This is a genomic window from Sphingomonas echinoides (assembly GCF_029623395.1).
GTDB lineage: Bacteria > Pseudomonadota > Alphaproteobacteria > Sphingomonadales > Sphingomonadaceae > Sphingomonas > Sphingomonas echinoides_A.
On sequence record NZ_JAPYKK010000001.1, the window covers coordinates 284,496 to 342,166 of the forward strand.

Below are 57,671 nucleotides of genomic sequence, written 5' to 3' on the forward strand. Positions count from 1 at the left end.
GCGCGTTCGCCGGGCGCCGCGGCCGTGGTTCCATAGTCTCCTCAACGTCGCGGTGCTGGGCCTCGCGCTGATCAACGCCTTCATCCACAGCCGGGATGGATGGACTTCGGTGATGCCGACCGGGATCATCCTGTCGGCGATCGTCGCGGTGCTCGTGATCGTATCGAGCTGGACCGGCACGACGGTCGCCCATCGCCAATCCACAGGAGCCGCATGATGCGCAGCCTTCCCCCGCTTCTCCTGGGCGCGGCGACGCTCGCGCTGGCGTCGTGCAGCGGTGCCGGCGGGTCGACCGAGAAGCAGATCGGTGCCGACCCGCATCTGCCCGCCATCAACCAGTATCTCGTGCCGCCGATGCATGTCGCGCCGGTCGGAAGCTGGGCGGGCGCCGCACCGACGGTCGCGCCCGGCTTGCAGGTGACCGCGCTCGCGACCGGGCTGCAGCATCCGCGCCAGCCGTACGTCCTGCCCAACGGCGACGTGCTCGTCGTGGAGGCGAACGGCCCCGGCAGCGAGCCGATCAAGCGGCCCAAGGAAATCATCATGGGTCTGGTGCAGGGCTATGCCGGCGCCGGGGCGAAGGGCGGCAACCGGGTAACGCTGATCCGCGATGCCAATGGCGACGGCAAGCCCGAACTGCGCAGCGTGCTGCTCGACCATCTCCATTCGCCATTCGGGATCACGCTGGTCGGGGGTGACCTGTACATCGCCAATACCGATGCGATCATGCGCTATCCTTATGTCACCGGGCAGACCCGGATCACCGCACCGGGCGTAAAGCTGACCGATCTCCCCGGCGGCCCGATCGACCACCATTGGACCAAGAGCCTCACCGCCAGCCCCGACGGCAGCAAGCTCTACGTCGGCGTCGGATCGAACAGCAACATTACCGAGAACGGGATCGAAGCCGAAAAGGGTCGCGCCGCGATCTGGGAAGTCGACCGTGCGACGGGCGCATCGCGCCTGTACGCGACCGGCTTGCGCAACCCCAACGGGCTGACGTTCAACCCGGCGAGCGGGCAGCTGTGGACGGTCGTCAACGAACGCGACGAGATCGGGCCGGACCTCGTCCCCGACTATATGACGTCGGTGAAGGATGGCGCGTTCTACGGCTGGCCGTACAGTTACTGGGGCCAGCACGTCGATCCGCGGGTGATGCCGCAGCGGCCCGATCTGGTGAAGGCGGCGATCCGGCCCGATTACGGGTTGAGCTCGCACGTCGCACCGCTGGGGATGGTGTTCTATGCAGCGAGCGCTTTACCCCGCGGCTATCGGGGCGGCGCGTTCGTTGCGGAGCATGGCAGTTGGGATCGGGGCAATCTCAACGGCTATAAGGTCGTGTACGTCCCGTTCTCGGGGGGCAAACCCAATGGCAAGTCGCAGGACGTCGTCACCGGGTTCGTCGGTCCCGATGGCAAGGCGCGCGGGCGTCCGGTCGGGCTAGCGGTCGATTCGCGCGGTGCGCTGCTGATTGCGGACGATCTTGGGAATACGGTTTGGCGGGTGACCGCGAAGGCTGCGCCGATGGCGACGGCTTCGCTGCGGTAGGGGTTGGGGGCGTTTAACGGGCCGACCCACCCCCGGCCCCTCCCTGTCAGGGAGGGGAGGAAGGAGAGCGTGCTTTGTTGTGGGGATCTCCACCGCACGCCCAGCGCCTACCGCCCTTGCAGCAAGCGCAGTGTCGGTTACCAAGGGGCTTTCCGTGAAAGGATCGCCCGATATGTCGCGCCACATCTTGCTTGCCGTGATGCTCGCAGCGATCGCCACGCCCGCCGTTGCGGACCGCTATGACGACCGGGTCGCCAAGGTCCTGCGCGCGACGCCGCTGATCGACGGGCATAACGACTGGCCCGAGACGCTGCGCGACCGCGAGGGCGAGAAGCGCTGGACGATCGATCTCGCCGCCGGCCTCGACCGCGTCAGCCCCCGCTACGACACCGATATCGCGCGGCTGCGCATGGGCGGGGTCGGCGGGCAATTCTGGTCGGTCTATGTCGATGCGGCGCTGCCGGGGCTCGAACAGGTCAAGCAGACGCTCGAACAGATCGACCTCGTCCACCAGATCGTCGCGCGCTATCCCAAGGACTTTGCGATCGCGCGGACTGCTGCGGACGTCCGCCGGATCCATGCCGCGGGCAAGATCGCGTCGCTGATTGGGGTCGAGGGCGGCGGACAGATCGATGCGAGCTTGTCGGTGCTGCGGGCCTATCATGCGATGGGTGCGGGCTATCTGACGCTGACGCATTCGCGCACGATCGACTGGGCGGACTCCGCGACCGACGATCCGCGGCATGGCGGGCTGACACCGTTCGGCGAGGCGGTGGTCGGCGAGCTCAACCGGCTGGGGATGCTGGTCGATCTGAGCCACGTCAGCGAGGACACGATGCGCGACGCGCTGCGCGTCACGAAGGCGCCCGTGATCTTCTCGCATTCGGGTGCGCGCAGCGTGAACGATCATCCGCGCAACGTGTCGGACGACGTGCTGCGGCTGGTCGCGGCGAACGGCGGCGTGGTGATGGTCGATTTCGCGCCAGTCTATGTGTCCGATGCGTATCGTCGCTGGTCCGCGGAAAAGGCGGCCGAAGCGACCCGGCTCAACGCGCCACCGTTCGGCGGATTGTACATCGGGCAGCCCAAGGCGGCAGCGGCGGCGATGGCGGATTGGCTCGCGCAGCATCCGGCCCCCCGCGTCACGCTTGCGCAGGTCGCGGACCATATCGTGCATGTGGCGAAGGTCGCCGGGGTCGATCACGTCGGGATCGGGTCGGACTTCGACGGCGTGGGGAGCGTCTTGCCCGAGGGGCTTCGCGACGTATCGACCTACCCGGCGTTACTCGCGGAGCTGATGCGGCGTGGCTGGAGCGACCGCGATGTCGCCAAGCTCGCGAGCGGGAACGTGCTGCGCGTGATGACTGCGGCGGAGCGGGTGTCGGCGGATATGGCGGGGGCGTTGCCGGCGACCGCTACGATGCCGGCCAAGTAAGACCGCGCATCCCTCCCACTACCCGTACGCCCTGAGCGAAGTCGAAGCCTTGCGCGCGGTGCAAAGGCCTTCCGACTGCGCTCAAGGCGAACGGTGAAAATTGTTCTTAGAAACTGACCGTCGTCGTGTCGTTCAGCGAAGCGAGCACCATCGGCGGGCGCGGGGCCTGTTCGACCGTGTCGTCGCCGCTGTCATTCAGCGGAGCGTGGTCGGAATAGATGAAGCCCTTGGTCGGATAGGCCGAGGTGCCGAGATCGCCCTGCGGACCATACCACACCTTGACCATGCTCCAGTCGCCGTTCGGCGATACGTCGACCGCGCGCACGTCGCGCTCGACGCCACCGCGGCGCGACCAGTTGGCGTGGGTCAGCAGGACTTCGCGCTCGCTGACGACTTCGCTGACCATTGCAACATGGCCCATCCGCATCCGGCTGGTGGCGGAGAAAGCGAGCACTGCGCCGACCTTGGGGGCGTGACCGCGGGCGTAGTGACCGGCTGCCTGCGACCACCAGGTGTTGGCATTGCCGCGGATCTCGATGCCGGAAATCTGCCGCGCATAAGGCGCGCACTGCCAGAACTGCGCCATCGCCGGGGTCGCCATCGTCAGGGCGCACGCTACCACCAGCGCAAAACGCGCTGTCAAAGCCTTGAAATTCATGGGACCCCCACGGTCTTGGAAACAGGTCTAGCTCGTCGTTGATCCTGTCAAAGCAGGTCCGGTGCCGCGTGGAAACCCTTGCTCCCCGATGAACGGAACCTTTTCGGATGAAGCGAGTTGGCCGCGCGATGACTGCCATTTCGGGCATCGCGAAACGCCTGCGAAACACGATCGCGCTCGCCAAACGGCTGCCGCGCGGCTAGGATTCGCGGCATGAACCGAACCGCTACGGCGTTATGCCTGCTGCTTGCCGCCTGCTCGTCCGGCGGAGGATTCGGCAACGATGCGGATCTGTACGACACGAACACGACCGCGCCGGCGCCTGGCGTGCAGCCGGTCCAGACCGGCGAAGGCGGCTCCGCCTTCCAGGCGTGCGCCGGGGTTGGCGAGGTCGTCAATCTGTCGCCTGCCGGAGAGGCGTATCTTCCCTTGCGCGCCGCCCCGTTCGCGGAAGCCGACGAAGTCGCTCGGCTCGGCGAGGGCACGCGCGTGTTCCGCTGCACCCGCTCGCTCGATCAACGCTGGCAGGGGATCGTCGTGATGCCCGCCGATGGGGGCGATTGCGGAGTCTCCGCGCCGATTGCGGCGCCGCGCCCCTATGCGGGGCCGTGCAAGTCGGGCTGGGCGCTGACCGGGTTTATCCGACCGATCGCCGGCTAATCCCTCGCCCGCAGCCGCGCGTCATGCTCTGCGCGGCCGAACGGGAAGCGCGCGTAACAGAGCCCCGCCGCGACGTAGAATCCCAGCTCGAGCACGATGAACACCAGCGTCAACCGATCGATCGTCGCAACCGGAACCTGCCCCGGTTTCGCGCCGTCCGGAAACGCCGCGAACGCAAGGATCCGCCCGGCAACGAAGATCCCGAGCCCGCCGACCAGCTTCTGCACGAAGAACCCGCCAGCGAAGAACACGCCCTCGGAGCGCTTGCCGGTGCGCACCTCCGAATCCTCGACCACATCGGACAGCATCGCCGCCCCGAGAATGAACGCCGACACGCCGCAGGCGGTATTGGCGGCAAAGATCGTCAGCAGCACGGGGAGCAGCAGCGGCGACCCCGGATCCGGGAACAGCCCTGCGAACCGCAGCAGATAGGGTGCGGTCAGCAACACGCCCGCGCCGAACGACAGCGCCATCGCGCTGCGCGGCTTGTCCCCGCCGCGGGTCAGGGCGGGGGCGAGGAAGAACGCCCCAAGCGCGCCCGCCATCAGCGCGAGCGACAGGTAATTGTAATCCCCTTGCGCGAAGACCCAGACGAACTGGTACATGTACAGCGACAGCGCGAACGAAATGCCCTGCGCAGTATAAGCGAACAGCCCGGCCGCCATCAGCCACAGGAACCCGCGGTTCCACACCGTCCGACCGAAATCGCGCAGATGCTCCGCGAACGTCTCGTCCGAGCGCGGGACTTGCGGCAGGCGCGGGATCTCCGGATGCAGCCCGATCGCGGAGACCAGGATCGACGTGGCCATCACCAGCGCCGAGACCGCCGCCATCCGGGAATAGCCATCCGCGTTGAGCGTCCCCACCGGGTGCGTCGCATCGGGCACGAGGAACACGCCATACGCCAGCGCGAGCATCGCCAGCCCGCCACCCCAGCCGAACAGATAACGATACGAGAACAACCGCGTCCGCTCGTCATAATCCGCGCTGAGTTCGGGCCCAAGCGCCGCGCCGGGGATTTCGAACATCGACAGCGCGACCCGCACCAGCAGCGCGCTGCCGAACACGTAGAGCAGCATCGCGTCCTGCCCCCATTCGGGCGGGTTCCACAGGAGCAGCCAGCCGATCGCGACCGGCAGTGCAGACGCATACATCCACGGATGCCGCCGCCCCCATCGCCCGCGCGTATGATCCGACAGATAGCCGACGAGCGGATCGACGAACGCCTCGACCACCAGCGCCGCCATGATCGCGAGCCCGACCGATGCGGCGGGCAGGCCGATCACCTGATTGTAGAACAGCAGCAGGAAGGTGGCGAAGCCATTGTCCTTCACGCCGTACGCGATCGACCCGATCCCGAACGACAGCCGGCTTCTGCGCGACAGCCGCCGCGCAGCGGGCGCGGCGATCGGGACGCTCACGAGGCGAACGCCTCCAGTGCCGCAAACATCGAGGGGGCCTTGGGGTCCCAACTGTGCCGCGGGCCGATCGTCAGTCCGCCATCGACGACGATCCGCGTTCCGGTGACGAACGCCGCATCGTCGCTCGCGAGATAGGCGACCGCCGCCGCGATATCCTCCGACGTGCCCGCGCGCTGGAGCGGTTGCGCCTGCGCCGCCGCCTGGCCGATCATCCCGTTCGCCAGATCGCGCTTCTCGCCCTGGATGCCGAGCGCGGAGGTGAAGATGTTGGTCGTGATGAACCCCGGACACACCGCATTCACGCGGATCCGGTGCTGCGCGAGATCGGCGGCGGCGAGCGTCGTCAGGTGCAAGACGCCCGCCTTGGCGACCGAATAAGCGGTCGGTGCCGCGCCGGTCTGGAGCGCCGCGACCGATGCGGTGTTGACGATCGCCCCGCCCTGCCCGCGCGCGATCATCAGCGGCGCGGCATAGCGGATGCCGAGTGCGACCGAGCGCAGCAGCAGCGCCTGGGTGCGGTCCCAATCCTCGGGCGAGATCGCGTCGATCGAATCGCGTGACCCGCCCGCGCCCGCATTGTTGAACACGACATCGAGCCCGCCCGCGGCATCGGCGGCGTGCATCAGCGCTTCGATATCGCCCGCCTGGAGGACGTCGGTTCGCAGGAAGTGGATTCGCCCGTTGGATGTGGCGGCAACCTCGGCACCGCCCGCTTCGTCGATGTCGCCGATCCACACCTCGGCGCCTTCCTGCGCCAGCCGAAGCGCGGTTGCGCGGCCGATGCCCGAGGCTCCGCCGGTGACGACAGCCCGTTTGCCCGCAAAACGCATCTACCTCTCCTATGCTTTTGAACACCTTAGTACGGGGGTTTAGCGGGTCAATGCGCTACGTTGATGATGATTTTGGAATTTCGGGTTTGCGAGACCCGCCACTTTGGGGCATCGCCGGTGCCACGCTTCAAAGATGCGAGAGGATCCATGGCACTCGACCCCGAAACCTTCGACGCGCTGATCGACACGGTCCGCCGGTTCGTCGCCGAACGGCTCCGTCCGCTCGAGGCTCAGGTCGAAGCGGACGATGCGATCCCCGCCGATGTCGTGCAGGAAATGCGCGAGATGGGGCTGTTCGGCCTCTCGATCGACGAGGAGTACGGCGGGCTCGGCCTGACGATGCTCGAGGAAGCGAAAGTCGCGATCGAACTCGGGCGCACCACGCCCGCGTTCCGATCGACCTTCGGGACCAACGTCGGGATCGGCAGCCAGGGGCTCGTGATGGCGGGCACCCCCGAACAGAAAGCCGCGTGGCTCCCGCGGATCGCGAGCGGCGAGATCATCACCAGCTTTGCGCTGACCGAGCCTGAAGTGGGCAGCGATTCGGGCGCGGTGAAGACGCGCGCGACCTTCGACGGGCAGGCGTATCGGCTGTCGGGGACCAAGCGCTACATCACCAATGCCGACAAGGCCGACCTGTTCACCGTGATGGCGCGGACCGGTGAGGATCCGGGCGCGCGGGGGGTTTCCGCCTTCCTCGTCCCGCGCGATCTGGCCGGGGTCAGCATCGGCGAGCCCGAGAAGAAGATGGGGCAGAAGGGCGCCAAGGTCGCCGATGTGCATTTCGACGATGTCATCGTCCCCGCCGAGAACCGGCTTGGCGCGGAGGGCGAAGGCTTCAAGATCGCGATGCGCGTGCTCGATCGCGGGCGGCTGCATATCTCGGCGGTGTGTGTCGGCGTGGCGGAACGGCTGATCGCGGATTGCGTGGCCTATGCGACGACGCGCAAGCAGTTCGGCAAGGCGATCTCGGACCATCAGTTGATCCAGGGAATGCTCGCGGATTCGAAGACCGAGGCGCTCGTCGCGCGCGCGATGGTGCTGGAGACGGCCGCTGCAAAGGATGCGGGCAAGGACGTGGTGATGGAATCCGCCGCCGCGAAGTATTTTGCAAGCGAGATGGTCGGCCGCGTCGCCGACCGCGCGGTGCAGATCTTCGGGGGCGCAGGGTATATCGCGGATTACGGGATCGAGCGGCTGTACCGCGACGTCCGGCTGTTCCGCATTTACGAAGGCACCAGCCAGATCCAGCAGATCATCATCGCGCGCGAGACGATCAAGCGGGGGGGATGACACTTTTCTCCCTCTCCCCGCTTGCGGGGAGAGGGTCGGGGAGAGGGGCAGTCCGGCAACAACCAGCGATAGGGTCGCGGAGAGACTGCCCTCTCCCCGACCCTCTCCCGCTAGCGGGAGAGGGAGAAGAAAATGGACACCACCAACCTGTTCCGGCTCGATGGCCGCATCGCGCTCGTCACCGGGGGCTCGCGCGGGATCGGCAAGATGATTGCGGCGGGCTACATCGCGCAGGGCGCGACCGTCTATATCTCCGCGCGCAAGGCCGACGCCTGTTTCGAAACCGCCGCCGAACTGGGCGAGAAGTGCATCGCCTTACCGCAGGACGTGTCGACCGTCGCAGGGTGCAAGGCGCTCGCCGCACAACTCGCCGAGCACACCGACCGGCTCGACATCCTGGTTAACAACGCCGGTGCCGCCTGGGGCGAGCCGTTCGAGGCGTTCCCGGAAAAAGGCTGGGACAAGGTGATGGACCTCAACGTCAAATCGCCGTTCTTCCTGACGCAGGCGCTTCACGCACCGCTCAAAGCCGCCGCGAGCGCGGGGCGCCCCGCCAAGGTGATCAACATCACCTCGATCGACGGGCAGCGGCTCAACCCGTGGGAGACGTACAGCTATCAGGCGTCGAAGGCGGCACTGATCTATCTCACCAAACGGATGGCGGCGCGGCTGGTGACCGACCACATCAACGTCACCTCGATCGCCCCCGGCGCGTTCGCGAGCGAGATGAACAAGGCGGCGCGCGACCATGGCGAGGCGATCGCCAAGTCGATCCCGGCCAAACGCATCGGGGTCGACGAGGACATGGCGGGCGCGGCGATCTATCTCGCCAGCCGCGCGGGGGATTATGTGATCGGCGACACGATCACGGTCGACGGCGGACTGGTCCATGCCGCGCTGGGGACGAGCATCGACGCCTGACGGCACGACGCCCATACAAAACGGCCTGCCGCCCCTTCGGGCAGCAGGCCGCTTTTGATCATGCAATCGTCAAGGCTTATGCCTGGCGCGTACCCGTCATCGGGAAGCTGCCGAACGCGCCGGCGCCGACCGAACCCGTCAGCGTGTCGCCCTCGGCGGTCGCGCTGCAATCGAGGCTCATCGGCATCGGAACGGTGATCGACATCGTCCACTTGATCGTGTCGCCCTCGACCTTGCCATCCGTGATGTCGACCGCGCCCATTGCGCCGACCTGGCTCCCGGTCCAGCTGTCGCCGTCGGTCTTGACGGTCAGCACAGCCTTCTGGTCGCCCAGCGGCGACTTGACGATCGTATCCCAGCTTCCATCGACAGCAGCCATCGTATCTCTCCTGAATCAGCTCAGCGCACGTCCGCTACGGACGCCGCCGGGACCACCTCGACCGGTAGCCCGATGCTGTCAAGCTGACCGCGGACCTTGCTCGCGTCGCCCACCACGACCCAGACGATCTTCGACGGGTCGAGCGCCTTGCGTGCCGCAGCGTCAAGTTCGCCCGGCGTCATCGCACGATATTTTTGCGGGAGGGTCGCGAAATAATCGTCCGGGCGGCGATACAGGTCATTCGACTGCATCGCGCCGAGGACCGCGCCCGACGTCTCGAAGTTTCCGGGCAGAGACCGAATCGAATCCGTGATCGTCCGGTCGAATTCGGACTGGGTGATCCCCTTGGTCGTCAGGAACGCCTTCACGTCGCCTTGCAACGCCTTGATCGAGTCTCCGGTTCGATCCGCCTGGACCGGCGCGGTGAGCAGGTACGGCGTTTGATGTTCCGCCCGGCGGAACGAACCGCTGACGCCGTAGGACCAGTGCTTGGTCTCGCGCAGGTCGAGGTTGATGCGCGACAGGAAATCGCCCCCAAGCGCATCATTTGCGGTCGTCACGGTGAGCAAGTCGTCGGTGCCGACCAAGCCGGTCGGCAGCGCGCCGACGATCAGCGACTGCGGAGAATCGGGCCGGTCGATCAGCACGATCCGGGGAGTGGCGGGCGTGGTGGCGACGGTAAAGTCCTTGGTTCCGCGCGCGCCCGTCGGCGTCCAGTCACCGAACCGCGCATCGAGGACCCCCTTGATCTCGGCGAGCGGCCGGTCGCTCACGACGAAGATCTTGGCGGTATCGGGGCGGATCCAGCGGTTCTGGAACGCGATCAGATCGTCGCGCCCGAGCGTCGCGACCGCCTTGGCGTCGCCACTGCCGAACGCCTTGGCATAAGGCGAAGCGGCGCCATAAAGCAGCTTGGGATAGACACGCGAGGCAAGCCCGCCCGGGCTGGTCAGTTCCGCCGCGATCCGCGACAATTGCTGGTTCTTGAGCCGCGCGACTTCGGCGGGATCGAACTTCGGGTGGCGGACGATGTCGGCGAACAGCTCGGTCGAGCCGGCGAGGTTCGCGCTTGGCGTGAACAGCGACAGATAGGTGCGGTCCGCACTCGACCCTGCCGAGATGTTCGCACCCAGCCGCTCCTTGGCTTCCGCCAGCGCGATCGAGTCGCGCGTGATGGTGCCTTCGGTCATCATCGCGAGCGTCAATTGCTGCGTGCCGAGCTTGCCCGCCACGTCCGCCGCGACGCCCGCGTCGAAGCTCATCACCGCCTTGGTGATCGGCACTGCGTTGCGATAGGCATAGACCAGCTCGATCCCGTTGCGCAGCTTGGCGCGTTCGATCTTGGGATAGACCAGTTCGCCGAGCGTCCCGACCGCAGGCAAGCCGCCACGCGTGCCCTTGACCGCGGGCTCGGGCGCGGTGACGACCTTGGCCGGCGGGGTCGCCTCGACATAGGCATCGCGCGGGCCGGGCACCACGGTGAGGCCGTAGACCGGACGCAACAGCCACTTGGCGGCGGCCGCCTTGACCTTCTCCGGCGTTTCCGCGGCGAGCATGGCGAGCTGCTTCTTGTAATAGGCCGGATCGTCCGCAAAGAGCGCGCCTTGCGCCAGCGCGACCGCCTTGCCGCCGAAACCGCCGGTCGATTCGAGTCCGGCGATCGTGCCCGCCGCGTCGCGGGTCGCCAGCCGCTGGACTTCATCCGCGGTGGGACCGTTGGCGATGAAATCGGCGACGATCTCGTCGAGCCGCTTGGCGACCAGCGCCGGATCAACGCCGGGGCGGACGTCCGCGCTGATCGTGAACATGCCGACCTGCGCCAGAGTCTCGTTGCTCGCCGATACCGAGACCGCGAGCTTTTCCTTGCGGACCAGCGCATTGTCGAGCCGACTGCTCGACAACCCGCCGAGCGCGCCCGCCGCGACGTCGAGCGCGACCCAGTCATTGTCCTTGAAACCGGGCACCGCCCACATCCGAAGGATGCGCGTATTCGCGACGCGGTCCTTCATCGTCTCGTATTTGGCGACCGGAAGCGTCGGCACGGGTGCAGGTGGCGCGACGCTCTGCGGCCCGCGCGGGATACCGCCGAAATATTTGGTGACGAGCGTCTTGGCCTTGGCCGCGTCGATATCGCCCGAGAGGACCAGCACCGCATTATTGGGCCCGTAATGCCCGCGGAACCACGCCTTGACGTCCTCGACGCTGGCGGAATCGAGATCGACCATCGATCCGATCGTGGTGTGGCCATAGGGGTGCGTCGGGGGAAACAGCGTCTCGACCTGCTTGTATTCGACCAGACCGTAGGGCTGGTTGTCGCTCTGCCGTTTCTCGTTCTGGACGACGCCGCGCTGTTCGTCGACCACCGCCGGGGTGATCGCCCCCAGCAGATAGCCCATCCGGTCGCTCTCGAGGAACAAGGTGCGTTCGAGCGCGGCGGCGGGAACGGTCTCGAAATAGTTGGTGCGGTCGAACGAGGTCGTGCCGTTGAGGTCGGTCGCGCCGATCGCCTTGGTATAATCGAAATAGTCCCCCGGCGCGTTTTCGCTGCCGTTGAACATCAGATGCTCGAACAGATGCGCGAAGCCGGTCTTGCCCTTGGGCTCGAACTTGGAACCGACATTGTACCAGATGCTGACCGCAACGACAGGCGCCTTGCGATCGGTGTTGACGATGACGCGCAGGCCGTTGGGGAGGCTGAACTCCTTATAGGGAATGTCGACCTGACGGACGAGATCCGCGACCGGGGCGGGCTTTGGCAGCGCGGCGGGGGCGGTTTGCGCGAGCGCCGGTGTGGCGAGCGTTGCCAGCGCAACGCCCGAGAGCGCGAGGAGTTTGACGGTCATGCTGGTACGTATTCCTCGGAGTTAACGGTCCTCGGCAGACCCCTATGCGCTGCGGGTATAGCAATGGCGTTCGGGGTTGCAATTGGTGCGCAGCTACGGCGCACTGGCTGCGCGCACCAGATGGTGAAATCAGTCCTGTGGGGAACCGATTATCGCGGACATGGCGTCGCGTGGCCCGCTCGGGTCGGTAGCGGAGTCAGCCACTTTCCCGGCAGATCTCGGGAACAGGATACGCGCGGGATTGCCGACCGCAGTCGCGCCTTCGGGGACGTCGGTGATGACGACCGCATTCGCGCCGATCAGGGCGTGCGCGCCGATCGTCACGCCGCCGATAATCTTCGCGCCTGCGCCGATGTCGACGTGCCCGCGGATTGTGGGGATGCCGCCCTTCGCCGCGCCGATCGTCACCTGCTGGAAGATCAGGCAATTGGGTCCGATTTCCGCATCGGGATGGATGACGATGCCATTGGGATGCGGCATCAGCAAACCGCCGCCCAGGCGTGCGTTGAGCGGGATGTCGGCCCCGGTCACCACCGTCCAGAATCGGTGACGCAGAACCGCCACGCGCTTCCGCACCGCAGCGATCGCGCCGGATGCGTGGCGTAACCGTTGATAATCGCGGATCGACGCCAGCAGCGCCTTCGACGGGACCCACCCGGTCCGCCGCTCGCGCTCCCAATCGGGCGTTTCGCTGGAAATCATGATCATGCCCTTGCAATATCATCCCGCACGACGCTGGTCGACAGCGCCAGCCAAGCGCGGGATATGGCCCAGTCTACTGATTCCAATAGCCAACGCCAGTTTGACGCTTCGGCACTATGCTCCAGGCAGCGTCGATTGCCCCGTGCTCTGCGGCTAGGGCCGATACACGCGTTCCACGTTTCGCCGGAGGTCCTCGCGCCAGAACAGCACCGGCTTGAAACGGTGCGCCGCGAACAGTGGCGCCTGGTCGGCATAATGCGGTGACTCGGGCCGCGTCGTCGCAGCGCCGAACGGCTGGATCGAGCGCGATTCCACCCGCCCTGCTTTGTCCCATGTCATCAGCATGATGAAGCTGTCGCCGTGATTGACGACGAGCCGCCCGTCGGGGGCCTCGTTCCAGGTCGACGCAGCGCGCAGCACGTCAGGCGCACCGTCGAGCGGGAGGTCGACCTTCCCCTGCCGCAGCCGCAGCACGGTGCCGAGCGGCGGGTCGAGCGTGTCGAAATGCTTCTGGAGATACGCCGCCGCCTTGGCCAGCGCATCGCGCGGGTCGAGTTCGGGGCGGCGCTGGTAATGCCATTTCTGCCCGGTCCGCAGCAGGATAGCGGCGAGCGCCTGCCCGCTGTGCTGGCCGTCGAAGTTTCTGTTCCAGCGTTGCAACAGGTCGAGTGCGGCCAGCAACTGGGTGTCGCCGCGCGGATCGATCGCGGCGATGTCGCGATACCATTTCGCCGCCCAGCCGTAGCGGCTGATCCCGGTATCGAACTTGATCCGCAGCAGATCCGCCTCGCTGATCCGCGGGGTCTGTCCCATCAGTTCGAGCGCGCGGGTGCCGCGGTTGGTGGTGTCGGTCTCGATCCCGAGCAGCGGGCTGTAATCCTGCGGGCGAAGCTCGGACCTCTGCCCTGCCGCCTGATACGGCGTGTTGTTGGCGTTGATCAGGAAGCCGGACGCGGGGTTCACGTTGCGCGGGACCTGCGCAAACGGGACCGTTCCCGGCATCAGGTCGCGCGACGTGTCACCCGGCAGCAAATGCTGGTAATCATAGCCCGGTCGCCGGTTGGGGAAGCTCGCGTTATAGACATAGGCGATGTTCCCTCGCGCATCGCCGTAGAGGAAGTTGGTCGCCGGAACGCCCTGGATCGCGAGTGCCCGCTGCCATTCACTGAAATTGCGCGCACGCGTCAGGCGGTAATATTCCTCGATCATGCGCAACTGGTCCGCACCGGCATAGCGGATCGCAAAAGCGCCGCTCTTGTTGACGATCACCGGCCCCTGCACCGCGCGGTAGACCGTCTTCGGGATCGGCAGCACGAACGGCCCGACCCGCACGCCCAGCCACACCCGGCGTGCCTGTAACGGCCGCCACGCGCCGTCAAAGCGATAGCGGGTGTGCGCTGCATCGGTGTCGAGCGTGTAGACGTCGGTCAGGTCGGGCCGGTTGACCGTGTTGGTCCAGCCGAGATGCGCGTTATGTCCGAGCACCGGAAACGGCACGCCGGGGAAGGTCGCGCCCGAGAAGTGCCAGCCGGTCCCCGATTGCACCGACAGCTCGTACCAGGCGACCGGCCCCTTCCACGGCTGATGCGAATTGGACAGGACACGGGTGAAGCCGTCCGACGATCGCTTGGGGGCGACGACGAAGGCGTTCGAGCCGTTCTGATTGCCCTCCCCGGTAGCCGGAAGCGCGGCAGGATCGGGCGCATCGGGCGTCGCTCCGGCGCTTTCGCGCGGCAGCGGCTTGTCGCTCGACAGCGCGCCGAGCACCTGGTCCAGTCCGAAGAAGAACGGGGTGCGCAGGACGAAGCCGGTCGCGATATCCTCGCCATTCGCGGGGAACAGCCGCGCCAGCCGCACCTGCCCGGGATGCCGCCGCGCGTAGGCGTTGAGCCCGGTCGCATAGGCGTCGAGCAACGCGCGGACATCGGCGGGTTGCTTGCTATAATCGCGATGCGCGGTCTCGCGCGCGCCGAGCAACGCGAGCGTGTAATCGACCTTCGCGCCGTCCGCGCCGGTCATCGCGCCGAGCCGCCCGCGCGCCATCGCCACCGCTTCCTGCAGCGTCGCGAAATCGTCCTCGGCATGCGCATAGGCGACACCGTACGCGACGTCGGGGTCGGTCTTGCCGAAGATGTGCGGCACGCCGAAGCGGTCACGCGCGATCACGCTGTCATAGCGATGCGCGGGCGGCGCGGTCGCGCTGGTCGCCGCAATCGGTTCCCAGATCGCAAGGCCAGCGACCGTGACAATCAGCAGACCGGCCACGCCGAGCCCGAGTGTTCGCAGCATCCATTCCCCCTGTGGCTCTGGTCTTGGCCAGCTTGCGCGCTATCTTGGCGTACGGAGCGGATTTGTCACGCAATCCGTAGTCTCACGACTTGTGTTGTATATTTGCAACACCATATCGGCGCGAAAGCAACTGTGAGGGTGGTGGATGAACATCGAGAAATTTACCGATCGCGCCAAAGGCTTCCTGCAATCGGCGCAGACCGTCGCGATCCGCATGAGCCATCAGCGGATCGCCCCCGAGCATATCCTCAAAGCGCTGCTCGAGGATGAGCAGGGCATGGCGTCCGGGCTGATCACCGCCGCTGGCGGCGACGCCAAGCGCGCGGCGAGCGAGACCGACCTGCTGCTGGCGAAGATCCCGGCGGTATCGGGCAGCGGCGCGCAACAGACGCCGGGGCTCGACAATGATGCGGTGCGCGTGCTCGACCAGGCCGAGCAGATCGCGACCAAGTCGGGCGACAGTTTCGTCACCGTCGAGCGGCTGCTCGTCGCGCTGGCTTTGTCGCTTAACACCGCAGCGGGCAAGGCGCTCAAGACCGCGGGCGTGTCTCCCGAGGCGCTCAATGCGGCGATCGAGAAGGTGCGCAATGGCCGCGTCGCCGACAGCGCGGGGGCCGAGGACAAGTTCGACGCCTTGAAGAAGTTCGCGCGCGACCTGACCCAGGCGGCGCGCGACGGCAAGCTCGACCCCGTGATCGGCCGCGACGAGGAAATCCGCCGCACGATCCAGATCCTCGCGCGCCGCACCAAGAACAATCCGGTGCTGATCGGCGAGCCCGGCGTGGGCAAGACCGCGATCGCCGAGGGGCTCGCGTTGCGCATCGCCAATGGCGACGTTCCGGATACGCTCAAGGACCGCAAGCTGATGTCGCTCGACATGGGCTCGCTGATCGCGGGTGCCAAATATCGCGGCGAGTTCGAGGAGCGGCTGAAAGGCGTGCTCGACGAAGTGAAGGCGGCCGAGGGCGACATCGTCCTGTTCATCGACGAGATGCACCAGCTGATCGGCGCGGGGAAATCCGAAGGCGCGATGGATGCGGGAAACCTGCTGAAACCGGCGTTGGCGCGCGGCGAACTGCATTGCGTCGGCGCGACCACGCTCGACGAGTATCGCAAGTACGTCGAGAAGGACGCGGCATTGCAGCGCCGCTTCCAGCCGGTGTTCGTCGGCGAGCCGACCGTGCCTGACACGATCTCGATCCTGCGCGGGTTGAAGGAGAAATACGAACTCCACCACGGCGTGCGGATCACCGATGCGGCGATCGTCGCGGCGGCGACCTTGTCGAACCGCTACATCACCGACCGCTTCCTTCCCGACAAAGCGATCGACCTGATGGACGAGGCGGCGTCGCGCATCCGCATGGAGGTCGAGAGCAAGCCCGAAGAAATCGAGATCCTCGACCGGCGGATCATCCAGCTCAAGATCGAGCGCGAGGCGTTGAAGCGCGAGAGCGACGAAGCGTCGCGTGACCGGCTGGTCAAGCTCGACGGCGAACTCGCCAATCTCGAGCAGCAGTCGAGCGAACTGACGACGCGCTGGCAGGGCGAGAAGGACAAGATCTCCGCCGAGGCCAAGCTCAAGGAGCAGATCGACGCCGCCAGGCTCGAACTGGAACAGGCGCAGCGTGCGGGTGATCTGGCGAAGGCGGGCGAGCTGTCCTACGGGCGCATCCCCGATCTCCAGCGCCAGTTGGATGCCGCGGCGGGCGCCACCAAGGGCGCGATGCTGCGCGAGGAAGTCACGGGCGAGGACATCGCGGGCGTCGTCGCGCGCTGGACCGGGATTCCGGTCGAGCGGATGCTCGAAGGCGAGCGCGACAAGCTGCTCGCAATGGAAGCGACTATCGGCAAGCGCGTCATCGGCCAGCAGAACGCGATCCGCGCGGTATCGACCGCGGTGCGGCGTGCGCGCGCTGGGTTGCAGGACCCGAACCGACCGCTCGGATCGTTCCTGTTCCTCGGGCCGACGGGCGTGGGCAAGACCGAGCTGACCAAGGCGCTCGCCGAGTTCCTGTTCGACGACCCGACCGCGATGGTCCGCATCGACATGAGCGAGTTCATGGAAAAGCACGCCGTCGCGCGGCTGATCGGCGCGCCTCCGGGCTATGTCGGCTATGAGGAAGGCGGCGTGCTGACCGAGGCGGTTCGTCGTAGGCCGTATCAGGTCGTGCTGTTCGACGAGGTCGAGAAGGCGCACGGCGACGTCTTCAACATCCTGTTGCAAGTGCTCGACGACGGGCGGCTGACCGACGGCCAGGGCCGCACGGTGGACTTCACCAACACGATCATCGTGCTGACCTCCAACCTCGGCAGCCAGGTGCTGACGACCTTGGGCGAAGGCGAGGACGTTGCTTCAGTCGAGCCGCAGGTGATGGAGATCGTGCGCGGGCATTTCCGGCCGGAATTCCTCAACCGGCTCGACGAGATCGTACTGTTCCACCGGCTCGGCCAGGCGGAAATGGCGCCGATCGTCGACATTCAGGTCAAGCGGATTGCGACGTTGCTCGGCGAGCGCAAGGTGACGTTGGATCTGACCGATGCGGCGCGGCTGTGGCTCGGGCGGGTCGGCTATGATCCGGTGTACGGCGCGCGACCGCTGAAGCGCGCGGTGCAGCGCTATCTGCAGGACCCGCTCGCGGATCTGATCCTGCGCGGGAGCGTGAAGGATGGGGCCACGGTGCGGGTCGACGAAGGTGACGGGAAGCTGGAGCTGGTGGTGGAGTGATGGTCTCCCCTCCCTGAAAGGGAGGGGAGACCAAAAAAAGGGGCGGCCTCCGGATGGAGACCGCCCCTTTCTCGTGTTCGCCCCGGAAGGGATCAGAACTTGAAGTTGGCACCTGCCTTGATCGAGCGGCCGATGATGCCCGATGCGGCCCAGGCCGGGTTGTAGTTGTTGCCGCCGTACGTATTCGGGTCGAACGGTGCGTGCGCATCGAACAGGTTCTGGACGATCGCGTAGAAGGTGAACTTGTCGTTCACCTTGACGCTGCCGTTCAGGTCGACGCTGAGGAAGTGCTTGACCGTGCACTGCAGCGCGCCACCGGTGACCCGCGACAGATCTCCGTTATACAGGTAGCTCGACGCGGGCGTTCTGCCTGCGGCACAGCTCCCCACGCCAGTATAATCCGCTGCGTAGCCCTTATACCCGCTAGTGAAGTAGGTCGTCGCCGTGAGCGAGTAGGCCCCTGCCTCAAGCGTGTTCTGCCAGTTGGCGCGCCAGCGCGGCGTGCCCGAGGCCGAGGTCGTGTTGTATGGCCCGAGCGTACCGAGATAGTCGTACACCCCGTTGATGCCGGTGTTGACCTTATACTCAAGGATCAGCGTCCCCTCGAGTGAGGAGGTCAGCTTGATGCCGCGGCCCAACGGAACACTTGCTGAAATCTGGCCGTCAATGCCCGACGTCTGCAACGACTGACCGTTGATGTACGCTGCGTTGACGAACGCCGGGGTCGGAGTCAGGCCGGGATAGGCCGGATCGACCGGGTTCGGCGTAATCGTGACTCCGGCCGGCAACGCGCCGCCTGCAAGATAGGTGTTGGCGTAGGTCGAGTCCGCCGGGTTGTAGATCAGGTCCTTCTTGTGGATGTTGTAATAATCCACCGTCATGCTGAGCCAGCGCACCGGCTGGAACACCGCGCCGCCGGTGAAGCTGCGCGAGGTCTCCGGCTTCAGGTCGCGGTTGCCGACCGAGTTGAGGCCAAGGCTGTACGTGCCGACATAGGAGTTGCCGCCATGCGCGGCCTGCGTCGCTTCAGGTGGCGTGTAATTGACGAAACCGACGACATTGCCGCTGGTCTCGGGGATCGACGGGGCACGGAAGCCCTGCGAATAGGTCCCGCGGATCGCCAGCTGGCGGATCGGCGTGAACTTCGCGCCGACCTTGGGCGAGAAGCGGCCGAAACCGGTCGAATAATGATCATAGCGACCCGACAGATTGACTTCGAGCTGCTTGAGCACCGGTGCGTTGAGCTCGAAGAAGCCCGACGTGACGAACCGGTGACCAACCGCCGAGAAGGCGTTGATGTCGAGGAACTGCGAACCCGGGTTCGGGGTCGGATCATAGATGTTCTCGTAGCGGAACTCGCCACCGACACCGAGGTTGAGCGGACCGCCCGGCAGGTCGAACAGCGCGTGCGTCAGGATGCCCTGGACTTCCGCCGTCTCCGAATGCGCCTTGCTCTGCTGGTTGGGCGAGATGAGCGAGCGCACCGCCGCGCTGTTGGCAGTCGGGTCGATGAAGTTGTAGGTCCCGTTGTTGATCGCGCTGGTAAGGCCCGCGATGTTGATGTTGCCGGTGCGGTCCTGCGTCAGGTTGGTGCGCATGTACGTGCCGTGCAGTGTATAAGCCCAGCTGTTGTCCCCGCCGAACTTGCCGTCGATCCCGCCAGCGATGCGGTAGGTGCTCGAAGTGTTCTTGAGCGTCGAGGCGATGTCGCCGAAGCGATAGAAGATCAGCGCGCCCTGCCCGGTTGCGGCATAAGGGTTCTGCGGGTTGAGCGTGCCGTTCGACAGGTTCGCCGGGAGCACCAGACCGAACGTGTAGGCCGGGTTGTTCGACCGCAGCGAGCTCGGCGTGCGCTGCTGGAAGATGATGCTCTGGTAGAACGTACCGGTCAGATAGGCCTGTGCGTTCGCGCCAATGTTCGCGGTTAGATGTGCGGTGCCGCCAAAGCGGGTCTGGTCCGGGAGGATCTGGCTGTACTGGTTGACCTGATCCTGTTCGCAATATTGCCCGTTGACGTTGCTGTGCGCGATGTTGGGCTGCGCGGCACCCGCGCAACCTCCCTGCTGCAGCACCTGATAGCGCCCGCCGACGATCGGCACGCCGCTCAGGATGTTGCCCGGGGTGTAGGTTGCCGGGCGCACGACCGCGGCGGTCGTGCTGCTCGAGGCAGACGTGCTCGGCGCGAGGAAATTAACGTTGCCGTTGGCACCGGTGAAGCCGCCGCCCGCGTCGATCGAGGACAGGTTCTTGGTGTTGTAGGGGAATTCGCGCTGGTTCGCGAACAGCGCGTTCTGGTGCTGATATTCGCCGCTGACGTAAAAGTTGAAGCCCTGACTGGCGAGATCGCCGTAGCCCGCGGTCAGGCGCGCACGCTGCTGACCGGCATCGCCGCGCTCGGAAATGCCGCCTTCGACGTTGCCGCTGACGCCCTTGATTTCCTTCTTGAGGATCACGTTGACCACGCCGCCGACCGCGTCGGCACCATAGGTCGACGACGCGCCGTCGCGCAGCGTCTCGATCCGCTCGACGATCGCACCCGGGATGGTGTTGAGATCGACGAAGCTGCGCTGGCCGTCATCGGCGAGAGGATAATAAGCGGGACGCAGGCCGTCGAACAGGACGAGCGTCGAGTTGGTCGAAAGACCGCGGAGCGAAACGCCCTGCGCGCCGGATGCGAACGCGTTGCCGAAGCCCTGCGGGATGCTGCCGCCATTGCCCGCCGAGATCGACTGGATCACGTCGGCGGTGGTCGTGAGACCGCGCGCGGCGATGTTCTCGGCGGTGATGACCGACACAGGCGATGGCGTTTCGGTGTTGGTCCGACGGAAAAGTGTACCGGTAACGACGATGTCCTGACCCGTTTCGGCGTTCGCCTGCGCGTCCGCCGGAGCGGACTGCGTCTGGATCGCGGCCGCACCGGGGGTATTGGCGTCAGCGGGGGCGGTCGGCGCCGTCTGCGCGAGCGCGGGCGTTGCGCCAAGCGAAAGCAGAACGGCACACGTGGCAGCACCCGTCAGAAGTCGGGCCTTCGAAATTTCGAACGGATTTTTGGTCACACATACATCCTTGCGAACGCAACCGCGGCGCGAAAACGCGGCGCTGTGGCGTAGTTGGCAAGTCCCGTAACCGATGCATACAGATGCTCGGCCCCCCGAGACATGTCGACTGATTGGCGTCGCGCCGGACTTGTGTAAAGCCGCCAAAACGCCGCGCAGGACACTTCAGCAATAGACTGTAACTGCATTGCAACATTACAGCCGCAACGGACTTATTTGTCGTGGTTGCAAAGGTTTCGCGAAATTCTTGAAGGGAATGGCCCCGCCGTGAGCGGCCGGCACCCGACCATATCGGCGGCAGTGCCTAGGCCTCTCAGCCCCGTTATGGGCGTCCCGGATGGTCGGGCCGCAGCGGTGGTTCAAAATCGATCCTCCGCCAGATCGCGTCGGCAGGCTCTTCCGGATCGGGGATCGCGCAAGCGAGATATCCGAAATACGTCAGGATCACCCGCTCCGCAGTATCGACGATTGCGGTCCTGCCGTGCAGGAAGCGCGTGTTGTCGAGCATCAGCAGGTCACCCGGATCCCATTCGATCTCGGCACTGAGATGATCGCCGGTGGCCTTGATTGCCTGCAACCATTCGTCAGGAACAGGATACCCGTCATCCAGCACGGGGTGATCGTTGCGGCCATGATTGAAGCGCGAGAAAAGCAGGAAATTGCCGAACGCCGGCGCATCGGTGAACATCGGTTTGTGGAATGCCGGGCGGCTGAACACGCGCAAAATCCCCCGGTCGGGATACCGCCGGAAGTAATAGGGGCATTCGGGCGGTGGCGCGGCGAGTTGCGCATCGGTCGGCGTAGCGGTGCCAAGCCAATATTCCAGCAGCGCAGGCCAAGTCGGCTTGATGTACAGCAGACGTCGGTCTGCAAGCTTACTGCGCACGGCCCCCGGCATTTCCCGGACCAGGGCAACCCCGTCGCAGATGGTCGTGCGCCCGCCCGATCGTGGCGCGACCAGACAGCCGAAGAAGGCCACATCCGGCTTCCACGGTTCGCGGGAGAGTTCGGGATGCAAGGCAAAGGCGCCGTTTCCCGCATCCACCGTGAATACGTTGGCCGCGGCATCGACTGGCTCGCGTCCGGGGCTTTCGTTGACGACCGCCGTCGAACAGAATTGCCGAGCGAATGCCCCGAAATGCGCAACGTCGATCCCGAAACCGCGGAACAGCACCGCGCCATGCACCTTGTAGAGGTCCAGGATCAGCGCGGGGTCGAGCGCCATAATCGACTCTTCGTTCGCCGCTTCGATGACGACATGCGGCTGGTGCAGAACAGGCAGGTGAATCTTGGCCATAGCGGCACGGGGATAGCCGCCATGCGCGGCGCACGCTATAGGGGAAGCGTGGCCTTGACCTTCGACGATCTCTTCACCTCGCCCGATCATTACCTTCAGTCGTTCGAGGCAGACCATGCTACGTTCGTCCCGATGGACCGCGCGGCCTATCATCGATCGATCTTCCTCGATCGCCGGATCTCCCCGGCGCACGAAGAACGGCTCGCGATCCCGGTCGACGCGCTGGTTCCGCGCATCCCGCCCGCGCAACCCACCTCGTGGATTTTCCACATGGCGCATTGCGGATCCACCTTGCTCGCCCGCGCGCTCGATGACTCTGGGGCGGGTCTTGTCCTGCGGGAGCCGCTTGCGCTGCGGCAATCGGCAATCCGGCGGGATGGTGCGCTGCTTCGGCTATCGCTCGCGATGGCGTCGAAACGGTATCGGCCCGACGCGCCAACGCTGGTGAAGGCGAACGTGCCCGTCAATTTCCTCCTGCCCGACATCGCCGCCGCCGACACAACGGCGCGCGCCATCCTGCTCTACCTGCCGTTGCGCCCCTATCTCCTCGCGATCCTGCGCAACGAAGACCATCGCGTCTGGCTGCGGAACGTGACCACACAGCTCGCCCCCTATCTCGGCGACTGGTCGGCCTATGGCGATGCCCAGCGCGCTGCCGCCCTGTGGGTCGCCCAGGCCACGGCATTTGCCGAGACCCTCGCCGCGCTCCCCAACGCGCGCACGCTCAACGCCGAAGTATTTTTTGCCGACCCCGTCCCGGTGTTGACCGCCGCCGCCGTGCATCTGGGCTTGCCCAACGACCGCGCAGCGCTTGAAAGGGCCGTCGCAGGCCCGTTGTTCTCGACCTATTCGAAAAATCCGGGGGTGGCGTTCGACAATACCGCCCGTCTCGCACGTGAAGCCGCGGTGGCTGCCGCGATCGCGCCGGACCTCGCGATCGCGGAGGATTGGGCGGCACGCCACCCCGCCCGCGCCGCGCTGGACGCGGCCCTCGCCAACGCGGCACTCAGTCGCTGATCTGAATGACCGACTGCTGCGCATGGTCGGTTTCGCCAGCCACCGCATAGAAGCGTCGCAGCAATCCCCGCTCGTCCTCGGTAATATACGGATTCCAGACGTCGAAGATCAGGATCGCGCGCATCTGCTCCGACCGATTCCACGCTTCATGCTCGATCGTGTCGTCGAACACCCAGGCTTCCCCTTCCCGCCAATCCCGGGTCTCCCCCCCGACGCGGAAGCTGCAACCCGTCGGCACGATCAACGGCAGATGGACGATCGCGCGCACATTGCTGACACCGGTATGCGCCGGCAGATGCGCACCCGGCTGCAGGATCGAAAAGAAGACGGTGGGGGTTCGCTGCGGCAGGTCCGACAACGGAAGCCCCTCGATCGCGGCAGCGGTCTGCGGCGCGCGCGCGCAGACGGCATCGTCCCGCCGCCCGTCCTTCCACAGATGCAGCGCGCCCCATTGCAGCGAATGGTCGAGCGCCGACCATTTGTTCAGCGGAGTGCCGGGCGCCATCGCGACGTAGGGACGCACGAGTGCCGCATCCTCCGCCAGGATCGCGGTGAGCTCGTCGCGGATCACCTCGGTCTTGGCTTCGATTTCGGCGAGCCAGGGGAAGTGCTGCCGTGGGAAGAACTCGTCCGCCGGTAAAAACGGAAAGTGCATTCCGGCACAGTTGTTGGTGTAGATCGTGCGGCGCCCGAGCGCGTGATCAATGCACGCATCCACGCGTCGGCGGTCGACTGCCGCCAGAGCCCCCCGCTCGGCCGTGAGACCGGTGTCGATCGTACGGGCAAAGGACTCGCGCTGACGCAGGACATAGTTGCGCGCATGATCGAGCATCGCGACAAGCCCGTCGTTCGGTTCGTCGATCCCCGCCGCGATCGCGAGCACGCCGCCCCAACGCTCGGCCGCACGCACCGAGTCCCCTTGCCGCTCGTGCAGCTCCGCCATCCGGACCAGCGCCATGAAATACCGCTGGTCGATCGCAAGCGCGCCGTTCAGCGCGGCCTCTTCGCCGGCATTGTCGCCACGTTCGCGGTGCGCGCGCGCAAGGTTCATCCACAGTTCGGGGGCAGTCGGATCCGCCGCGATTGCACGCTGGAGCAGCCCGATCGCCGCATCGTGCGCGCCGGACTCCAAAGCGTTCAACCCAAGCGCATTGAGCGCCTTCGGATGTTCGCCACCCTGCGCGAGCACGTCTTGAAACAATTGGACCGCGGCGGCGGTCCGCCCCGCGCGACGTTCCTGAACGGCTGCGTCGAGCAGCCGCTGTATCCGGGCATCATCCATGCCCCTGCATATCGGTGCGGCAGCGACTAGACAATGCGAGGCAGGATGCACAAACAGCAGCGATGACACAGGCTAACTTGTCAGGCGGACCGCAGAGCCGCCCCCCTTCGGTCGAGGCGGTGGCGCGCGATGCGACGTGGTTGGCGCATCGCTACGATCCGGAGCATGACGCGGTCCATTTTCTACCCGTGTCCCGGGCAATCCATGCGCAGGCGACCTTTGCCACGGACGAGCATCTGCCTGCTGGCCTCGATCCGCTGGTCGTACGGCGACAGGATGCGATCGCCGCCGCGCCACCCCGCGCGCCGCTGCACTTTCTGTTCCACTCCGCCTTCTGCTGCTCGACGCTGCTCGCGCGCGCGTTCGATCGTCCGGGATGGGGAATGGGATTGAAGGAGCCCGTCATCCTGAACGATCTGATCGGCTGGCGCCGCCGCGGCGGCCAGGGATCCGATATGGCCGAGGTGCTCGATGACGTGCTCACGCTGCTCGCGCGTCCGTTCGGGCCGGGTGAGATGGTGTGCGTCAAGGCGTCGACCGCAGTGAATGCGCTGGCGCCGGCGATGCTGACCTTACGGGAAGAGTCCTGCGCGGTGCTGCTCTACGCCCCGCTGCGCACCTATCTCGGCTCGATCGCGCGCAAGGGGTTGGACGGACGGCTATGGGTGCGGACATTGCTGACCGGGATGCTTGACGACAAGCTCGTCCAGCTCGGCTTCGGTCCACGCGACTACCTTGGGCAGACCGATCTTCAGGTCGCCGCAATTGGCTGGCTTGCCAACCAACAGCTGTTCGCACGCCTTGTCGATCAATTCGGGCCGGAGCGCGTCCGGACGCTCGATAGTGCCACGTTGATGCGCGATCCAGCGGGCGCGGTCGCAGCATTTGCGGCGCTTACCGCTCGCCCTCTAAGCGCAGCGGATGTCGCCGAAATCGCTGCAGGACCGGCATTTCGGACCCATTCCAAGTCGGGCACGCCCTTCGACGCGCGCGACCGGACCACAGAAATCGCGCATGGCGACCAGCTCCATGCGGATGAGATCGACAAGGTCGCACACTGGGCGGAAAAGGTCGCCGCGTCCGCAGGGATCGCGCTGGACGGGCCGTCTCCGCTTGTCGCCTAGCGGGTCAGCAGGGGCCCCCATTGCCGGAATTGCGGCAAGAATCGCTCCCGGGACCGGTGGCGCGCAGCGCTTCCCGCTCGATATCCCACTCACGGCGTGTCTTGCACGACTTGTAGGAACTGACGAGCGACCCGGTTACAGCGAAACGTCTACAGATTACTTTCTCAGGATCGTTTGCAGATTTCGTGGCAGTCGTTGGCGATGGTGTTGACTGAGGCTCTACGCCGAAGAGAGACACTAAAAGCAGGATCAACATAAGAACCTCACCAGTGACGGGATATGGCGGTCTGCCAATTCGATGATAAGGATTGAAGAACGACAATGTCAAACCGACCGATCAAGGGGCATCGTTCGCGCGGATCCGGTGCCGACGCTACCGATCGCGCAAAGATCGAACAGGCGCTCTCCATTGGCGACATCGAGCGGGCGGCCGTCCTTGCCGAGCGCGCCGTCGCGCTGAACCGGATCGATCCGCTAATTCTCAATCTTGCGGCATGGCGCAAGGAAGAGGCGGGGGATTATGGCGCCGCGCATGCGCTGCTGCAGCGCGCGCTGGCGATCAGCCCGGGGGACGTGGCGATCCTCGGATCGATTGGCGCCGTCCTGCGGAAGCAAGGGTTTCTGGACGAAGCGCTTGCGGTGCTCGACACCGTCGTCGCAGCCGAGCCGCGCCATGCCGCCGCCTGGCTGGAACGCGGTTATGTGCTCGACGCACAGCGCGCCGACGAAGCCGCGGCGGCGAGCTACGAACGCGCCATCGCGCTTGATCCGACGCTGTCCCCAGCGCTCGGGAAGCTCGGCGATAGCGCCGCGCGGCGTGGCGATACCGTTGCAGCGGAGACCTATGCGCGCCGCGCGCTCGCCCTCAACCCGCACGAACCCTCTGCCAGTTTCGCCCTCGCCTTGCTGGCGGTCGAAGCGCGGGACGGCGCGCGCGCCGAGGCCGTGCTGCGCCCGCTCCTCGCAACGCGCCTGGCGCCGGAAGATCGGATCCGCTCGCTCACTTTGCTCGGCGACGCCCTGGACCGGCTGGACCGCCCGCCCGAGGCGTTCGCCTGTTACCAGGCCGCACAGGCCACGTTCCGCGATGCGCATCGCGCCTTGCTTGCCCCGCAACCCGGCCGACCGTCGCACCGCGCGTTCATCGAGCGGATCACCGCGCAGGTCGTCGCGACCGGCCACGTCGCGACACGCCCGGCGGTCGCGCCAATCCCCGCAGCGGCGGCAACGCATGTGTTCCTGCTCGGCTATCCCCGTTCGGGAACGACGCTGATCGAGAACATTCTCGCCAGCGCGCCCGATGTCGTCGCGCTGGAAGAACGCGACACGCTGGTCGATCTCGATGCTCGCTTGTTGGCCAACGACGGGACCATGCCGGCAATCGATACGCTCGATCCCGCGATCCTCCACGAGCTGCGGATGGCGTATTGGGATCGCGTCGCGAACCTTGCCGGTCCGGTTGCGGGCAAGGTGCTGGTCGACATGAATCCGTTCAACGGGATCAAGCTGCCGATCCTCGCGCAGGTCTTTCCGGACGCGCGCTTCGTCGTGATGCGCCGGGATCCGCGCGACGTCGTGCTGAGCTGTTTCCGCGTGAATTTCACGCCTGGCGCAGGGGCCTGGGCCTTCAGCGAGCTCGAGGAGACCGCCCGGCATTACGACGCCTTGATGCGGCTGATCGATCTGGCGCTGGAACGCCTGCCGATCGCGTTCCATGAAGTGCGGTACGATCAGCTCGTTGCGACCTTCACGACGACCGTGCGCGCACTCGCCGATTTTGTCGGGATGGCGTGGACCGACGATTTCGAGACGTTCGCCCGCACCGCAAAGGCTCGCGGCGTCCGCACCGCGAGCGAGACGCAAGTCCGCAAGGGACTGTACAATGGCGGCGGACAATGGCGGCGCTATGCCGACCAGCTTGCACCGGTCCTTCCAATCCTGGCCCCGTGGGTCGCGCGGTTCGGCAGCGACGGTTAGTCGACACCAAGCGCCTTTACCGAAACCAGAAAAAAGGGCGGACCTCGCGGCCCGCCCCAGTTACGTCCTTATTATACCAGTCGTCAGAAGCGCACGCTGGCACCGATCGCGAAGCGACGACCAAGCACGTCATACGTCGACGGATAGGTATTGCCGCTGTTGAACGAGGTCGACCCGACGGTTCCGCCGACAATCGGAGCACCGCGATCGAACAGGTTCATCACGGTGAAGGTCAGGTCGAAATGATCCCCGACCGCAACGCGGGTTGCCAGATCGAAGTAGTTATACGCCGGGATCTTGCCGAAGTTGACGACCTTGCCGGCCAGCGCACCCGTTGCGATCGTACCCGAGAAGGTCGTCACGCCGTCTTCAACGCGCATGCGGCTGATATGACGCCAGTTCACCGAGAAATCGATTCGATCGAAGGTCAGCGTCGTGCGCTGGTTCCAGGTGATCTGGGGTTGCAGCGACCCGGCCGACGACGACGGACCCGCCGAAGCCGGCGACCCGCAGTTCTGACCGTAGAGCCCGACGCAGTTCAGCACGTCCGAACCCGGCTTGGCCTGGAACCGCGACCGTGCGGTATAGTTGCCCAGGAAGCTGAGGTTCAGCTTGGCGAAACCGAGGTTACGCCGATAGTTCGCGCTGAGATCGATACCGTCGGTCAACACCCGGCCGTCGTTGGCAGGAATGATACCGAGCCCCTGCGTCGTGGCGGGATCGCCATCGAGCGCACCCGTTGCCGGGTTGCGGCGGATCGAAAGGCAGTTCGGATCGGTTGCGCTAGAAGCCGTCAGGCCCCCACCGGTGCGGTTGCCGAAGCACAGGTTATACGCGTTGCCGGCCGTCAGCTGCGAAATCGCATCACGGATCGAGATGTTGTAATAATCGACCGAGATCGAAAGGCCGGGAACATATTCGGGCTGGAACACGACACCGAGCGTATACGAATCCGACTTCTCGGGGCGGAGGTTGATGTTCCCGCCGCTGGTGAAGTTTGCTTGCGCCGCCGTCGGGACCTGTATGCTCCCGATCGACGCCGTCGGCGCACCTTGTGCAAGGCAGACGGAACGCAGAACCGCGTTTGTCGCTGGAGCGACGCCTGCGCACGCATCATACGAGAGGTTGGTCAGACCGGTCGTGACCGGCGCGAACAGTTCGTTAATGTTCGGCGCGCGGACCGCACGCTGATAGGTACCGCGGATACGGATGCCCCGCACTGGCTCCCAGTTTGCGCCGCCCTTGTAGGTAACCGTGTTGTAGCCGCGCGATGGCGACGTATCGACCTTGTAGCTCGAATAGCGCAACCCGCCCTCGAGCGTCAGGCTCTTGAAGAAGGGCTTGTCCGCGACGAGCGGGACGTTGAGCTCGCCGTAAGCTTCCTTGACGTTATATCCACCGGTGTAGCTTGGCGCAGCACCGCCGGCACCGCCCAGTTCGCCCGCTTGCTGCGACAGCGTGTCCGACGATTGCGAAGCCTGATAGTCGCGATATTCCGCACCGAGTGCAAAGCCGATCGGATCGCTGGCGAAGGGCGAGGCCGCACCGATATCGCCCGTCAACAACGCGCGTGCCTGGGCGAGCGACGTGCGGTTGGTCGAGGTGCTAGTCGCGGTCAGATACGAGATTTGGTTCGCCCCGATCGACCCGTCCGGCCCGAACAAGTTGATCGGAACGCAACCCGTGCCCGCCGTGATGCTGGCGGCACCATTGGGTGCACCGGCGAGACAGGTGGTGGTGTTGGTGGCGAACGCGGCTGCCCGGACGCGCGAGGTCAGGACGTAGTTCTGGATCGTCTGGACGTTCTCCGATTCGCCATACGACCCGTTGACGTCGAGCTTGATCGAGTCGGTGATGCCAACTTTCACGCCTGCGCGATAATCGAACAGCGTCGTCTGATAGTCAGAAATGCGCGACCCGACTTCCGACGTGCGACGGTTGGTTGCGACATTGAAGTAGCGGAAGTTGGGGTCAGCCGGCGAGGTGGCCGTAGCCGCCGCCGCGCACTCGGCCGCAGTAAGCTGTGCAACCTGCACATTGTTCGCGTTGAAGGTCGGGTTGTTGTTGCAGAAGGTCTGCCGTGCTGCTGCGGGAAGGTACGGGTTGGAGAACGGAATCGACAGCGACGAGCCGAAGATGCCCGATGGTGCGATGATCGTGCTCACCTTGTTCTTCGAGAACATGCCGCGCGAATAGACTTCGATGTTGTCCGACACTTCATACCGTGCCGCACCGTAGATGTTATAGCGCTGGAACGGCGTCTGGTAGACGTTGTACGGGTTGAAGTTGAACGGCACGACCGGCGACTGCAGCGCGCCGGTGGTCGGGTTAATCTGGCGGTTGCCCGAGACGCGGTTAGCGCCGGTGCCGAGACCTGCGACCGAAAAGCGCGTCGGAACCGTGGTGCCGGAACCGCCCTGCGCGCCGCTGGTCGAGGTGTAGTTGTTGATCGAAATATCGCGGGCGCCCTGGTACACAGGGTCGGACTTCTGATAGCCGAGCGACAGCACGGCGTTGCCGCGCCCGTCATCGAAATTGGAACCGACGGTCAGGTCGCCACGGAAATACTTGCCATCGCCGCGTTCGGTGATCTGGTTCGAGACCGAAGCCTCGACGCCCGAGAAGTCCTGCCGCGTAATGAAGTTGATGACGCCCGAAACCGCGTCTGCGCCATAGGTGGTAGCAGCGCCGCCAGTCAGCGTGTCGACACGCTGCACCAGTGCGAGCGGGATGTTGTTGAGATCGACACGACCAACGGTGCTCGAAGGCGCAATCCGGTTGCCGTCCAGCAGGATGACGTTGCGGAAGTTGCCGAGGCCGCGAAGATCCGCGAAGGACGCGCCGCCGTTGCCGTTGTTGACCGCCGAACCGATGCTCGCGACCGCGCCCGGCAAGTCACGCAGGATTTGCTCAGCGGTGTTGGTCTGGCGGAGCGCCAGCTCGTCGGAGCTGATCACCGAAACGGGCGTGGAGCTGACCAGATTGGGGTTCCGGATAAGGCTGCCGGTGACGATGATGTCGCTGCCGCCGCTATCGGTGGGAGCAGGCTGGCCAGCCGTATCGGATGGCGGCGTTGCCGGTGCTGTCTGAGCAAAGGCTGGTGCACAGCCCATTGCCGCTGTGGCGAAAAGCGTCGAACCAAGCAGCAGCGATCTCGTCGATGTCTTCATGTTACCCCCGTTTTGGCCGGTACGGCCATATACCTCTAATCCGTTCGTTGCCGGATATTGCAGCATTGCTATTCTAACAGCGGGCAACACGGCAACGACCTAATATGGCGCTAATCACATATTTGTTACGCGTGTGACGTTTTAGCTACATAGGGCCGTCCCGGATGCAATTGCCGCGCTCGGCTTGCAGGGTATAACGGGGCACATTTTCCTTCGGAGTACGGTCCATGCGTCATCGCGTCGCGCCACTATTTGTCAGCTTGGCGTGCTTGCTGCCCACGGTTGCACCGGCCGCCGAGCGACGTAGCGACAGCCTCGTCTCGACCATGAAGGCCTGTGCAACAATACCGGTCGATCAACGTCTTGGCTGTTACGAACGGTCCACGTCGGACCTACTTGAAGCGCTCGACAAACGCGAAATTCGGATCATCGATCGTGAGGCTTTGCAAAGTGCCAAACGTTCGCTTTTCGGCTTCTCGCTCCCGCATCTGAACCTGTTCGGCACCAGCCAGGACGATCCCCGCGCTGCAACCGATACCGACGTCAAGGAGATCACCAGCACGGTGACGGCGGTGCGGCAGGTGTCCTATGGCTTGTGGGGGATCACGCTTTCCGAAGGCGGTGAATGGCAGTCGTTGACCGATTCGCCTGCGTTCGCGCCCCGCAAGGGCGACACGATGACCATAAAGGCTGGGCTACTCGGTCGCTACACCGCGCGCATCGGGAGTGGACGGGCGGTCGACGTCAAACGCATCCGCTAACGCTGTTCGTCTTCCACCATCGGGCCTGCGACCAACAGCGGGTCGATCTTCGCCGCGTTCCAGCGCAGGCTCCAGTGCAAATGCGGGCCGGTCGCGCGGCCGGTCGCGCCCGACAGCGCGATCGGTTGCCCGCGCCGGACATGATCCCCGACCCGCACGTCGATCCGTGACAGATGCAGGAACGCGCTGTTCAGGCCCATCCCATGATCGATCATCAACAGGTTTCCCTCCAGCGTGAACGGATGGTCCGCCGCCAGGATCACCGCACCGTCGGCGGGCGCCACGATGACCGACCCCGTCGGCTTGGCGACGTCGAGCCCGGAATGGTACGATCCCGCCTCACCATTGCGATAGATTCGCTGCGATCCGAACAGCGTCGAGATCCGTCCGGTCGTCGGCCATATGAAGGCTTGTCGCCAGCCTTGCGCATCCGTCTGAAGGCGCCGCGCGGCGACGATCTGCGCGAGTTCGGCGGGACGGAGGCGATCGAATTCGGGTTGCGGCAACGGGATCTTGGGCAAGGTCGACAGGCGCGAGATATCCCATGCGCGCGGCGCGACCGTCAGCGTATCTCGCACTATCTGACCGTCGTCGCGGGTGGCCACGAGCGTCGCGCTTGGCGCCGCATCGCGGTCGAACGCGATCACGAAGCGCCCGTCTGCGGCCACCGGGACGGCGACGCCGTCGAACAGCAATTGCCGAGTCCGTTCGGGAGCGATGCCCAGTAGCAAACCGCCCTGTGTACGGTTGCCGGTGTAGGTGAAGCCGGTGCGCTCGGGTCGCGCGACGGATGCGGGCGCCCGGACCGGGGCAACCGTTGGCCTTGGGCTGCTACGTGGTTCCCTTGCATCAAGCGGTGGCGTCGTCGGAACGACCGCGCAGGCCGCCAGTAGCAGCGAAAGCCCTGCTACCGCACCACGAACCGGGACGTTGCCTAGAACAGCCTTACGCGCCAGCGTCGCCGCCCATTGCCCGGGTCGCGAGCGCCGCCGTGGCATAGGCCTCCTGCCGCGCCACGCTCCAGTAGCGCAAGTCGTCGAGCGCGACCCGCGCGCCCGAAACGGCGCAGACGACATGATCGCCCGGGTTCAGCACGCGAAAGCCGTTCGCCATGAAATGCAGGCGTGCCGCGCGATCGGTGTTGGACATGAGCATCGGCTGAGCGCTTTCGGACGAGGGAAATTACAACAGGGTCGGCTGATCGCCGACGGGACCGACATACGCCTTGCCGCCGCCACGCTCAACCTTGGCGTCGACCTCGCCATCGCGGAAGTGGAGCGTTACGGCCCCTGCCGCGCGCGCCGCCGCCGCCGATCCGACGACCGCGCCGCCTGCCGCCGCGCGAGTCGAGACGAACGCATAGCCCCGGTCGAGGATGCTGTTCGGCCCGAGCGACTGGACGAGCCGCCATGCCGCCGCGGTGCGATCGCGCGCGCGTTCGAGCTGGCGTTCGAGCGTCGACAGCCGCAGCGCCCCCGCCGACCGGTCGAGCTGCCCGCGCGCCAGCGTCACGCGGCGTTCGAGACCGCGGTCGAGCCGCGCACCGACGTCGTCCGCGCGCTGGCGCTGCGGGCCGAGCAGCGCGTCGCGCTTGGGCAGCACGCGGACGAGAGCGGTCAGTTGCTCGCGTCCGCGGTCGTGATAACGCCGCGCGCATTTGCCGGTGCGCTGGCCATAGCCCGCGATCGTCAGGCGCAGGTCTTCGAGGACCGGGACCGCGATCTCGGCGGCGGCGGTCGGCGTTGGCGCGCGACGATCGGCGGCGAAGTCGGCGAGCGTGGTGTCCGTCTCGTGCCCGATCGCCGAGATCGTCGGGATGGTGCAGGCGGCGAGCGCGCGGACGACGACTTCCTCGTTGAACGCCCACAGATCCTCGATCGACCCGCCGCCGCGCGCGACGATGACGAGATCGGGCCGCGTCTCGGGCGGCATCGCGTCGAACCCGCGGATCGCGGCGGCGACTTCCTCAGCCGCGCCCGCGCCCTGCACCTTGACCGGCCACACCAGCACATGCGTCGGGCAGCGATCCTCGAGCCGGTGGAGGATATCGCGGATCACGGCACCGGTCGGGGAGGTGACGACGCCGATCGTCCGCGGCAGGAACGGAAGCGCTTGCTTGCGCTCGGCCGAGAACAGCCCCTCGGCGGCGAGCTTGGCCTTCAATTTCTCGAGCAGCGCCATCAGCGCGCCCTCGCCCGCCAGTTCCATCCGGTCGATGATGATCTGGTATTTGGAACGCCCCGGATAGGTCGTGATCCGGCCCGAGACGATCACCTCCGCACCGTCCTGCGGCTGGAACCCGAGAGCGGCGACCTGTCCCTTCCAGATGACGCCGTCGAGCACCGCGCTGTCGTCCTTGAGGCTCAGATACGCATGGCCCGAGGCAACGCGCTTGTAGCCCGAGATTTCGCCGCGAAGCCGGACGCTGCCGAACTCGCTTTCGACCGCGCGCTTGAGCTTGCCCGCGAATTCGCCGACGCTCATGACCGAATTGCCTGGTGCGCCCGCTGCCGAGGGGCCGTTGTCGGCAGCACCGTCCCCCGCTAGGAGGCGGGCCGCGGCGTCAAAAAGAGGGTCCGACATGAATATCCTACTGATCGGATCGGGTGGACGCGAACATGCGCTGGCCTGGAAGCTCGCGCAGTCCCCGCTGTGCGATACGCTGTTTGCCGCGCCGGGCAACCCGGGGATTGCGGAACACGCCACGCTCGTCCCGCTCGACGTGCGCGACCATGCGGCGAGCGTTGCGTTTTGCACGACCAATCACGTCTCGCTGATCGTCATCGGGCCGGAAGCGCCGCTGGTCGACGGGCTCGGTAATTCGCTGCGGGCGGCAGGGTTTGCGGTGTTCGGGCCGGACAAGGCCGCCGCGCAACTGGAGGGATCCAAGGCGTTCACCAAAGCGCTGTGCGACCACGCGCACATCCCGACCGCACGCTATGCGCACGTGAAGTCGCTTGACGAGGCGCTGGCGAGCCTGGGCGCGTTCCTGCTGCCAGTGGTGGTCAAGGCGGATGGCCTCGCGGCGGGCAAGGGCGTGACGGTTGCCGCCACCCGCGCCGAGGCCGAAGCGGCGCTGGGCGACCTGTTCGCCGAAGCGGGCGGCGAAGCGGTGATCGAGGAATTCCTCGACGGCGAGGAAGCGAGCCTGTTCGTGCTGACCGATGGCAAAGCGATCCTCCCGTTCGGCTCGGCGCAGGATCACAAGCGCGTCGGCGAGGGCGACATTGGTCCCAATACCGGCGGGATGGGCGCGTACAGCCCGGCGCGCGTGCTCACTCCAGAACTGGAGGCGCGCGCCCTCGACGAGATCGTCCGGCCGACCGTGGCGGCGATGGCGGCGGCGGGGACGCCGTTTTCGGGCGTGCTGTACGCTGGGCTGATGCTGACCGCGGACGGCCCCAAGCTGATCGAATATAACGCGCGCTTCGGCGACCCCGAATGCCAGGTGCTGATGGCGCGGCTCGAATCGGACCTGGTGCCGATCCTGCTCGCGGTCGCGCAGGGCACGCTTGCCGACCACGGTGCCGCGCAGTGGCGCGATGCGGTTGCACTGACCGTGGTGATTGCCGCGAACGGATATCCGGGGACGCCCGAGGCCGGGAGCGCAATCGACGGGATCGCCGAGGCCGAAGCGACCGGCGCAATCGTGTTCCAGGCGGGTACGCGGGCCGCGGCAGGCGGAATCGTTGCGTCTGGGGGCCGCGTACTCGCAGTGACCGGGTTGGGTGATACGATCGGCGCGGCGCGTGACGCGGCGTATCGCGGCGTCGACGCGATCGCCTTTCCCGGCGGTTTCTGCCGCCGCGACATCGGCTGGCGCGAGATTGCGCGCGCGGGCAACTGAGCGCCCGTTTTCGCGCGACGCCAAGGGTTGGCGTGCGCTACGACGATCCACTGTATTGAGGAGTAACCGATGGCCGCCACGCCCGAAAACCCGAACCAGGCGATCGACTTCATGATGCCGATCACCACGGCGCACGTCGCGCTGATGGTCGTGCTCGCCGTACTGGCAGTGGCGACGATCGTTTGGGGCAGCATCCTCGTCCGCCGTCGCAAGGGCGCCGCGAAACAGGTCGAACGCAATTTCGAGATCGCGGAAGCGAACGGCGCCACCCATGAGCCGACCGTCTCGCCGGACGGCACGCAGGTCACGACGCTGTCGGAGGACGTGGCCGAGCAGCCTGTGCCATCGCCCGCGCCGCGCACGGTGGCCCCTGCTCCGACTCCGGCAGCCCCCCCGCCCCCTGCCCGGCGCGCCGCGCCGACACCCGATCCGTTACCGACGCCCGCGCCAATGTTTCAGCCGACCACGGACACCCCCGCGGCGACCGGGCTTACGCAGATCAAGGGGCTCGGCCCCAAGCTTGCCGCGACACTCGCCGATTTGGGGATCACCCACGTCGACCAGATCGCCGCACTCAGCCCCGCAGAAGCCGAGACGCTCGATGCGAAGCTCGGCGCCTTCCGCGGCCGGATGGCGCGGGATCGCTGGATCGAACAGGCCAAGTTGCTCAGCGCAGGGGACCGCGCAGGGTATGAGGCGCAGTTCGGGAAATTGGGGGGCTGAGAAGGCGCTCCACCCTGCGGCGCTTCTGCGAGAGCCCAGGGTTACCAACGCGGTCTGTTGGAGCTCTGGGTTCCCGCCTATTGCAGGAACACGGCGCTACCCGACTTCGCTGACCAGCAGCTTGTCGATCCGTCGGCCGTCGAGATCGACCACTTCGAACTTCCACCCCTGTTCGACGAAGCTTTCGCCCTCGCCCGGCAAGTGGCGGAACACCGCGAGCGCGAGGCCGGCGACCGTCGCATAATCGCGGTCCTCGGGCAGATCGATCCCCAACCGTTCGGCCAGCGCATCCACCGCCATCTGCCCTGCGACCAGCAAAGATCCGTCGTCGCGGGTCACCACCGAGGGCGCTTCCTCGGGGTCCGAATCGGACGCGAACTCGCCCGCGATCGCGGCGAGCAAGTCGGCCGGGGTCACGATCCCCTCGAAATGCCCGTATTCGTCATGGATCAGCGCCATCGGCACTTCCGCCTGGCGCAGCGCGTCGAGTGCGTCCATCGCGTCGATCTGGTCGAGCACGACCGGCGCCTGACGCATCAGCGCGCGCACGTCGAGCGGCTGGCCCTTGAACAGCGCCACCGCAATGTCGCGCGCCTGTACCACGCCGATCACAGTATCGACCGACCCCTCCGCCACCGGCAATCGGCTGTGTGACGCGGTCATCAGCGCCGCGCGGATGCCCATCTCGTCGAGCGTTGCGTCGATCCATTCGATGTCGGTACGCGGCGTCATCACCTCGCGCACCGGGCGATCCGCGAGCCGAACGACACCCGAGATGATCGAGCGCTCATGCTCCTCGATCACGCCCGACTTGGACGCCTCGGCGACGATCAGGTGGAGTTCCTCGGCGGTGACGTGCTCCTCGGTCTCGCGCTTCAGCCGCATCAGGCGAAACAGCAGGCCGGACGACGAATCGAGCAGCCACACCACTGGTGCGGTCGCCCAAGCCAGCCACAGGAGCGGCCCCGCCATCACCGCGGCGATCGGCTCGGGCGCGCGCAGCGCGATCTGCTTGGGGACGAGCTCGCCGATCACCAGCGAGGCATAGGTTGTGATTCCAATCACTAACGCGAAGCCGATCGTCTGCGTCAGCTCGGTGCCGAGCCCCAGGAACTCGAGCCGTGCGCCGACCGGCCCGCCCAGGCTCGCGCCCGAATAGGCACCCGACAGGATACCGATCAGCGTGATCCCGATCTGCGTCGTCGACAGGAACTTGCCAGGGTCGGACGCCAGCGTCAGCGCGACGCGTGCGCCGCGTTTACCGCTGCGCGCCATCGCGTCGAGCCGCGCCTTGCGCGCGGAAACGATGGCAAGTTCGGACATGGCGAAAACGCCGTTGAGCAGGATGAGCGCGAAAATGATCGCGACGTCGATCCAGGGAAAGGGGGGAAGTGGGTGCATGGCGCACGACGTCCTTTGCGCGATTTGCGCGATTGCACAACCGTTCTGCTGCGACGAGTCGCGTTTCGCTACGGTCTGGACACCCAATCAGCGCCGATTGACGAAGAAACCGCGCAATAATGTCGCGGCCTCGCTCTCCCCGATGCCGGGAAAGATCTCGGGGCGGTGATGGATCGTGGGTTGCGTGAAGATTCGCGGTCCATGTTCGACCGCGCCGCCTTTCGGATCGCTCGCGCCGTAATAGAGCCGCGCGATGCGCGCATGAGCGATCGCACCGGCACACATCGCGCACGGCTCGAGCGTGACCCACAAGTCGCAGTCATCGAGCCGCTCGTTGCCGATCGCCAAAGCCGCCGCGCGAATCGCCAGGATCTCGGCGTGTGCGGTTGGATCGTGGCGCGTTCGGGGGGCATTGGCCGCCGTAGCGATGATCTCGCCGCGCCGCAGGACGACCGCGCCGACGGGCACCTCCCCTGCCTCCGCCGCCTGCGCCGCGGCGTCGAGCGCGGCGCGCATGGCGGGGGGCAGCAGCAGGGAGGCGATCGACATCCGGTCTTCCTGCCCGATTGGCGAGCGCCGAACCAGAGCCTGGCAGGCCATCTGCACGGCTTATTGCGTGGTTACCGTATTGCTGTTCGCATCGGCCGGCTTGTTGACCTTGAGCGTCGGCACCGAAATCGTCTTGGTGGTCGTTCCGACCGTGGGAACCTCAACCGACTTGTTCGCCGTACCGAATTCGACCGTCGCCATCTTCGCCTCGACCTCGGGCGCCTTGCCGCCCTGAACGCTCACCGATGGCAACGCGCCGGCGAACGTATCGATCTTTAACATGCCGAGCGAGACGAGCGCAACCACGACCTAGGCCGCGATCCCCACCAAAGCCAATAAAAAGCGCATCCTACTCTCCCCAAACGCCCTGACATTCGAACCGTTACCGTAACCAAACGCGGTTTGCGCGCGGAAGGTTGCATCGCTCCGAGCGGGTCGGGTGACGCCGCGATGTTGCAGTAAAAAGGCTGAATCGGTTGACGGGCCCCGGCGCTTTCGGTAAGCGCGCCCCCTTCTAGGGGTTCGTCATGGGCCCCACCGGACATTCAGGAATTTACGATGTCGCGTATTTGCGAACTGACCGGCAAGGGCCGGATGGTGGGAAACAACGTCTCCCACGCCAACAACAAGACCAAGCGCACGTTCCTGCCGAATCTGCAGAACGTCACGCTGATGTCTGATGCGCTGGGCACCAGCATCAAGCTGCGCGTCTCGGCACACGGCCTGCGCTCGGTCGAGCACGTCGGCGGTCTCGACAATTGGCTGGTCAAGACGACCAACGACAAGCTGTCGCTGCGCTGCCGTCGCCTCAAGCGCGACGTTTCCAAGAAGCTCGTCGCTGCACAGGCTCCTGCGGCGTAAGCCTCAGTTCCGGTCGCCGCGTGCGACCGGATCCAGTCTGAACTTCAGCAGCAGGCTGCGCTGCACCGGCAACTGGTTATCGTCCGAGACGAGCCAGATGACGGTGGCGCGGCCTTCTTGCGTTGCGGTCACGCCTTCGAAATTGTCGTGGATCAGCGGGGCCTCCAGCGTCTCGATCTCGCGCCCGCGCACCTGTGCGCCCGGCTTGACGTCGGCGGGGTCGACGATCGTCAGCACGTTGGAGAAGCGGAACCACGCGAACCGCCGGTTGAGGATCAGCCAGCGTCCGTCGGGGAGCAGCGTCATGTCGCTCGGGCTGCTGTCCTTGGGCGGGATATAGTCGAATCGGAACCCGCGCCGTGGATCGACCGTAGGGTCGCCCGCGAAGACGATCCCTGCCCGACCCTTGTGCCCGCGCCACGGCTTGACCTCTCCGATCGTGACCATCCCCCCGCGGGGAAGCAGCATCATCGCTTCCGGCCCCATATTGTCGGGCCACCCGCGCATCGCCGGCGGCGCGACGTGCGCCTCGGCGTGGGTAAAGCTTGGATCGTAGCGCCAGAACGCATTCTCATTCTCGAACCCGACCCAGATCGCGCCGCTCTGCGGATCGACGCTCATCGATTCGCTGTCGCGATCGCGTTTCTCCCAGCCCGTGGCGGGACCGTCGGGTAATTCGGCAAAGCTCTGGTCGTGGACCTGCCACGACGAATCGAGCCGGAACCGGACGATGTCGCCGCTGTCGCTCAGCAACGTGAACCGATCGCCCGCCAGCGACAGCGCCGAGAATCCCCCGAATTGCGGATCGCGGCTCTTGAGCCGGACGCCCCCCAGATAGACCAGATCGCCGACTCGTCGACGCTGCGCATCCCGCGGGTCGAGCGCCACAGGCTCGACGACGAAGCTCGGATCGGTCCCGAGCAGCGGGATGCGTGCATGTCCACTCCATTCGGGGACGAACAGCGCGAACAGCAAGGCACAGATCAAGAAACGCACCGACAGCCCCTGCGGGACGCTTCCGGACGACGCAACCGGCTTTCTCGCCTGAACGGACGCTAACAACCGCATTCAGGCTCGTATCAGCGCGACTCGCTCATATCGGCAGCATCGGGACACACCACACCGAGAGGGAGACGACGATGTTCAAGAAGCTCATGCTCGCCACTACGACGATGGCCATCGCCGTTTCCGGCTTGGCCGCAACCCCCGCCAGCGCGCAGCGCTATTACGATCGCGGCGACGCGTACGCTTATGATCGCGCCTATCGCGACGGGTACAATCGCGACGACGGGTATCGCGAGGTCTACCGCGGTGGATATCGCGACGATCGTCGCGGCTATTATGAGGATCGTCATGGCTATGACGACGGCGGTTACAATGACCGGCGCTATTATAACACGTCACGCAACCGCTGCCGCAGCGGTGACAGCGGCACGATCATCGGCGCGATCGCGGGTGGCTTGCTCGGCAATGTGGTAGCCGGACGCGGCGACCGGACGCTGGGAACAGTGCTCGGGGCCGGTGGCGGCGCCCTCGCGGGCCGCGCGATCGATCGCGATGGACGACCGCGCTATTGCCGTTGATCGGCTGATCGAACATCAACCGGGCAGGGTCAGCCCCCCTGTCCGGTGGAGGCAGTACTTCCTACGCGTGCCGTCGGATCTTACCGGCAAGGGCGTCTAAAACCGGGAACCCGAAGCGTCAGAACGCCGTGAGCGACGTATCCACCGTCCACCGGGCGTAGAGTTCGATGCAATTGACGACGATGATCAGGAAGACGACACCGAGAAGGGTGGGATCGCGCGAGACGAGCCGCCGTTTCAACTCCGGTGCCGCTATGACGGTCGACGTCATGGTCGCCATCAGCAACCACAAGGAATAGCGCTGTTCGCTGGCGACGTTCACGACAGCAAAGGCGGCGCTGTACAGGATTGCCGACGTCAGCATTGCCCGCGCGGCAATCAGCTCGATTTGATCGCGATAGGCCGTTCCGCCGATCATAAGATATAAGCCGACCGCAAGGACGATCATACTGGCGGCCGAGAGGATCGTAACGCTTCGCAGATTATCGAGCAGCCAGCCTTTACCGCTGACGAAGGGTGGTTTTGCGTTGTCCCGGTTCCCATGCGCCAGTGCGACATGGAACGGCGGGACATAGAAAAAGAACGCCGAATTCAAGTTCAGAAGACGATGTTCGAGATAGCTGACCGGATGCTTCTTGATCGCACCGATCCAGATCGAGGATAGCTGCGGATCTGACCTGACCATTTCGGTAAACGGCTTGCAGCGCACGCCCAACGTGTCGTGCATCACCGGGCTATAGCAATGCAGCGTCTCGGGATACTGACCGGCATACTCTCGCAAGACGGTGCGGTCGCCCGACAGGCGAACGATCCCCATCACGTCGAAAAACTGCAACGTTCCGATCGCGCCACCGGGGCTTGCCCCCAGGATGGTGCGGTTCACGAAGGATGACGTCGGGATCAGCAGAACGGCGATCACTGCGGACAGCGCCAACGTTTTGGGCAGGCTTGCGATCGTGAGGCGGCTCCCGAAAAGGAGCAGGAACAGGGGCGGAACCGCAAAGACGGCATTCGCCCGGATCAACGTTCCGTAGAACAGCAGCAGCGCTACAAGGACCACCGTTGCCACGCTCCACCCACCGCGTCGCTGGACCCGCAGCCAAACACCGACCACCGCCAGGAACGACGACGCCAATCCGACGTCGCTGATGACGACGATATTCATCATGATGAGCAGCGGCGTCGCGCCGATCGCGACCACGACCAGCCCGGATATCGGCCCGGCACGACGATGCAATTCATAGCCCAGGAGAATGAAGGCAAACCAGTACATCAGCAGATGCGCGACATAGATCGGCGCGGTGCCGTCCGCGATCGGATGCAAAAGGCTCCAGAGCCGCGTCATGACCGGCGGGTGGTAGTCGTTGTATACGCCGGACGTTACCTGCCAATATTGGATCAGAGCGTCGAATTTCAGCTCGCCAGGATAGCGGTACAGAATATTGCCGAGCATGAGGACGAGACCGACTGCGATCAGCGTCCAGCGCGACTGCACGAGTCTATGCCAAAGGGGGATTGCCTGATCGCTCATTGCGCGCTGCCAAGATCGCGCCCCGATGCGACGAGACAGCAGGTCCCGTGATGCACCACCGTACCGCCAAGGCCCGTAGGTTGGCCACTCCGCCTGCGGGGTACGCGGGCAGCCGTCAGCGCGCATGCGGACCTAGGTGATTGCCATGATAATTCGAGGCCATCGGAGAACATGTGTGCAACTCCACTTAAGCTGCCGAGGTTAACCGCCAGGCCGTTTTGACGACGTAGTGCGAACACCGTTTCAAAGTAAATACCAGACGTAGCGGCGATCTCGCCAAGTTGGTTTGGCCCGGTACCGATCGTTGCGACCGGCCTTCCGAAGATCCGGGGCGTCCCGGTTCGCACGGGATACACCGTAGCGGCGCGGCGGAAACGAGCGCGGTCGTCCCCACCGCCCCCGGTTTACCGGTCCCGCCGCCCCAAGAGCCGCAACCGCAGCGCGTTCAGCTTGATGAACCCGGCGGCATCGCGCTGGTCATACGCGCCCTGGTCGTCCTCGAACGTGACAACCTTCTCCGAATAGAGCGACTGCGGCGACTTGCGGCCGGTGACGTTGACCGACCCCTTGTACAACTTGAGCCGGACGGTCCCCTCGACCTTCGCTTGGCTGTGGTCGATCGCCGCCTGCAGCATCTCGCGCTCCGGCGAGAACCAGAAGCCGTTGTAGAGCAGCTCCGCATAGCGCGGCATCAGCTCGTCCTTGAGGTGCGCAGCACCCCGATCCAGCGTGATCTGCTCGATCCCGCGATGCGCGAGGTGATAGATCGTGCCGCCCGGCGTCTCGTACATCCCGCGCGACTTCATCCCGACGAAGCGATTCTCGACCAGGTCGAGTCGTCCGATGCCATGCTTGCGGCCAAGCTCGTTGAGCGCCTCCAACAGCGATGCGGGGGACATGCCCACGCCGTTGAGCGCAACGCCGTCACCGCGCTCGAAATCGATCGTGATCGTCTCCGGCTGGTCGGGCGCGTCCTCGGGGCTGACCGTGCGCGAATAGACATAGTCCGGCACCTCGTCCCACGGGTTCTCGAGCACGAGCCCTTCCGACGAGGTGTGGAGCATGTTCGCGTCGGTCGAAAACGGTGCCTCGCCACGCTTGTTGTGCGGGATCTCGATCTGGTGCTGCTCGGCCCATTCGATCAGCCGGGTGCGGCTGGTCAGGTCCCACTCACGCCACGGCGCGATCACCTTGATGTCGGGTGCGAGCGCGTAATAGCCGAGCTCGAAGCGAACCTGATCGTTGCCCTTGCCGGTCGCGCCGTGGCTGACCGCATCCGCGCCGACCATCCGTGCGATCTCGATCTGCCGCTTGGCGATCAGCGGCCGCGCGATCGACGTGCCGAGCAGGTACAGCCCCTCGTACAGCGCATTGGCGCGCATCATCGGGAAGACGTAGTCCTTGACGAACTCTTCGCGCAGATCGTCGATGAAGATGTGCTCGGGCTTGACGCCGGCCTGCTGCGCCTTGCGGCGCGCAGGTTCCAGTTCCTCGCCCTGCCCGAGGTCGGCGGTGAAGGTGACGACCTCGCATTGATAGGTCTGCTGCAACCACTTGAGGATGACGCTGGTGTCGAGGCCGCCCGAATAGGCGAGGACGACCCGGTTGATTTTGTCAGTCACAGGCAGGATCCTTCAAGTTCGGCTGCCCCCTATGCGAGGGGGCGGGAGGGTGCAACGGGCTAGCCGCGAAAAGCGCGCTCGGTCTCGATCATGTAATCGCGCGTGATCGGCAGGACGTGGCGGTTCTTGGCGAACTGGATCTGATAGTTGACCATTCCGCCGAAGTGGAACGCCGCGCCCGCCCCCGCCAGATAAAATTGCCACATCCGGTAGAACGGCTCGTCGTACAGCGCGATGATCTGCTCGCGCGCGGCGACGGTGCGGTCGTACCAGTCGTCGAGCGTATAGCCATAGTGCAGCCGCAGCACCTCGACGTCGGTGACCATGAAGCGCAGGCCTTCGTTGGCCGAGATGATCTCGGACAAGGCCGGATTATAGCCGCCGGGGAAGATGTACTTGGTCGTCCACTTGTCGGTCACGCCGGGCCCGCCCGCGCGGCCGATCGTGTGGAGCAGCATCACGCCGTCCTCGGTCAGCAAGTCGCGGCACTGGCGGAAGAAGGTCTTGTAATGCGCCGGGCCGACATGTTCGAACATGCCGACCGAGACGATCCGGTCGAACGTGCCGGTCAGGTGGCGATAATCGATCAGCTCGAACTTGACGCGATCGGCGACCCCCGCCTCCTGCGCGCGCCGCCGCGCGACCTTGAGCTGTTCCTCGGAAAGCGTGACACCGAGCACATCCGCGCCGGTATGCTGATGCAGATACAGCGCCATCCCGCCCCAGCCGCAGCCGATGTCGAGCACCGTCATCCCCGGCTCGAGCGCGAGCTTGGCGGCGATATGCGCCTTCTTGTCGCTTTGCGCCTGCTCCAGGCTGTTGCCCGGGCTCGCATAATAGGCGCAGCTATACTGGCGGTCTTTGTCGAGGAAGAGATCATAGAGGCGATCGGACAGATCGTAATGGTGCGCGACGTTGCGCTTCGAGCGGCGCGCCATGTTCACACGCTCGATCCGGTGGGTCACCGCCTGGATCGCGCGGCGCATCGGCGATGCGGCAAGGCCGTTCGCGCCCGCTTCCCACGGATCGTTCGCGGTCAGCAGCCGGACGAGGTCGCGGACGTCACCCTGCTCTACCACGAGCCGGCCATTCATATAGGCTTCGCCCGCGCCGAGGCCGGGATCGCGGACGATCGCGGCGGCGGCGCCGGCATCGGTGAAGCGGATGGTTACGTCCGGGAAGCGCGGATCCGCAGTTCCGAAGCGAACGGTCTTTCCATCGGCATGATGTACGGTGAGCGTGCCACGCTTTACGCGCCTGGCGAGAAACAAGTCGATAAGGGCCATGTGCGGCCCATTAACGCCTCATATGCCCGCATACCAATCGTAATCGACATTATCCTCCCAATAACCGCCCTTGCCGAGGCCGATCCCGGTGAGCGAGGCCACCGCATCGATCGCCATGACGTATTTGGCGTGCTTGTAGCCGAGCTGGCGCTCCAGTCGCAGCCGCACCGGCGCACCGTGCCCGACGTCGAGAAGCTGGTCGTTCATCCCCCACGCCAGGATCGTCTGCGGGTGGAAAGCGTCGATCAGGTCGATCGACTCGTAATAGTTCGCGCCCGAGTAGAGATCCCCGCAGGTGAAGACGATGTAGCGTACTGAGTCCTTCACCCCGGCTGCCTTGAGCACGCTGCCGAGCATCGGCCCGTGCCACTTGCCGATCGCGCTCCAACCCTCGACGCAATCGTGCCGGGTGATCTGGGTGCGCGCGGGCATCGCCATCAGCTGCGCGTGCGAGATCGCGAGCGGTCGCGTGACGAGGCCGCCGACCTTGAGCCGCCAGCTGGCAAACCTGTCCGCGACCATCGCGGCATATTCGGGCGTGCCGGGGTTGCTGGTGCCGTTGGTGCGGAAGAAGGGCGACATCTGATCGACGCGGTATTCGGGCGCGAGGCTGTGCCGGTTCGACAGCGCGCGCTGCAGCCCCATGTTGAGCTTCTCGCCCGAGAACAGGATCTTCCGTGCCGCAGGCAGCTCTGCGACGCGGTCGCACCCGGCGAGCAAAGCGCCGGTGCCGAGCGCGGCGGTCTTCACCAGCGCGCGACGGGTGATCAGGCTGCTCATGCTGCGTCCTCACGCTTGTCGTGGCCGGGGATTCGCCACCAGCCGGTAATCATCGAGCGCGTTTCGGGCCACGCGCCCGCCAGGATGACGAGCGCGAGATGGACGATGATGAACAGCACGACGCCGACCATCGCGATGAAATGCACCGAGCGCGCAGACGCGCGCCCCCCCATCAGATCGAGCAGCCACGGCCACGCCGCATCCATGCCCGGCGACAGCGCCAGCCCCGACAGGATCATTGCCGGCAGCAGCACGAAGATCGTCAGCACATACGCCAGCTTCTGGAAGATATTGCGCGCATTGGGCTGCTTCGGATCATGGAAGCGCAGTGCGGCATGCTCCTTCGCGTCATACCAGAGATGCGCAGGCGTCAGTTCGCGCGCGCGGATCCGGAAGTCGCGCTGGAAGTGGCGGTTGAGCAAGCTGGAAACCATGTAGAACAGCAGACCGAACCCCAGCACCAGCGCGAACAGGAGATGCCAGCGCCGCGCAATCGCAAGATTATAGCCCGCCGGGATCGTCAGCCACGACGGCGCACGTACGGTGTGCAGCCAGGCGTGGTCCGCATTCGCGCCGAACTGCCCCCAATAGAGATGCGGATGCGCGTTGAGGATGGTCAGCCCGCTGCCGATCATGATGAAGATCGTGATCGCGGAAACCCAGTGCCAGATTCGCGTTGTCAGCCGGTGCCGATAGATCGGCGTGGCCGTACCGGGCGGGGGGATGTCGGGGGAGCGGGTTGCGTCGGTCATGCAGGTGCCTATTCGTGCGGTCGGCGGCGGTGCTTCCATCTACCGCGATTCCGTTGCGTCGCCCACCGCAAACCACGCCTCCGAGGATAACGCCATGTCGGACCACCATTTTTATGAACCCAAGGATGGCCATGCGGGCATTCCCGGGCTCCGCCATGATCCGCTCAACGCGATCATCGCGCCGCGTCCGATCGGGTGGATCAGCACGCTGGCGGAAGACGGCACGCGCAATCTCGCGCCATACAGCTTCTTCAACCTGTTCAACTATCGCCCGCCAATCATCGGCTTCTCGTCGATGGGGTGGAAGGACAGCGCGGCCAACATCACCGCGACGGGCGAATTCGTGTGGAACCTCGTCACGCGCGATCTGGGCGACGCGATGAACGCGAGCGCAGCGACCGTCGGCCCCGAGGTGGACGAGTTCGATCTGGCGACGCTTGCCACGGCACCCGCGCGGCTGGTCAAACCGCCACGTGTTGCATCGAGCCCGGTCGCGTTCGAATGCCGCCACACGCAGACGTTGCGGTTGACCACCAAGGAGGGCGACGCCCTCGACCAGTGGATGATCCTGGGCGAAGTGATCGGCATCCATATCGCCCCGAACCTGATCGCGGATGGGGCGTATCAGACCGCGGCGGCGCATCCCATTTTGCGCGGGGGCGGCCCGAGTGACTATTTCGAGATCGGGGAGGACGCGTTGTTCAAGATGCGGCGGCCGGGGTGAGGCGCCGGCGCCCCTCAAAAGTCTTAAAAGTGCGCGCTTGGCCGTTCTATGATTTGGCTTTAAGGCTTTAAGGCGATGAATATATCGCTTCCTACCGTTCAGTTCGGAACGGATATCTCCGAGTGTGATCGCGAGCCGATTCACATTCCCGGCAGCATCCAGCCCCATGGCTTATTGCTCATTGTAACCGCCGCCGATCAGCGCGTTGTTGCGGGGGCGGGCAGGTTGGAGACGGTATTCGGGGAGGATTGGCTGGGACAGACCGTCACCGCGCTGCTGGGCGAAGGCGCTTCCCAGTTGCTCGGTGATTCGGTTCGACCGGTGTGCGTGTTCAGCGAGGTCGCCACGGCGGGTTGGGAGGGCGCCGCGCATCGCGATGGAGATCGCTGGCTGATCGAGCTCGAACCGTCCGATGCGCACAGTGCTACCGATATTCTCAGCTGGATCGACGATGTCGGAGTCAGCTTCGAGCGATCGGGCGGCTTGATCGAACTGTGCGAGCGCGCGGCGAAGAACTTTCGCAGCCTGATCGGGTTCGACCGGGTGATGATCTACCGGTTCCTCGATGATGATTCCGGCGTGGTCATCGCGGAGGATGCCGCGCCCCGTCTCGCCAGTTATCTCAACCATCACTTTCCCGCGTCCGACATCCCGCAGCAGGCGCGCGCGCTGTATTTGCGCAACCGCGTGCGGGTGATTCCCGACGTCGATTACCAGCCCGATCCGATCCGCCCCGCCGTCGAGGCTGGGGTGGACCTGAGCGATGTCGAACTGCGCAGCGTTTCGCCGATCCACATCCAGTATCTCAAGAACATGGGCGTTGCCGCCTCCGCATCGATCTCGATCGTCAAGGATGGCGTGCTGTGGGGCCTGGTCGCCTGTCACCACATGGCGCCGCGGCACTTGAGCGCGCCGACACGGCGCGCGGCCGCTTTGGTGGCGGGCGGGCTCGCCCGTCAAATCACCGCCAAGGAACAGGCCGACGATTACCGTGAGCGCCTGCGGATTCGTGCCGACGAGGACGTGATCGCCGCACATCTGGCGAGCGACACCGACCCGGCGCATCTGTTCAAGACGGCGGGTGCGGATCTGCGGCGGATGTTCGAAGCCGATGGCTTCGCGATCATCGACGGAGACACCATTCATGTCGACGGAGCAACTCCCGAGCAGGATCAGATCCTGCAGGTTGCCGGCTGGTTTCGCCAGAAGGGCGTCGAGCCGTTCCACACCGACAGCCTGTCGACGCTTTTCCCGGCCGCCGCCGCCTATCGCGAACGCGCGAGCGGGCTGCTCGCAATCACCCTGTCGTTCCAGACGCCAACCATCCTGATGTGGTTCCGGGCGGAAGAGAAGCAGGTCGTCGAATGGGCAGGCAATCCGCACAAGGCGGTCAACCTGCAACCAGGCGAGAAGCTCACGCCGCGGGCATCGTTTGATTCGTGGTCGCAGGTCGTGCTCGGCAAGGCACGGCGGTGGTCGCATACGGAAATCGAGGCGGCGCGCCGGTTGCTTGGTCGACTGTACGATGCGCGGCAGAACCGCCGTATCCGTGATCTGGCGGACAATCTCAGCATCGCGGTTGCCGACAAGGATCGTCTGATCGCGCAACAGGAGACCTTGCTGAAGGAGGTCAACCACCGCGTCCAGAACAGCTTGCAGCTGGTGATGGCGTTTCTCGCGCTGCAAGGCCGCGCCAGCGAGGACCCTGCCCTGACCGCGCACTTGACCGAGGCGCAGCGGCGCCTGTCGGCGGTCGCGCTGGTCCATCGGCGTCTCTACACCGACGATAACGTCCAATCGATCGACCTTTCGCGCTACCTGTCCGACCTGATCGTCGACCTCAAGGGGTCGATGGGTGCGGAATGGGAGAACCAGTTCGTGCTGGATCTCGCCCCCGTCACGATCGCGGCGGACGATGCGGTCCAGGTCGGGCTGGTGCTGGTCGAACTTGTCATCAACGCACAGAAATACGCTTATGGCGGCGCGCCGGGACAGATCTTCGTGACGCTGGAACAGCATCGCGCGCGTTTCCGGCTGATCGTCGCGGATGCGGGCCGCGGCAAGACCGGCACGCGCAAGGGCTTTGGGACGCGGATGCTCGACTCGATGGTCCGGAGGTTGAGCGGCACGCTTGAAGTCACCGACAATCTTCCCGGTGTCCGGACCGTGCTGACCGCCCCCATCACCCATCCGCGCAGTCCCGCGGAAACGATTGCGAATGGCACATATCAATGAGCACGGATCAAGCCAGCGGCGTACCGGCAGACGGCGCGTTCGATCAGCCCAGCGACGATCTGATCGGCCGCCCCGGCGAACGCCACTGGAAACAGAGCACGATTACCGACCCGTCGCTGGAGAAGCGCGGCGGTATCTTCTTCGCCGCGATCGAGATGACGCGGATGCCGATGGTTCTCACCAATCCGAGGATGACGGATAATCCGATCGTGTTTGCGAACAACGCGTTCCTGGATCTTACCGGATACGATCAGGACGAAGTGGTCGGTCGCAATTGTCGTTTCTTGCAAGGCCCGCTGACCGATCGCGCCGTCGTCGCGCAGTTGCGCACCGCGATCGCCGAACGCCGCGCGATCAGCCTCGAAATCCTCAATTACCGCCGCGACGGCTCGCCCTTCTGGAACGGGGTCTTCCTTGGGCCGGTTTATGACGAAGCGGGCGAACTGCTGTATTTCTTCGCGAGCCAGTTGGACGTGAGCCGCCGCAAGGAGGCCGAAACCAATGCCATGCAGAGCCAGAAGATGGAGTCGATCGGGCAACTGACCGCCGGTCTGGCGCATGACTTCAACAACCTGCTCCAGGTGGTCAACGGCAGCCTGGAGCTGATGGCGGCGAAGCGCGAGGATCAGCGTGCCTTCAAGCGCTATCACGAGGCAGCGCTGACCGCCGCGCAGCGCGGCACCAAGCTCACGGCGCAGTTGCTGTCCTTCGCACGGCGCAGCCGCCTGGAGCCCCGCCAGGTCGAGATTTCGAGCTTGGTGTCCGAAATCGCGGAGTTGCTCGAGTCGACCGTCGGGTCGCGCGTCGATCTGCAACTGAATCTGCGCCGTCGCCTCCCCGCGATTCAGGTCGACCCGGTCCATTTCGAAACGGCGCTGATCAACGTGGTCAGCAACGCCCGCGATGCCATCGAAGCGGGGGGGACGATCACGATCGCGACGTCGCTGCGGCAGATCGCTACGGACGAGATCCTCGGCCTCGCCGCTGGCAGCTACGTCCTGCTCGAAATCGTGGACAGCGGCCACGGAATGACGCAGGCCGTGCTCGACCGCGCGATCGAGCCATTCTTCACGACCAAGCCGAAAGGCGCCGGAACCGGCCTTGGGCTCGCTATGGCACAAGGGTTCGCGCAGCAATCCGACGGGGTCCTGAAGCTGAGCAGCACCGAGGGCGAAGGCACGACGGTGCGCTTTTACTTTCCAATCGCGGAGCATGACAGGCCAGTTCAGGCGCTCGAACCGGACACGACGGGGTTCCGTGCGGAGGAAGTCGACAAGGTGGACCCGCCGCTTATCCTGGTGGTCGAGGACGAAGCGGCGATCGCTTTCCTTGCGGAAGAAATCCTCAGTGACGCAGGATATGCGGTCAAGGTCGCGAACGACGCGGACGAAGGGCTGCGCCTGTTCGAGCAACTCGATCGCGAGAACGGCGTGGCGCTGGTGTTCTCGGACGTGGTGATGCCGGGACCGCGCAACGGCCTTGCGCTCGCGCACGAGATCCGCGGGCGGAACCCCAAGGTTCCGATCCTGATGACGACCGGCTATAACGACGAGATGTCGATCAATGGCCCGCAACCCGAAGCGCTCGACGTGCTCGGCAAACCGTATCGCAAGGAGGAGCTGGTCGAACGCGTACAGGCGGCGTTGCGCCGACGCGCCGGCCCCGCGCATCAGCGTTCCGATTTCGGCCACGCGCTGGGATGATCCGGAACACGCCGCGAAAACGTTCGATATGTTAAATCCGTCAGCGGTGGTTCCAGTAGCCAGTCATCTGCGCACCATCACGCGCGCCGCGCACGACACGGTCGATGCCGCGTTCAGCCGGTTGGATCTTGCGGATCGGGCGGATTACGCACGGTTTCTCCTAGCGCACGCCGCGGCGACTGCAGCCGTCGAGGCGGTCCTGTCAGGCGACCCAACGCTCCCGCGGTGGCGGCCGCGCCTGGCGCTGCTGCAGAACGACCTCGCCACGCTCGAGCTCGCGCCCCCGCCCCCGCTGCCGTTCGACCCCGGTGGTACGTCGGCTGCGCGATTGGGTGCACTCTATGTTCTCGAGGGTTCGCGGCTGGGCGGCGCAGTGCTTGTCAAACGCGTATACCCGGGCGCTCCAACGGCTTTCCTGTCGGCACGACACGATCCGGGCGAATGGCGCGCCTTTCTGCGTGCGATGGACGAGCGTGGCGTCGGGCAGACGCCCGACTGGCTCGACACGGTCGCGTGCGGTGCGTCCGCCTGTTTCGCGTTGTACACGGCGTCTTCGCAGGCGCTCCCGGTTCCGCACTGACGATCGCCGTCGGGCTCGCCGCGCTCAGTAATTCCACTGCAATTGCGTCCGGATCACGTCCCCCTCGGCGCGACCGGTGCGCCGTTCATCCGCCTCGCTGCGCTGCATGTGCGCATAAGCGAGCGTCAGTTCCAGCGCGGGGACCGGCTGGAACTCGATCCCGAGCTCGACTTCATCGGTCTCCAGCCTTGGCGCGTTGGTCAACGCCTTCCATCCGCCGCGATACCGTTGCCACCGGGCATAGGGCATGAACGGACCCACCGGGGACCGTCGCACGCGCGCCATCGTCTGCACGTACCCCCCGTTCAACGGAAGCGAGCGGATCGCGCCGCGCGCGACGTCGTATTCGGGGCCGCGCCCCCAGTTCCATTCCGCTTGGAAGCCCAACGGTTGCGGGTACAGGATCGCGTGGATCCCGCCGCGCACCTCGCGATAGGTAATGCTGCTCGTCCCACCACTACGGATCTCCGGCTCGATCCCGTTCTGCAGCGCCGCTCCACCGACTTCGAGCACCTGCCCCGCAAATCTGGCACCGAGCCCGTCGAGCGCGAACGGCCACGTCCCCATCGCGACCGTCATCACGCCGTCGTTGGTTTCGGTCCGGTTGATACCCTGTCCGTTGAACACGCCGACGCCGAACGCGCCATAATTGCCGAACAGCTTCTGGCCGTCGTCTTCGAGACGGTCCCAGATCCGGGCGACCTGCGGCGGGGTGTAATAGGCGATCACCCCGATGTCGCGCTCACCCGGCACTGCGCTATTGATCCCGTCGCTGCGATCGAGCGTCAGGCGATTGGACGAGGACTGCATGTTCTCCCAACCGAACGGCACCTTGGACTGGCCGACCCGCAGCCGGAACCGCTTGTCGCGGTCGAGGAAGGTATCGACATACGCGTCGCGCAGCTGGACGAACCCCTCGCGCCGCTCGCCGCCCGACTGGTTGCTGATGCTGTTGGCGAAATCGGGCTGGAAATAGAAGGATACCCGGTCGCTCAGATCGCCCTGCAGGATCAGCCGGATGCGCCGGAACGTGAAGTTGGTATCGTCGCCGAGCCCGCTGTCGCCAACCGAGCGCAACCGCGACACGCCATCGGGCGCGCGGCGATCCCCGCTGACGATTTCGTTGAACCGCACCTGGGTGTAGCCGCGGATCCCGATCCGGTCGTACCAATGCGGTTTGGCGGGCTTCGCCACGGCAGCGACCGCAGATGCCGGTTGCTCCGCGCGGGGTGCAGCCGGCGCGGCGATCGGGGCCGGTACCGCCGCGACGCTTGCGGGCGGCATGGGCGCTGGTCCGGGTGACGCCTTGCCTTTCTGCGCGGCTTTCATCTCGGCGATCGTCGCCTTGAGTTCGTCGATCTGTGCCTGCAATTCCTGCACCGTCTGCGCTGGCGCCCCCTCAAGCGGGAGGATCGAGCAGGCAGCGCCGAACGAGGCGGATAAAAATCGTCGTTGCACGGATCATACTCTCGGATCGTCGACGCTGCAGGCGGCACGGCACCGCCCCTGATCGCCGCTGCGGACCCCGAACACGGGCCGCCGATCACCCCGCCATTGCCGCAGGATCAGGACCTCGGCAAGATCCCGCCGCCGTGCCGATCCACTCGTATGCGCCGGAAATCCGTCAGTGCTGCGGCATTCGCGGCAGCCCGAGCGGAGGGTGGCAAGCCAACACCAGCAGCAGACCTCAATGCGTCGTGCACCCCCTTGCCCTGCGCCGTCGTGCGGGCGACAACGGCGGTCGTCTGGGGAGTATCATCATGCGCCGTCGTACCTTTATCGCGTCCTTGCCCGCGGCCGCCCTCCTGCTGCCGGGCGTCGCGCAGGGACAAAGCGGCAAGACCAGCACCGATCCCGCGCCCGGCCCCGGCCAGGGTGCCGCACCGCCAACCGACCCCAACCCCACCGTCTGGATGCCCGGCGAGGAACGCTTCCTCCGCCCCGACGTCCACGCCGGCGACCGCCCGATCGGCGCGAGCTTCGCCTCGCGCACCGCCGTCTACGGGCTCAACGGCGCAGCGGGGACCGCGCATCCGCTCGCGACGCAGGCGGGGATCGACATCCTGAAAGCGGGCGGCTCCGCGGTCGATGCGGCGATCGCGATCAACGCGTGCCTCGGCTTCCTCGAACCGACGTCGAGCGGGATCGGCGGGGACGCCTATGCGATGATCTGGGACCCCAAGCGCAAGGCGGTGGTCGGTCTCGCCGGATCGGGAGCGTCGCCGCGCGGCCTCAGCCTGGAGACGGTGCGGTCGCGCGCGAAGAACGGCGCACTTCCGCCGCTCGGCGCGCTCAGCGTGTCGGTGCCGGGGACGGTCGATGCGTGGTGGACGATGCACCAGCGCTACGGAAAGCTGCCGTGGGCGGCGCTGTTCCAGCCCGCGATCGCGCTGGCGGAAGCGGGTGCGCCGGTGCCCGACATCATCGCCTATTACATCCGCCGCAGCATGGCCGCGTTCCGTCGCCCCGGGAACGGGCTGGAGGAATCGCAGAACGCGCTGCGGACGTACGGCCTCGCAGACGGCAAGGGCCCCGCGGCGGGCGGCGTGTTCCGCAACCCCGACCTCGCGCGCACCTATCGTGCGATCGCCAGCGGCGGGCGCGATGCCTTCTACCAGGGCGACATCGCGCAGAAGATCGAACGCTATTTCAAGCGGATCGGCGGATGGCTGTCGGCGGCGGACCTCGCCGCACACCATTCGGAATGGATCGCGCCCAGCACCACCGACTATCGAGGCACCACCGTCCACGCGCTCGGCGCGAACACGCAGGGGCTGGCGACGCTGCAGATGCTCAACATCCTCGAACGGTTCGACCTGAAGCGCGCAGGGTTCCAGTCCGCGCTGTCGATCCACTTGCAGGCCGAGGCCAAGCGCCTCGCCTATGAGGACCGCGCGCGTTATTATGCCGATCCGCACTTCGCCAAGGTGCCGGTCGAGTGGCTGATCTCCAAGGACTATGCCGCGCAGCGCGCAAAGCTGATCCGGCCCGACCGGCTGCTCACCCCGGTCTATCCGGGCCAGGCCCCGAGCCACGGCGACACCACCTATTTCAGCTGCGCGGACAAGGACGGCATGATGGTGTCGATGATCCAGTCCAATTTCCGCGGGATGGGATCGGGGCTCGTCGCGGATGGCTTGGGCTTCATGTTCCAGGATCGCGGACAGTTGTTCAGCCTCAAGGACGGGCACCCCAACATCTATGCGCCGGGCAAGCGCCCGTTCCAGACGATCATCCCGGGCTTCGCGACGCGCGGCAACACGCCGTGGATGAGCTTCGGCGTGATGGGCGGCGACATGCAGCCGCAGGGGCAGACGCAGATCATCGTCAACCGTGTCGATTACGGGCTAGAAATCCAGTCGGCGGGGGACTCCCCGCGCTGGCATCATGAGGGATCGTCGCAATCGATGGGCGAGGATACGCCGGGGCTCGGACCCACGGGGCTGCTCCGGCTCGAAACCGGTGTACCCGTCGCGACGCGCCAGCGGCTCGCCGACATGGGGTGGAAAATCGGCGCGCCGGACGGTGGCTTCGGGCGCTACGAATGCGTCGAGCACCGGATGGACGGCGACACCCGCGTCTATGCCGCGGCGAGCGAAATGCGCGCCGACGGCTGCGCGCTGGCGTATTGAGGATCTGACGATGCGCCTGTTCCTGCTCGCCGCGCTTGCGCTGGCGTCCCCCGTTGCTGCCGAAACCTATGAGCTGAAGGCGACCCCGCAGACGGTCGCCTGGGGGCATTACGATGCCGCCGACGCGCCGGTGTTGACGATCAAGTCGGGCGATACGGTGGTGATGCACACGCTGCTGACCAACAGCCCGACGGGTCTCGAAAAGGCCGGGGTCGCGCCCGCCGACATCGAGCCGGCCTTGCGCGCGGTGTTCGACGGCGTGCCCGCCGCGAAACGCGGTCCGGGTGGGCATATCCTGACCGGGCCGATCGCGATCGAAGGGGCCGAACCCGGCGACACGCTCGAAGTCCGCATCCGCAAGATCGATCTGGCGATCCCCTATGCGTACAACGCGTTCCGCTATGGCGCGGGGTTCCTGACCGACGATTTCCCGTATGCGCGGATGAAGATCGTCCCGCTCGACCTCAAGCGGATGGTCGGCAAGTTCGGTCCTGGGATCGAGGTGCCGCTCGCGCCCTTCTTCGGCAGCATGGGGGTCGCGCCGCCGCCCTCCTTCGGGCGCTACGATTCCGCGCCGCCGACGATCAACGGCGGCAACATGGACGACAAGGCGCTGGTCGCGGGGACGACACTGTTCCTGCCGGTCCATGTCCGCGGGGCGCTGTTCCAGGCGGGCGACGGGCACGCCGCGCAGGGCAATGGCGAAGTCGATATCACCGCGCTCGAAACATCGCTGACCGGCACGTTCGAGTTCATCCTCCACAAGCGCGTGCCCACGCCCTACCCGCGCGCCGAAACGCCGACCGCCTATATCGCGATGGGGTTCGACGACGATCTGAGCAACGCGACGCGCAAGGCGCTGCGCAATATGATCGATTTCCTCGTCGCGGCGAAAGGCATGACGCGCGACGACGCGTATATGCTGATCAGCGTCGCGGGGGATGTCGAAATCACCGAACTGGTCGACCGCAACAAGGGGGTCCACGTCGTCCTGCCCAAGGCGCTGTTCGTCAAGCGCTGACGCCGAACCGCCGGCCTGCCATCGCTTTGCGGGCGAGCAAATCGCCGTACAGCCGGTGATAGTCCGCCGCCATTCGGTCCGCCGAGAACCGCTTCAGCACGTCCGCGCGGCAGGCGGTGCGGTCGATCCGGCCGATCTGACCGATCGCGGCGACCGCCTGTTCGGCGGTATCGACGACGAACCCGGTCTCGCCGTCGCGGACGATGTCCGCCATCGATCCGCGCCGGAACGCGATCACCGGGGTCCCGCACGCCAGCGCCTCGACCACCGAAAGCCCGAAGGGCTCTTCGAAAGCAATCAGATGGAGCAAGGCCATTGCCGACCCGAGCGCCGCCAGCCGATCCGCGCCGCCGAGCGGCCCGTCGTAGCGTACCGTGACCCCGTCGATATGCGGGCGAACCTCCTCCTCGAAGTAGCGCTGGTCCTGGACGATCCCGGCGATCCGCAACGGCACCCCCGCCGCTTTCGCCACCCGGATCGCCACCGCCGTCCCCTTGTCCGGATGAATCCGCCCGAAAAAGAGCAGTTCCCGCGCCGGTTTCGCGCCGAACGGGAACGTTTCGACCTGGATTCCGTGCGGAATGGTTGCGGAATAGCGCAATTCCGGGCTGCGATCGGTCGTGCTGATCGCGACATAGTCGACGTCGTGCTGATATTCGCGCAGCATCGGCAGGATCCGTTCGGACGGCATCCCGTGGACCGTCGTGACGATCGGCGTGGCGATCATCCGGCTGAACGCGAGCGGGACGAAATCGGCCTGGTTGTGGATGATGTCGAACCTGTCAGCCCGCTCCATCACATGCGCGACGTGGCGCATCTCCCAGACCTTCGCATCGATCGCGGGATCGTCGTTATAGGGGCGCGGCACGACCCCGGCGAGCGTGCCCGACGTGACACTGTCGAGCGTCGCGAACAGCGTGACATCCACCCCGCGCGCGACGAGCGCTTCGGTCAGGACGCTCGTCGCGAGTTCCCATGGGCCGTAATGGTGCGGCGGCGTGCGCCACGCGATCGGCGCGAGCATCGCGACGCGGATTGGCGCGGGCGTCTTCACGGGGTCAGCAGCGGACATAGGATTGCACCCGCCACCGTCCGGTCCGCACGTCCCCCGCCGCGCGCCAGGCCACGCCCGTGTCCGCCAGGAACCGCGCGTGGATCTGCGCGGCATGTTGCACGAAGTCCGGATAGTCGACGCGGTGGTGCGCCAGGATCAGCCGCCCGCCGCGGCGCAGCGCCACGGCGATGTCGCGCGCGACGTGCCGCAGCGCACGCGGGGAAAGGTAGTAGAGCACTTCTGCAACCACCGCGGCGTCGTACACAGCGGCCGGAAACCGACCGGGCAGCACCAGCCGGCGAACCCGCACGTGCCGATCATCGCCAACCGCGCGGCGCACCAGATCGACCCCGCTCTGCGTCCCCTCGGTCGCATCGAAGCGGAGCGCGCGACGCGCCA

General features: G+C 65.7%; 47 protein-coding genes (2 of these 47 cut by a window edge). 21 read left to right on the forward strand and 26 right to left on the reverse strand.

Annotated features, from left to right (window positions below; translation table 11 throughout):
• The 3 genes from QBJ92_RS01210 to QBJ92_RS01220 form a co-directional block, all read left to right on the forward strand.
• Positions 1–217, forward strand: the end of a protein-coding gene (locus QBJ92_RS01210) for a DUF2231 domain-containing protein (RefSeq protein WP_277967840.1). Its footprint begins 233 nt before the window's first position; 217 of the gene's 450 nt are visible here — the last part of the coding sequence; its start codon lies beyond the left edge, outside the window; its stop codon occupies positions 215–217.
• Complete coding sequence (locus QBJ92_RS01215) at positions 217–1,548, forward strand: PQQ-dependent sugar dehydrogenase (RefSeq protein ID WP_277967841.1); 1,332 nt, start codon at positions 217–219, stop codon at positions 1,546–1,548. Before QBJ92_RS01210 ends, QBJ92_RS01215 begins: the two co-directional genes overlap by 1 nt.
• Positions 1,549–1,720: 172 nt before the next feature.
• Entirely contained in the window at positions 1,721–2,983 is a 1,263-nt protein-coding gene (locus QBJ92_RS01220) for a dipeptidase (RefSeq protein ID WP_277967842.1), read from the forward strand.
• Between the two features lie 106 nt (positions 2,984–3,089).
• Here the strand turns inward: QBJ92_RS01220 and QBJ92_RS01225 are convergent, their stop codons facing one another.
• Positions 3,090–3,641 (reverse strand): CHAP domain-containing protein, encoded by a 552-nt coding sequence (locus QBJ92_RS01225; protein ID WP_277967843.1) that lies wholly within the window; start codon positions 3,639–3,641, stop codon positions 3,090–3,092.
• Positions 3,642–3,854: 213 nt separating this feature from the next.
• On the opposite strand from QBJ92_RS01225, the gene QBJ92_RS01230 reads away from it, so the two are divergent.
• The gene (locus tag QBJ92_RS01230; protein ID WP_277967844.1) at positions 3,855–4,301 is read left to right on the forward strand and encodes a hypothetical protein; all 447 of its coding nucleotides are present in this window, start codon (positions 3,855–3,857) and stop codon (positions 4,299–4,301) included.
• Here QBJ92_RS01230 and QBJ92_RS01235 read toward each other — a convergent pair.
• Positions 4,298–5,722 carry an MFS transporter gene (locus QBJ92_RS01235; protein ID WP_277967845.1) on the reverse strand — a complete coding sequence of 475 codons (1,425 nt, stop codon included), beginning with the start codon at positions 5,720–5,722 and terminating at the stop codon, positions 4,298–4,300. The genes QBJ92_RS01230 and QBJ92_RS01235 overlap by 4 nt on opposite strands.
• Positions 5,719–6,552, reverse strand: a complete 834-nt coding sequence (locus QBJ92_RS01240; protein WP_277967846.1) for an SDR family NAD(P)-dependent oxidoreductase — start codon at positions 6,550–6,552, stop codon at positions 5,719–5,721. The genes QBJ92_RS01235 and QBJ92_RS01240 overlap by 4 nt, the downstream gene beginning before the upstream one ends.
• Before the next feature lie 147 nt (positions 6,553–6,699).
• On the opposite strand from QBJ92_RS01240, the gene QBJ92_RS01245 reads away from it, so the two are divergent.
• Positions 6,700–7,845, forward strand: coding sequence for an acyl-CoA dehydrogenase family protein (locus QBJ92_RS01245; RefSeq protein WP_277967847.1), 1,146 nt, complete (start codon positions 6,700–6,702; stop codon positions 7,843–7,845).
• Positions 7,846–7,977: 132 nt separating this feature from the next.
• Positions 7,978–8,766 (forward strand): SDR family oxidoreductase, encoded by a 789-nt coding sequence (locus tag QBJ92_RS01250; protein WP_277967848.1) that lies wholly within the window; start codon positions 7,978–7,980, stop codon positions 8,764–8,766.
• Between the two features lie 76 nt (positions 8,767–8,842).
• Here QBJ92_RS01250 and QBJ92_RS01255 read toward each other — a convergent pair whose 3' ends face one another.
• From QBJ92_RS01255 to QBJ92_RS01270, 4 genes are all read right to left on the reverse strand, one after another.
• Complete coding sequence (locus tag QBJ92_RS01255; protein ID WP_010160928.1) at positions 8,843–9,145, reverse strand: hypothetical protein; 303 nt, start codon at positions 9,143–9,145, stop codon at positions 8,843–8,845.
• A gap of 20 nt (positions 9,146–9,165) precedes the next feature.
• Positions 9,166–11,988: a M16 family metallopeptidase gene (locus QBJ92_RS01260; protein WP_277967849.1), complete on the reverse strand. Its 2,823-nt coding sequence runs from the start codon at positions 11,986–11,988 to the stop codon at positions 9,166–9,168.
• A 129-nt stretch (positions 11,989–12,117) separates the two neighbouring features.
• Positions 12,118–12,690: a serine O-acetyltransferase gene (locus tag QBJ92_RS01265; RefSeq protein WP_277967850.1), complete on the reverse strand. Its 573-nt coding sequence runs from the start codon at positions 12,688–12,690 to the stop codon at positions 12,118–12,120.
• Between the two features lie 153 nt (positions 12,691–12,843).
• Positions 12,844–14,979 (reverse strand): penicillin acylase family protein, encoded by a 2,136-nt coding sequence (locus QBJ92_RS01270; RefSeq protein WP_277967851.1) that lies wholly within the window; start codon positions 14,977–14,979, stop codon positions 12,844–12,846.
• A 145-nt stretch (positions 14,980–15,124) separates the two neighbouring features.
• Here QBJ92_RS01270 and clpB point away from each other — a divergent pair, with 145 nt between their 5' ends.
• Positions 15,125–17,704, forward strand: coding sequence for an ATP-dependent chaperone ClpB (gene clpB / locus QBJ92_RS01275; protein WP_277967852.1), 2,580 nt, complete (start codon positions 15,125–15,127; stop codon positions 17,702–17,704).
• A 92-nt stretch (positions 17,705–17,796) separates the two neighbouring features.
• Here the strand turns inward: clpB and QBJ92_RS01280 are convergent, their stop codons facing one another.
• Together QBJ92_RS01280 and QBJ92_RS01285 are read right to left on the reverse strand one after the other, a co-directional pair.
• Complete coding sequence (locus tag QBJ92_RS01280) at positions 17,797–20,760, reverse strand: TonB-dependent receptor domain-containing protein (RefSeq protein WP_277967853.1); 2,964 nt, start codon at positions 20,758–20,760, stop codon at positions 17,797–17,799.
• Between the two features lie 322 nt (positions 20,761–21,082).
• The gene (locus tag QBJ92_RS01285; RefSeq protein ID WP_277967854.1) at positions 21,083–22,057 is read right to left on the reverse strand and encodes a TauD/TfdA family dioxygenase; all 975 of its coding nucleotides are present in this window, start codon (positions 22,055–22,057) and stop codon (positions 21,083–21,085) included.
• Between the two features lie 48 nt (positions 22,058–22,105).
• Here QBJ92_RS01285 and QBJ92_RS01290 point away from each other — a divergent pair, with 48 nt between their 5' ends.
• Positions 22,106–23,074 carry a hypothetical protein gene (locus tag QBJ92_RS01290; protein WP_277967855.1) on the forward strand — a complete coding sequence of 323 codons (969 nt, stop codon included), beginning with the start codon at positions 22,106–22,108 and terminating at the stop codon, positions 23,072–23,074.
• Here the strand turns inward: QBJ92_RS01290 and QBJ92_RS01295 are convergent.
• On the reverse strand, positions 23,064–24,356 hold the full coding sequence (locus QBJ92_RS01295; protein ID WP_277967856.1) for an aspartyl/asparaginyl beta-hydroxylase domain-containing protein: 1,293 nt from the start codon (positions 24,354–24,356) through the stop codon (positions 23,064–23,066). The two genes, QBJ92_RS01290 and QBJ92_RS01295, sit on opposite strands and share 11 nt — an antisense overlap.
• A 62-nt stretch (positions 24,357–24,418) precedes the next feature.
• On the opposite strand from QBJ92_RS01295, the gene QBJ92_RS01300 reads away from it, so the two are divergent.
• On the forward strand, positions 24,419–25,480 hold the full coding sequence (locus QBJ92_RS01300) for a hypothetical protein (protein ID WP_277967857.1): 1,062 nt from the start codon (positions 24,419–24,421) through the stop codon (positions 25,478–25,480).
• A gap of 321 nt (positions 25,481–25,801) precedes the next feature.
• Entirely contained in the window at positions 25,802–27,457 is a 1,656-nt protein-coding gene (locus QBJ92_RS01305) for a tetratricopeptide repeat-containing sulfotransferase family protein (RefSeq protein WP_277967858.1), read from the forward strand.
• A gap of 83 nt (positions 27,458–27,540) precedes the next feature.
• Here QBJ92_RS01305 and QBJ92_RS01310 read toward each other — a convergent pair whose 3' ends face one another.
• Entirely contained in the window at positions 27,541–30,627 is a 3,087-nt protein-coding gene (locus QBJ92_RS01310) for a TonB-dependent receptor domain-containing protein (RefSeq protein ID WP_277967859.1), read from the reverse strand.
• A gap of 227 nt (positions 30,628–30,854) precedes the next feature.
• Between QBJ92_RS01310 and QBJ92_RS01315 the strand changes: the two genes are divergently transcribed.
• A complete protein-coding gene (locus tag QBJ92_RS01315) occupies positions 30,855–31,388 on the forward strand; it encodes a hypothetical protein (RefSeq protein WP_277967860.1) in 534 nt (177 codons plus the stop codon).
• Here QBJ92_RS01315 and QBJ92_RS01320 read toward each other — a convergent pair.
• The 3 genes from QBJ92_RS01320 to xseA all read right to left on the reverse strand — a co-directional run bounded on the left by QBJ92_RS01320 (position 31,385) and on the right by xseA (position 33,971).
• On the reverse strand, positions 31,385–32,119 hold the full coding sequence (locus tag QBJ92_RS01320; protein ID WP_431358345.1) for a M23 family metallopeptidase: 735 nt from the start codon (positions 32,117–32,119) through the stop codon (positions 31,385–31,387). The two genes, QBJ92_RS01315 and QBJ92_RS01320, sit on opposite strands and share 4 nt — an antisense overlap.
• Positions 32,120–32,333: 214 nt before the next feature.
• The gene (locus QBJ92_RS01325; protein WP_277967861.1) at positions 32,334–32,543 is read right to left on the reverse strand and encodes a DUF2093 domain-containing protein; all 210 of its coding nucleotides are present in this window, start codon (positions 32,541–32,543) and stop codon (positions 32,334–32,336) included.
• A 27-nt stretch (positions 32,544–32,570) separates the two neighbouring features.
• Positions 32,571–33,971 carry an exodeoxyribonuclease VII large subunit gene (xseA, locus tag QBJ92_RS01330; protein ID WP_431358346.1) on the reverse strand — a complete coding sequence of 467 codons (1,401 nt, stop codon included), beginning with the start codon at positions 33,969–33,971 and terminating at the stop codon, positions 32,571–32,573.
• On the opposite strand from xseA, the gene purD reads away from it, so the two are divergent.
• Together purD and QBJ92_RS01340 are read left to right on the forward strand one after the other, a co-directional pair.
• On the forward strand, positions 33,970–35,235 hold the full coding sequence (purD, locus tag QBJ92_RS01335; RefSeq protein WP_277967862.1) for a phosphoribosylamine--glycine ligase: 1,266 nt from the start codon (positions 33,970–33,972) through the stop codon (positions 35,233–35,235). The two genes, xseA and purD, sit on opposite strands and share 2 nt — an antisense overlap.
• Positions 35,236–35,304: 69 nt before the next feature.
• A complete protein-coding gene (locus QBJ92_RS01340) occupies positions 35,305–35,958 on the forward strand; it encodes a hypothetical protein (protein ID WP_277967863.1) in 654 nt (217 codons plus the stop codon).
• Positions 35,959–36,054: 96 nt separating this feature from the next.
• Here the strand turns inward: QBJ92_RS01340 and QBJ92_RS01345 are convergent, their stop codons facing one another.
• The 3 genes from QBJ92_RS01345 to QBJ92_RS01355 form a co-directional block, all read right to left on the reverse strand.
• Positions 36,055–37,359, reverse strand: coding sequence for a hemolysin family protein (locus QBJ92_RS01345; protein WP_277967864.1), 1,305 nt, complete (start codon positions 37,357–37,359; stop codon positions 36,055–36,057).
• An 87-nt stretch (positions 37,360–37,446) separates the two neighbouring features.
• Positions 37,447–37,875: a nucleoside deaminase gene (locus QBJ92_RS01350; RefSeq protein ID WP_277967967.1), complete on the reverse strand. Its 429-nt coding sequence runs from the start codon at positions 37,873–37,875 to the stop codon at positions 37,447–37,449.
• A 93-nt stretch (positions 37,876–37,968) separates the two neighbouring features.
• A complete protein-coding gene (locus tag QBJ92_RS01355) occupies positions 37,969–38,214 on the reverse strand; it encodes a hypothetical protein (protein ID WP_277967865.1) in 246 nt (81 codons plus the stop codon).
• Between the two features lie 252 nt (positions 38,215–38,466).
• Here QBJ92_RS01355 and rpmB point away from each other — a divergent pair, with 252 nt between their 5' ends.
• Positions 38,467–38,769: a 50S ribosomal protein L28 gene (gene rpmB / locus QBJ92_RS01360; protein ID WP_277967866.1), complete on the forward strand. Its 303-nt coding sequence runs from the start codon at positions 38,467–38,469 to the stop codon at positions 38,767–38,769.
• Between the two features lie 3 nt (positions 38,770–38,772).
• On the opposite strand, the gene QBJ92_RS01365 is transcribed toward rpmB, so the two are convergent.
• Positions 38,773–39,765, reverse strand: coding sequence for an esterase-like activity of phytase family protein (locus QBJ92_RS01365; protein ID WP_347342773.1), 993 nt, complete (start codon positions 39,763–39,765; stop codon positions 38,773–38,775).
• Between the two features lie 143 nt (positions 39,766–39,908).
• On the opposite strand from QBJ92_RS01365, the gene QBJ92_RS01370 reads away from it, so the two are divergent.
• On the forward strand, positions 39,909–40,352 hold the full coding sequence (locus QBJ92_RS01370; RefSeq protein ID WP_277967868.1) for a glycine zipper 2TM domain-containing protein: 444 nt from the start codon (positions 39,909–39,911) through the stop codon (positions 40,350–40,352).
• A 118-nt stretch (positions 40,353–40,470) separates the two neighbouring features.
• Here the strand turns inward: QBJ92_RS01370 and QBJ92_RS01375 are convergent, their stop codons facing one another.
• From QBJ92_RS01375 to QBJ92_RS01395, 5 genes are all read right to left on the reverse strand, one after another.
• The gene (locus QBJ92_RS01375; RefSeq protein WP_277967869.1) at positions 40,471–41,883 is read right to left on the reverse strand and encodes a hypothetical protein; all 1,413 of its coding nucleotides are present in this window, start codon (positions 41,881–41,883) and stop codon (positions 40,471–40,473) included.
• Positions 41,884–42,287: 404 nt separating this feature from the next.
• Positions 42,288–43,505: an argininosuccinate synthase gene (locus QBJ92_RS01380; protein ID WP_277967870.1), complete on the reverse strand. Its 1,218-nt coding sequence runs from the start codon at positions 43,503–43,505 to the stop codon at positions 42,288–42,290.
• A gap of 59 nt (positions 43,506–43,564) precedes the next feature.
• The gene (locus tag QBJ92_RS01385; RefSeq protein WP_277967871.1) at positions 43,565–44,791 is read right to left on the reverse strand and encodes an SAM-dependent methyltransferase; all 1,227 of its coding nucleotides are present in this window, start codon (positions 44,789–44,791) and stop codon (positions 43,565–43,567) included.
• 18 nt (positions 44,792–44,809) lie between these two features.
• Positions 44,810–45,571 (reverse strand): molybdopterin-dependent oxidoreductase, encoded by a 762-nt coding sequence (locus tag QBJ92_RS01390; RefSeq protein WP_277967872.1) that lies wholly within the window; start codon positions 45,569–45,571, stop codon positions 44,810–44,812.
• Positions 45,568–46,323, reverse strand: coding sequence for a cytochrome b/b6 domain-containing protein (locus tag QBJ92_RS01395; protein ID WP_277967873.1), 756 nt, complete (start codon positions 46,321–46,323; stop codon positions 45,568–45,570). Before QBJ92_RS01395 ends, QBJ92_RS01390 begins: the two co-directional genes overlap by 4 nt.
• 94 nt (positions 46,324–46,417) lie before the next feature.
• Here QBJ92_RS01395 and QBJ92_RS01400 point away from each other — a divergent pair, with 94 nt between their 5' ends.
• The 4 genes from QBJ92_RS01400 to QBJ92_RS01415 all read left to right on the forward strand — a co-directional run bounded on the left by QBJ92_RS01400 (position 46,418) and on the right by QBJ92_RS01415 (position 51,565).
• Positions 46,418–47,047, forward strand: coding sequence for a flavin reductase family protein (locus QBJ92_RS01400; protein ID WP_277967874.1), 630 nt, complete (start codon positions 46,418–46,420; stop codon positions 47,045–47,047).
• Positions 47,048–47,122: 75 nt separating this feature from the next.
• Positions 47,123–49,282: a histidine kinase dimerization/phosphoacceptor domain -containing protein gene (locus QBJ92_RS01405; protein WP_277967875.1), complete on the forward strand. Its 2,160-nt coding sequence runs from the start codon at positions 47,123–47,125 to the stop codon at positions 49,280–49,282.
• Positions 49,279–50,985, forward strand: coding sequence for a response regulator (locus tag QBJ92_RS01410; protein WP_277967876.1), 1,707 nt, complete (start codon positions 49,279–49,281; stop codon positions 50,983–50,985). Before QBJ92_RS01405 ends, QBJ92_RS01410 begins: the two co-directional genes overlap by 4 nt.
• 28 nt (positions 50,986–51,013) lie before the next feature.
• Entirely contained in the window at positions 51,014–51,565 is a 552-nt protein-coding gene (locus tag QBJ92_RS01415) for a biliverdin-producing heme oxygenase (protein ID WP_277967877.1), read from the forward strand.
• Between the two features lie 24 nt (positions 51,566–51,589).
• Here the strand turns inward: QBJ92_RS01415 and QBJ92_RS01420 are convergent, their stop codons facing one another.
• On the reverse strand, positions 51,590–53,023 hold the full coding sequence (locus QBJ92_RS01420; protein ID WP_277967878.1) for a porin: 1,434 nt from the start codon (positions 53,021–53,023) through the stop codon (positions 51,590–51,592).
• Between the two features lie 302 nt (positions 53,024–53,325).
• Here QBJ92_RS01420 and QBJ92_RS01425 point away from each other — a divergent pair, with 302 nt between their 5' ends.
• Both QBJ92_RS01425 and QBJ92_RS01430 read left to right on the forward strand, forming a co-directional pair.
• Positions 53,326–55,197, forward strand: coding sequence for a gamma-glutamyltransferase family protein (locus QBJ92_RS01425; RefSeq protein WP_277967879.1), 1,872 nt, complete (start codon positions 53,326–53,328; stop codon positions 55,195–55,197).
• Positions 55,198–55,207: 10 nt separating this feature from the next.
• Positions 55,208–56,218, forward strand: coding sequence for an acetamidase/formamidase family protein (locus QBJ92_RS01430; RefSeq protein ID WP_277967880.1), 1,011 nt, complete (start codon positions 55,208–55,210; stop codon positions 56,216–56,218).
• Here QBJ92_RS01430 and QBJ92_RS01435 read toward each other — a convergent pair.
• Together QBJ92_RS01435 and QBJ92_RS01440 are read right to left on the reverse strand one after the other, a co-directional pair.
• Entirely contained in the window at positions 56,208–57,290 is a 1,083-nt protein-coding gene (locus QBJ92_RS01435; RefSeq protein ID WP_277967881.1) for a glycosyltransferase family 4 protein, read from the reverse strand. The genes QBJ92_RS01430 and QBJ92_RS01435 overlap by 11 nt on opposite strands.
• Positions 57,277–57,671, reverse strand: the 3' portion of a protein-coding gene (locus QBJ92_RS01440; protein WP_277967882.1) for a class I SAM-dependent methyltransferase. The gene runs 181 nt beyond the window's last position; 395 of the gene's 576 nt are visible here — the last part of the coding sequence; the start codon falls outside the window, past its right edge — the gene reads right to left on this strand; the stop codon is at positions 57,277–57,279. The genes QBJ92_RS01435 and QBJ92_RS01440 overlap by 14 nt, the downstream gene beginning before the upstream one ends.

Excerpts from the sequence above, each read along its gene's own strand:
- QBJ92_RS01245 (WP_277967847.1), top strand. The coding sequence starts at position 6,700 with ATGGCACTCGACCCCGAAACCTTCGACGCGCTGATCGACACGGTCCGC.
- QBJ92_RS01425 (WP_277967879.1), top strand. The coding sequence starts at position 53,326 with ATGCGCCGTCGTACCTTTATCGCGTCCTTGCCCGCGGCCGCCCTCCTG.
- QBJ92_RS01230 (WP_277967844.1), top strand. The coding sequence starts at position 3,855 with ATGAACCGAACCGCTACGGCGTTATGCCTGCTGCTTGCCGCCTGCTCG.
- QBJ92_RS01220 (WP_277967842.1), top strand. The coding sequence starts at position 1,721 with ATGTCGCGCCACATCTTGCTTGCCGTGATGCTCGCAGCGATCGCCACG.
- QBJ92_RS01260 (WP_277967849.1), bottom strand. The coding sequence starts at position 11,988 with ATGACCGTCAAACTCCTCGCGCTCTCGGGCGTTGCGCTGGCAACGCTC.
- QBJ92_RS01285 (WP_277967854.1), bottom strand. The coding sequence starts at position 22,057 with ATGGCCAAGATTCACCTGCCTGTTCTGCACCAGCCGCATGTCGTCATC.
- QBJ92_RS01375 (WP_277967869.1), bottom strand. The coding sequence starts at position 41,883 with ATGAGCGATCAGGCAATCCCCCTTTGGCATAGACTCGTGCAGTCGCGC.
- QBJ92_RS01400 (WP_277967874.1), top strand. The coding sequence starts at position 46,418 with ATGTCGGACCACCATTTTTATGAACCCAAGGATGGCCATGCGGGCATT.
- xseA (WP_431358346.1), bottom strand. The coding sequence starts at position 33,971 with ATGTCGGACCCTCTTTTTGACGCCGCGGCCCGCCTCCTAGCGGGGGAC.
- QBJ92_RS01340 (WP_277967863.1), top strand. The coding sequence starts at position 35,305 with ATGGCCGCCACGCCCGAAAACCCGAACCAGGCGATCGACTTCATGATG.
- QBJ92_RS01430 (WP_277967880.1), top strand. The coding sequence starts at position 55,208 with ATGCGCCTGTTCCTGCTCGCCGCGCTTGCGCTGGCGTCCCCCGTTGCT.
- QBJ92_RS01385 (WP_277967871.1), bottom strand. The coding sequence starts at position 44,791 with ATGGCCCTTATCGACTTGTTTCTCGCCAGGCGCGTAAAGCGTGGCACG.
- QBJ92_RS01345 (WP_277967864.1), bottom strand. The coding sequence starts at position 37,359 with ATGCACCCACTTCCCCCCTTTCCCTGGATCGACGTCGCGATCATTTTC.
- QBJ92_RS01415 (WP_277967877.1), top strand. The coding sequence starts at position 51,014 with ATGTTAAATCCGTCAGCGGTGGTTCCAGTAGCCAGTCATCTGCGCACC.
- QBJ92_RS01295 (WP_277967856.1), bottom strand. The coding sequence starts at position 24,356 with ATGGATGATGCCCGGATACAGCGGCTGCTCGACGCAGCCGTTCAGGAA.
- QBJ92_RS01305 (WP_277967858.1), top strand. The coding sequence starts at position 25,802 with ATGTCAAACCGACCGATCAAGGGGCATCGTTCGCGCGGATCCGGTGCC.
- QBJ92_RS01300 (WP_277967857.1), top strand. The coding sequence starts at position 24,419 with ATGACACAGGCTAACTTGTCAGGCGGACCGCAGAGCCGCCCCCCTTCG.
- QBJ92_RS01370 (WP_277967868.1), top strand. The coding sequence starts at position 39,909 with ATGTTCAAGAAGCTCATGCTCGCCACTACGACGATGGCCATCGCCGTT.
- QBJ92_RS01215 (WP_277967841.1), top strand. The coding sequence starts at position 217 with ATGCGCAGCCTTCCCCCGCTTCTCCTGGGCGCGGCGACGCTCGCGCTG.
- QBJ92_RS01395 (WP_277967873.1), bottom strand. The coding sequence starts at position 46,323 with ATGACCGACGCAACCCGCTCCCCCGACATCCCCCCGCCCGGTACGGCC.
- QBJ92_RS01265 (WP_277967850.1), bottom strand. The coding sequence starts at position 12,690 with ATGATTTCCAGCGAAACGCCCGATTGGGAGCGCGAGCGGCGGACCGGG.
- clpB (WP_277967852.1), top strand. The coding sequence starts at position 15,125 with ATGAACATCGAGAAATTTACCGATCGCGCCAAAGGCTTCCTGCAATCG.
- QBJ92_RS01435 (WP_277967881.1), bottom strand. The coding sequence starts at position 57,290 with ATGTCCGCTGCTGACCCCGTGAAGACGCCCGCGCCAATCCGCGTCGCG.
- QBJ92_RS01410 (WP_277967876.1), top strand. The coding sequence starts at position 49,279 with ATGAGCACGGATCAAGCCAGCGGCGTACCGGCAGACGGCGCGTTCGAT.
- QBJ92_RS01270 (WP_277967851.1), bottom strand. The coding sequence starts at position 14,979 with ATGCTGCGAACACTCGGGCTCGGCGTGGCCGGTCTGCTGATTGTCACG.
- QBJ92_RS01240 (WP_277967846.1), bottom strand. The coding sequence starts at position 6,552 with ATGCGTTTTGCGGGCAAACGGGCTGTCGTCACCGGCGGAGCCTCGGGC.
- QBJ92_RS01315 (WP_277967860.1), top strand. The coding sequence starts at position 30,855 with ATGCGTCATCGCGTCGCGCCACTATTTGTCAGCTTGGCGTGCTTGCTG.
- QBJ92_RS01255 (WP_010160928.1), bottom strand. The coding sequence starts at position 9,145 with ATGGCTGCTGTCGATGGAAGCTGGGATACGATCGTCAAGTCGCCGCTG.
- rpmB (WP_277967866.1), top strand. The coding sequence starts at position 38,467 with ATGTCGCGTATTTGCGAACTGACCGGCAAGGGCCGGATGGTGGGAAAC.
- QBJ92_RS01325 (WP_277967861.1), bottom strand. The coding sequence starts at position 32,543 with ATGCTCATGTCCAACACCGATCGCGCGGCACGCCTGCATTTCATGGCG.
- QBJ92_RS01225 (WP_277967843.1), bottom strand. The coding sequence starts at position 3,641 with ATGAATTTCAAGGCTTTGACAGCGCGTTTTGCGCTGGTGGTAGCGTGC.
- QBJ92_RS01310 (WP_277967859.1), bottom strand. The coding sequence starts at position 30,627 with ATGAAGACATCGACGAGATCGCTGCTGCTTGGTTCGACGCTTTTCGCC.
- QBJ92_RS01350 (WP_277967967.1), bottom strand. The coding sequence starts at position 37,875 with ATGCGCGCCGCGCTCGACGCCGCGGCGCAGGCGGCGGAGGCAGGGGAG.
- purD (WP_277967862.1), top strand. The coding sequence starts at position 33,970 with ATGAATATCCTACTGATCGGATCGGGTGGACGCGAACATGCGCTGGCC.
- QBJ92_RS01405 (WP_277967875.1), top strand. The coding sequence starts at position 47,123 with ATGAATATATCGCTTCCTACCGTTCAGTTCGGAACGGATATCTCCGAG.
- QBJ92_RS01390 (WP_277967872.1), bottom strand. The coding sequence starts at position 45,571 with ATGAGCAGCCTGATCACCCGTCGCGCGCTGGTGAAGACCGCCGCGCTC.
- QBJ92_RS01250 (WP_277967848.1), top strand. The coding sequence starts at position 7,978 with ATGGACACCACCAACCTGTTCCGGCTCGATGGCCGCATCGCGCTCGTC.